The sequence below is a fragment of the Accumulibacter sp. genome (assembly GCF_036625275.1).
In the GTDB taxonomy this organism is placed as follows: Bacteria; Pseudomonadota; Gammaproteobacteria; order Burkholderiales; family Rhodocyclaceae; genus Accumulibacter.
The window spans coordinates 57672-114464 of the sequence record NZ_JAZKUD010000004.1 but is presented as its reverse complement, the minus strand read 5'-3'; the positions used below and the strand labels follow the sequence as shown (position 1 = coordinate 114464).

52 protein-coding genes and 4 pseudogenes (1 of these 56 cut by a window edge) are annotated in these 56793 nt (G+C 61.6%); 25 read left to right on the top strand and 31 right to left on the bottom strand.

Going from position 1 to position 56793, the window contains the following annotated elements; all coding sequences use genetic code 11:
• The 4 genes from sucD to V5B39_RS03670 all read right to left on the bottom strand — a co-directional run.
• Positions 1-551: the 5' portion of a succinate--CoA ligase subunit alpha gene (gene sucD / locus V5B39_RS03685; protein WP_332341555.1), read on the bottom strand. Its footprint begins 343 nt before the window's first position; 551 of the gene's 894 nt are visible here — the first part of the coding sequence; its start codon is at positions 549-551; the stop codon falls past the left edge of the window.
• A 9-nt stretch (positions 552-560) separates the two neighbouring features.
• Positions 561-1721 carry an ADP-forming succinate--CoA ligase subunit beta gene (gene sucC, locus V5B39_RS03680; protein WP_332341554.1) on the bottom strand — a complete coding sequence of 387 codons (1161 nt, stop codon included), beginning with the start codon at positions 1719-1721 and terminating at the stop codon, positions 561-563.
• A gap of 61 nt (positions 1722-1782) precedes the next feature.
• Positions 1783-2334: a DUF2889 domain-containing protein gene (locus V5B39_RS03675; protein ID WP_332341553.1), complete on the bottom strand. Its 552-nt coding sequence runs from the start codon at positions 2332-2334 to the stop codon at positions 1783-1785.
• Positions 2335-2490: 156 nt separating this feature from the next.
• The gene (locus V5B39_RS03670; RefSeq protein WP_332341603.1) at positions 2491-2718 is read right to left on the bottom strand and encodes a hypothetical protein; all 228 of its coding nucleotides are present in this window, start codon (positions 2716-2718) and stop codon (positions 2491-2493) included.
• Here V5B39_RS03670 and V5B39_RS03665 point away from each other — a divergent pair.
• From V5B39_RS03665 to V5B39_RS22135, 10 genes and pseudogenes are all read left to right on the top strand, one after another.
• Positions 2705-4300: an Eco57I restriction-modification methylase domain-containing protein gene (locus tag V5B39_RS03665; RefSeq protein ID WP_332341602.1), complete on the top strand. Its 1596-nt coding sequence runs from the start codon at positions 2705-2707 to the stop codon at positions 4298-4300. The genes V5B39_RS03670 and V5B39_RS03665 overlap by 14 nt on opposite strands.
• Positions 4301-4393 (top strand): annotated as a pseudogene (locus V5B39_RS03660) (restriction endonuclease); the annotation flags it as partial.
• A 133-nt stretch (positions 4394-4526) separates the two neighbouring features.
• Entirely contained in the window at positions 4527-5240 is a 714-nt protein-coding gene (locus V5B39_RS03655; RefSeq protein WP_332341552.1) for an energy transducer TonB, read from the top strand.
• 9 nt (positions 5241-5249) lie between these two features.
• Positions 5250-5984 (top strand): MotA/TolQ/ExbB proton channel family protein, encoded by a 735-nt coding sequence (locus V5B39_RS03650; protein ID WP_332341551.1) that lies wholly within the window; start codon positions 5250-5252, stop codon positions 5982-5984.
• A gap of 9 nt (positions 5985-5993) precedes the next feature.
• On the top strand, positions 5994-6410 hold the full coding sequence (locus V5B39_RS03645) for an ExbD/TolR family protein (RefSeq protein ID WP_332341549.1): 417 nt from the start codon (positions 5994-5996) through the stop codon (positions 6408-6410).
• A 543-nt stretch (positions 6411-6953) separates the two neighbouring features.
• Positions 6954-8570: a FecR family protein gene (locus V5B39_RS03640; protein ID WP_332341547.1), complete on the top strand. Its 1617-nt coding sequence runs from the start codon at positions 6954-6956 to the stop codon at positions 8568-8570.
• Between the two features lie 10 nt (positions 8571-8580).
• Positions 8581-10116, top strand: a pseudogene (locus tag V5B39_RS03635) (CHASE2 domain-containing protein); the annotation flags it as partial.
• Positions 10117-10241: 125 nt separating this feature from the next.
• A complete protein-coding gene (locus tag V5B39_RS03630; RefSeq protein ID WP_332341545.1) occupies positions 10242-11411 on the top strand; it encodes a putative bifunctional diguanylate cyclase/phosphodiesterase in 1170 nt (389 codons plus the stop codon).
• Entirely contained in the window at positions 11408-11542 is a 135-nt protein-coding gene (locus tag V5B39_RS03625; RefSeq protein ID WP_332341543.1) for a hypothetical protein, read from the top strand. Before V5B39_RS03630 ends, V5B39_RS03625 begins: the two co-directional genes overlap by 4 nt.
• 256 nt (positions 11543-11798) lie before the next feature.
• Positions 11799-11924, top strand: a pseudogene (locus V5B39_RS22135) (IS630 family transposase); the annotation flags it as partial.
• Here the strand turns inward: V5B39_RS22135 and V5B39_RS03620 are convergent.
• The 3 genes from V5B39_RS03620 to V5B39_RS03610 all read right to left on the bottom strand — a co-directional run bounded on the left by V5B39_RS03620 (position 11865) and on the right by V5B39_RS03610 (position 12846).
• Positions 11865-12059, bottom strand: a complete 195-nt coding sequence (locus tag V5B39_RS03620) for a hypothetical protein (protein ID WP_332341541.1) — start codon at positions 12057-12059, stop codon at positions 11865-11867. The pseudogene V5B39_RS22135 and the gene V5B39_RS03620 overlap by 60 nt on opposite strands.
• Positions 12056-12301, bottom strand: coding sequence for a hypothetical protein (locus V5B39_RS03615; protein ID WP_332341539.1), 246 nt, complete (start codon positions 12299-12301; stop codon positions 12056-12058). Before V5B39_RS03615 ends, V5B39_RS03620 begins: the two co-directional genes overlap by 4 nt.
• A gap of 131 nt (positions 12302-12432) precedes the next feature.
• A complete protein-coding gene (locus V5B39_RS03610) occupies positions 12433-12846 on the bottom strand; it encodes a hypothetical protein (protein ID WP_332341537.1) in 414 nt (137 codons plus the stop codon).
• A gap of 344 nt (positions 12847-13190) precedes the next feature.
• Between V5B39_RS03610 and V5B39_RS03605 the strand changes: the two genes are divergently transcribed.
• Positions 13191-13706: a phosphatase PAP2 family protein gene (locus V5B39_RS03605; RefSeq protein ID WP_332341535.1), complete on the top strand. Its 516-nt coding sequence runs from the start codon at positions 13191-13193 to the stop codon at positions 13704-13706.
• Positions 13706-14086 (top strand): diacylglycerol kinase, encoded by a 381-nt coding sequence (locus V5B39_RS03600; protein WP_332341533.1) that lies wholly within the window; start codon positions 13706-13708, stop codon positions 14084-14086. The genes V5B39_RS03605 and V5B39_RS03600 overlap by 1 nt, the downstream gene beginning before the upstream one ends.
• Here the strand turns inward: V5B39_RS03600 and V5B39_RS22130 are convergent.
• Together V5B39_RS22130 and V5B39_RS03590 are read right to left on the bottom strand one after the other, a co-directional pair.
• On the bottom strand, positions 14071-14220 hold the full coding sequence (locus tag V5B39_RS22130; RefSeq protein WP_434735647.1) for a PEP-CTERM sorting domain-containing protein: 150 nt from the start codon (positions 14218-14220) through the stop codon (positions 14071-14073). The two genes, V5B39_RS03600 and V5B39_RS22130, sit on opposite strands and share 16 nt — an antisense overlap.
• A gap of 709 nt (positions 14221-14929) precedes the next feature.
• Positions 14930-15766, bottom strand: a pseudogene (locus V5B39_RS03590) (IS701 family transposase); the annotation flags it as partial.
• Positions 15767-16017: 251 nt separating this feature from the next.
• Between V5B39_RS03590 and V5B39_RS03585 the strand changes: the two are divergent.
• The gene (locus V5B39_RS03585) at positions 16018-16491 is read left to right on the top strand and encodes a transcriptional repressor (protein WP_332341528.1); all 474 of its coding nucleotides are present in this window, start codon (positions 16018-16020) and stop codon (positions 16489-16491) included.
• 60 nt (positions 16492-16551) lie between these two features.
• Here V5B39_RS03585 and V5B39_RS03580 read toward each other — a convergent pair whose 3' ends face one another.
• Genes V5B39_RS03580 through V5B39_RS03570 form a run of 3 tightly spaced genes read right to left on the bottom strand, consistent with a single transcriptional unit; the run spans position 16552 to position 18483 of the window.
• Entirely contained in the window at positions 16552-16920 is a 369-nt protein-coding gene (locus V5B39_RS03580) for a cytochrome b5 domain-containing protein (RefSeq protein WP_332341526.1), read from the bottom strand.
• The gene (locus tag V5B39_RS03575; RefSeq protein ID WP_332341524.1) at positions 16917-18170 is read right to left on the bottom strand and encodes a ferric reductase-like transmembrane domain-containing protein; all 1254 of its coding nucleotides are present in this window, start codon (positions 18168-18170) and stop codon (positions 16917-16919) included. The genes V5B39_RS03580 and V5B39_RS03575 overlap by 4 nt, the downstream gene beginning before the upstream one ends.
• Before the next feature lie 28 nt (positions 18171-18198).
• Complete coding sequence (locus V5B39_RS03570; protein ID WP_332341522.1) at positions 18199-18483, bottom strand: hypothetical protein; 285 nt, start codon at positions 18481-18483, stop codon at positions 18199-18201.
• Positions 18484-18897: 414 nt separating this feature from the next.
• Between V5B39_RS03570 and V5B39_RS03565 the strand changes: the two genes are divergently transcribed.
• Positions 18898-19509 carry a class I SAM-dependent DNA methyltransferase gene (locus tag V5B39_RS03565; protein ID WP_332341520.1) on the top strand — a complete coding sequence of 204 codons (612 nt, stop codon included), beginning with the start codon at positions 18898-18900 and terminating at the stop codon, positions 19507-19509.
• A gap of 134 nt (positions 19510-19643) precedes the next feature.
• Here V5B39_RS03565 and V5B39_RS03560 read toward each other — a convergent pair whose 3' ends face one another.
• Positions 19644-20819, bottom strand: a complete 1176-nt coding sequence (locus V5B39_RS03560; RefSeq protein WP_332341518.1) for an aminotransferase class V-fold PLP-dependent enzyme — start codon at positions 20817-20819, stop codon at positions 19644-19646.
• Positions 20820-21076: 257 nt separating this feature from the next.
• On the opposite strand from V5B39_RS03560, the gene V5B39_RS03555 reads away from it, so the two are divergent.
• Positions 21077-22018, top strand: a complete 942-nt coding sequence (locus V5B39_RS03555) for a DUF808 domain-containing protein (RefSeq protein ID WP_332341516.1) — start codon at positions 21077-21079, stop codon at positions 22016-22018.
• 113 nt (positions 22019-22131) lie between these two features.
• On the opposite strand, the gene V5B39_RS03550 is transcribed toward V5B39_RS03555, so the two are convergent.
• Complete coding sequence (locus tag V5B39_RS03550) at positions 22132-22662, bottom strand: CZB domain-containing protein (protein WP_332341514.1); 531 nt, start codon at positions 22660-22662, stop codon at positions 22132-22134.
• A 66-nt stretch (positions 22663-22728) separates the two neighbouring features.
• Positions 22729-23655 (bottom strand): LysR substrate-binding domain-containing protein, encoded by a 927-nt coding sequence (locus tag V5B39_RS03545; RefSeq protein ID WP_332341512.1) that lies wholly within the window; start codon positions 23653-23655, stop codon positions 22729-22731.
• A gap of 99 nt (positions 23656-23754) precedes the next feature.
• Between V5B39_RS03545 and V5B39_RS03540 the strand changes: the two genes are divergently transcribed.
• Together V5B39_RS03540 and mgtE are read left to right on the top strand one after the other, a co-directional pair.
• Positions 23755-24531 (top strand): ferredoxin--NADP reductase, encoded by a 777-nt coding sequence (locus V5B39_RS03540; RefSeq protein ID WP_332341601.1) that lies wholly within the window; start codon positions 23755-23757, stop codon positions 24529-24531.
• Between the two features lie 528 nt (positions 24532-25059).
• A complete protein-coding gene (gene mgtE / locus V5B39_RS03535; RefSeq protein ID WP_332341510.1) occupies positions 25060-26448 on the top strand; it encodes a magnesium transporter in 1389 nt (462 codons plus the stop codon).
• A 158-nt stretch (positions 26449-26606) separates the two neighbouring features.
• On the opposite strand, the gene V5B39_RS03530 is transcribed toward mgtE, so the two are convergent.
• The gene (locus V5B39_RS03530) at positions 26607-28082 is read right to left on the bottom strand and encodes a CYTH and CHAD domain-containing protein (RefSeq protein ID WP_332341508.1); all 1476 of its coding nucleotides are present in this window, start codon (positions 28080-28082) and stop codon (positions 26607-26609) included.
• 28 nt (positions 28083-28110) lie between these two features.
• Positions 28111-29157: a potassium channel family protein gene (locus tag V5B39_RS03525; protein ID WP_332341506.1), complete on the bottom strand. Its 1047-nt coding sequence runs from the start codon at positions 29155-29157 to the stop codon at positions 28111-28113.
• Between the two features lie 501 nt (positions 29158-29658).
• Here V5B39_RS03525 and V5B39_RS03520 point away from each other — a divergent pair.
• From V5B39_RS03520 to V5B39_RS03510, 3 genes are all read left to right on the top strand, one after another.
• Positions 29659-30324, top strand: coding sequence for a class I SAM-dependent methyltransferase (locus tag V5B39_RS03520; protein ID WP_332341504.1), 666 nt, complete (start codon positions 29659-29661; stop codon positions 30322-30324).
• Between the two features lie 61 nt (positions 30325-30385).
• Complete coding sequence (locus V5B39_RS03515) at positions 30386-31012, top strand: hypothetical protein (protein WP_332341503.1); 627 nt, start codon at positions 30386-30388, stop codon at positions 31010-31012.
• Between the two features lie 173 nt (positions 31013-31185).
• Positions 31186-32661: a sensor domain-containing diguanylate cyclase gene (locus tag V5B39_RS03510; protein ID WP_332341502.1), complete on the top strand. Its 1476-nt coding sequence runs from the start codon at positions 31186-31188 to the stop codon at positions 32659-32661.
• Between the two features lie 304 nt (positions 32662-32965).
• On the opposite strand, the gene V5B39_RS03505 is transcribed toward V5B39_RS03510, so the two are convergent.
• From V5B39_RS03505 to V5B39_RS03475, 7 genes are all read right to left on the bottom strand, one after another.
• A complete protein-coding gene (locus V5B39_RS03505; RefSeq protein WP_332341500.1) occupies positions 32966-33766 on the bottom strand; it encodes an enoyl-CoA hydratase in 801 nt (266 codons plus the stop codon).
• Positions 33767-33883: 117 nt separating this feature from the next.
• Complete coding sequence (locus V5B39_RS03500) at positions 33884-35521, bottom strand: acyl-CoA synthetase (RefSeq protein ID WP_332341499.1); 1638 nt, start codon at positions 35519-35521, stop codon at positions 33884-33886.
• Between the two features lie 25 nt (positions 35522-35546).
• The gene (locus V5B39_RS03495; protein ID WP_332341498.1) at positions 35547-36173 is read right to left on the bottom strand and encodes an ABC-type transport auxiliary lipoprotein family protein; all 627 of its coding nucleotides are present in this window, start codon (positions 36171-36173) and stop codon (positions 35547-35549) included.
• A complete protein-coding gene (locus V5B39_RS03490; RefSeq protein WP_332341497.1) occupies positions 36170-37105 on the bottom strand; it encodes an MlaD family protein in 936 nt (311 codons plus the stop codon). The genes V5B39_RS03495 and V5B39_RS03490 overlap by 4 nt, the downstream gene beginning before the upstream one ends.
• A 2-nt stretch (positions 37106-37107) precedes the next feature.
• Positions 37108-37920 carry an ABC transporter ATP-binding protein gene (locus tag V5B39_RS03485; protein ID WP_332341496.1) on the bottom strand — a complete coding sequence of 271 codons (813 nt, stop codon included), beginning with the start codon at positions 37918-37920 and terminating at the stop codon, positions 37108-37110.
• Between the two features lie 121 nt (positions 37921-38041).
• Positions 38042-39160: an ABC transporter permease gene (locus V5B39_RS03480; protein ID WP_332341495.1), complete on the bottom strand. Its 1119-nt coding sequence runs from the start codon at positions 39158-39160 to the stop codon at positions 38042-38044.
• 17 nt (positions 39161-39177) lie between these two features.
• Positions 39178-40701 carry a Ppx/GppA phosphatase family protein gene (locus V5B39_RS03475; protein ID WP_332341494.1) on the bottom strand — a complete coding sequence of 508 codons (1524 nt, stop codon included), beginning with the start codon at positions 40699-40701 and terminating at the stop codon, positions 39178-39180.
• Positions 40702-40905: 204 nt separating this feature from the next.
• Here V5B39_RS03475 and ppk1 point away from each other — a divergent pair, with 204 nt between their 5' ends.
• Positions 40906-43026, top strand: coding sequence for a polyphosphate kinase 1 (gene ppk1 / locus V5B39_RS03470; protein ID WP_332341493.1), 2121 nt, complete (start codon positions 40906-40908; stop codon positions 43024-43026).
• A 6-nt stretch (positions 43027-43032) separates the two neighbouring features.
• On the opposite strand, the gene V5B39_RS03465 is transcribed toward ppk1, so the two are convergent.
• Positions 43033-45255 carry a RelA/SpoT family protein gene (locus V5B39_RS03465; RefSeq protein WP_332341491.1) on the bottom strand — a complete coding sequence of 741 codons (2223 nt, stop codon included), beginning with the start codon at positions 45253-45255 and terminating at the stop codon, positions 43033-43035.
• 66 nt (positions 45256-45321) lie between these two features.
• Between V5B39_RS03465 and V5B39_RS03460 the strand changes: the two genes are divergently transcribed.
• From V5B39_RS03460 to V5B39_RS03445, 4 genes are all read left to right on the top strand, one after another.
• Complete coding sequence (locus tag V5B39_RS03460; protein WP_332341489.1) at positions 45322-46227, top strand: DMT family transporter; 906 nt, start codon at positions 45322-45324, stop codon at positions 46225-46227.
• Complete coding sequence (locus tag V5B39_RS03455; protein WP_332341487.1) at positions 46224-47006, top strand: zinc-dependent peptidase; 783 nt, start codon at positions 46224-46226, stop codon at positions 47004-47006. Before V5B39_RS03460 ends, V5B39_RS03455 begins: the two co-directional genes overlap by 4 nt.
• Before the next feature lie 64 nt (positions 47007-47070).
• Entirely contained in the window at positions 47071-49062 is a 1992-nt protein-coding gene (locus tag V5B39_RS03450) for a sensor histidine kinase (protein WP_332341485.1), read from the top strand.
• Entirely contained in the window at positions 49059-49658 is a 600-nt protein-coding gene (locus V5B39_RS03445; protein WP_332341484.1) for a response regulator transcription factor, read from the top strand. The genes V5B39_RS03450 and V5B39_RS03445 overlap by 4 nt, the downstream gene beginning before the upstream one ends.
• Before the next feature lie 22 nt (positions 49659-49680).
• Here the strand turns inward: V5B39_RS03445 and tilS are convergent, their stop codons facing one another.
• From tilS to V5B39_RS03415, 6 genes are all read right to left on the bottom strand, one after another.
• Positions 49681-51054, bottom strand: coding sequence for a tRNA lysidine(34) synthetase TilS (gene tilS, locus V5B39_RS03440; RefSeq protein WP_332341483.1), 1374 nt, complete (start codon positions 51052-51054; stop codon positions 49681-49683).
• A gap of 2 nt (positions 51055-51056) precedes the next feature.
• Positions 51057-52025, bottom strand: a complete 969-nt coding sequence (locus V5B39_RS03435) for an acetyl-CoA carboxylase carboxyltransferase subunit alpha (RefSeq protein WP_332341482.1) — start codon at positions 52023-52025, stop codon at positions 51057-51059.
• 94 nt (positions 52026-52119) lie between these two features.
• Complete coding sequence (locus V5B39_RS03430; RefSeq protein WP_332341480.1) at positions 52120-52737, bottom strand: DNA-3-methyladenine glycosylase family protein; 618 nt, start codon at positions 52735-52737, stop codon at positions 52120-52122.
• Between the two features lie 127 nt (positions 52738-52864).
• The gene (locus V5B39_RS03425; RefSeq protein WP_332341478.1) at positions 52865-53368 is read right to left on the bottom strand and encodes a universal stress protein; all 504 of its coding nucleotides are present in this window, start codon (positions 53366-53368) and stop codon (positions 52865-52867) included.
• A 222-nt stretch (positions 53369-53590) separates the two neighbouring features.
• Positions 53591-55807 (bottom strand): SulP family inorganic anion transporter, encoded by a 2217-nt coding sequence (locus V5B39_RS03420; protein WP_332341476.1) that lies wholly within the window; start codon positions 55805-55807, stop codon positions 53591-53593.
• A 229-nt stretch (positions 55808-56036) separates the two neighbouring features.
• Positions 56037-56753: a hypothetical protein gene (locus V5B39_RS03415; RefSeq protein WP_332341475.1), complete on the bottom strand. Its 717-nt coding sequence runs from the start codon at positions 56751-56753 to the stop codon at positions 56037-56039.
• Positions 56754-56793 lie beyond the last annotated feature (40 nt).

Below are 56793 nucleotides of genomic sequence, written 5' to 3'. Positions count from 1 at the left end.
GCAGACGACTGGCCAAGACCGATTTCGGTCAACTGTCCAACCGCTTCGTAGGTCAGCGTGCCCGAGCGCGAAACCACACCGATGCGCCCCTTGCGATGAATGTGACCGGGCATGATGCCGATCTTGACTTCATCCGGGGTGATCAGTCCCGGGCAGTTCGGCCCGAGCAGCAACGTCTTCTTGCCGCCAGCGGCTTCCTTCCTGAGCATCTTGTTGCGCACGATCAGCATGTCGCGCACCGGAATGCCTTCGGTGATACAGACGACCAGATCGAGGTCGGCTTCGACCGCTTCCCAGATCGCTGCGGCAGCACCTGGCGGCGGCACGTAGATCACCGAGACGGTCGCACCGGTCTGGACGGCGGCTTCCTTGACTGAGCCATAGATCGGAATGCCGAAAATACTCTCGCCGGCTTTCTTGGGGTTCACGCCGGCGACGAAGCAGTTCTTGCCGTTGGCGTATTCCTGGCACTTCTCGGTATGGAACTGCCCGGTCTTGCCGGTGATGCCCTGGGTGATGATCTTGGTATCTTTGTTAATCAGAATCGACATGGTGGCTCCTTAACTGACCGCAGCAACGATCTTGGTGGCGGCATCAGCCATTGAATCGGCAGTGATGATCGGCAGACCCGAATCACCGAGGATCTGCTTGCCGATATCCTCGTTGGTCCCCTTCATGCGGACCACCAGCGGCACCGAGAGGTGCGTTTCCCTGGCGGCTGCCACGACGCCGGTGGCGATCGTGTCGCAGCGCATGATGCCACCGAAGATGTTCACCAGAATTCCCTTGACCTTGGGATTTCTGAGCATGATCTGGAAGGCTTCGGTGACTTTCTCGGTGGTCGCACCGCCACCGACGTCGAGGAAGTTGGCCGGTTCGGCGCCAAACAGCTTGATGGTGTCCATGGTCGCCATCGCCAGGCCGGCGCCATTGACCAGGCAGCCGATGTTACCGTCGAGCGAAATGTACGAGAGGTCGAACTTGGAGGCCTCGAGTTCATCGGGGTCCTCCTCGTCGAGGTCCCGGTAGGCCATGATCTCGGGCTGCCGGTAGAGGGCGTTGGAGTCGAAGTTGAACTTGGCGTCGATCGCCTTGATGTCGCCGTTGCCTTCGAGAATCAGCGGGTTGATCTCTGCCAGCGAGGCATCGGTCTGCATGTAGCAATTGTAAAGACCCTTGAGCGTTGCAACGGCGCGGTCGACAGACTCGGCCGGGACACCGATGCCAGTGGCCAGCTCGGCCGCCTGTGCGTCGCTCAGCCCATCCTCCGGATCGATGAAGGCCTTGAGGATTTTCTCCGGCGTCGCATGGGCAACTTCCTCGATATTCATGCCGCCTTCCGAAGAAGCCATCATCACGACCTTTTGCGACGCCCGGTCGGTCAGCGCAGCCACGTAGTACTCCTTGCGGATGTCGGCGCCCTCTTCGATCAGCAACCGGCGCACCTTCTGGCCTGCCGGACCGGTCTGGTGCGTGACGAGCTGCATGCCCAGGATCTGGCCGGCATACTCGCGGACCTCGTCCAGCGACTTGGCCACCTTGACGCCACCGCCCTTGCCACGACCACCCGCATGGATCTGGGCCTTCACCACCCAGACCTTGCCTCCCAGGGTTTCGGCTGCCTTGACCGCATCATCGACGGTCGGACAGAACACCCCGCGCGGAACCACGACGCCGAATTTCTTCAGGAGTTCCTTGCCCTGATATTCGTGAATTTTCATGCGCTTTCCTTGCTTGAGTTAAGGTTGCAAAACGTAACGAACCACAGGCAGGATGTCCGTCCTACCCGGGCTTCTGGCCACGGTACCAGCGCGGGTAATAGCGCCGTACTGCGTCCGAATGCGATTCCAGCGCGTGGCAACGGTCGAGCTGATAGGGCTTGTGCGCGCTATCATCGTTATCGAGTACGTCACTGGCAAAGGTCTGCAGCGCCGCGGTTGGCAGGAACATCAAGAGCTCGCTGAGATGCGAGCAACCGCGCGTGCCACGGAACAGATTCTTGACTGCCGTGCGAAAACCATGAAAGAGGTTGAGGCCGACCAGTTGCGTGTAATCCGGGGTGATCCGATCACAATAGCCCGTGTAAGGCATGGCATCGGTGCAGGCCACGGCGTCGAGAACATTCATCTGGTGGTCGATGGTCACCCGCACCCACATGTCGTGCACCGCTTCGCCGCGCTGCCGCAAACCCGACGACAGCGGATAGTCGTGGTCCTTGGTGTCGACCAGTCGCGCCTCGATGTCCCAGCAACCATCGTCACGCTTGTAACCATCGAGTTGAACGCTGCGCACATGCATGCGGGTGCGTTGGGCAGAGGGTGAGGGCAACGGCATCGATGGTCCTGGGAGGGATTCGCGAGCATGGCAAGGCTTCGTGGCTGGCAAGGAATTCTACACCAGAACGCCTTGGCTTTTGCGGCGAAATACATAATTATGAGTGCTGGCGTGCCCGGACACCGGGCACGCCATCGAACTTGCCGGTCTGCCCGGTCAGCCGTACAGGTCGGAAAATCCGACGTTGCCGCCCTGCCAGGATCGATCATTGAAAATTGAGAGAATGCCAAATTTGCTCACCACACAGCTCAAATTGGACCTCGGCAGCCCTTCGAGTAGGCCCCCTCCACCCGAGGTCGCCATCGAGATTGAAAAATGGTCTTCGGCGTCAGGAAGCAAGTCGCGCGGTGCCATCTTCACACGCCGCGAGGTGGTGGATTTCATTCTTGATCTGCTCGGCTACACAGCAGATCAGGCACTGTACGAGAAGAGACTCCTGGAACCGTCATTCGGTGGTGGTGACTTCCTTCTGCCCATCGTTGGCCGGCTGGTCAGCGCGTGGCGAATGTCGCAGGCTGGCGGATCGGCGCTGAAGGAGATGGGTGATGCGATCCGGGCTGTCGAACTGCATCGCGACACCTTTCATTGCACGCATCTTGCGGTCGTTGAATTGCTCAAGCTCAAAGGATTACCGGCGGTCACGGCGGCGAGTCTCGCAGATCGCTGGCTTTGCCAGGGCGATTTCCTGATCGCCCCACTCGACGGATCATTCGACTTTGTCGTCGGCAATCCGCCGTATGTTCGCCAGGAACTGATTCCGGCAGCGCTGCTCACCGAGTACCGCTGCCGCTACCAGACCATGTATGACCGCGCCGACCTTTACATCCCGTTCATCGAACGATCGCTATCGGTCCTTGCCGCGAAAGGCAAACTCGGTTTCATCTGTGCCGATCGCTGGATGAAGAACCGCTATGGCGGGCCGCTTCGCGGCCTCGTGGCGCAACATTTCCATCTCAAAATCTACGTCGACATGGTGGACACCGCAGCGTTTCAATCCGATGTGGCCGCTTACCCCGCAATCACCATCATCAGTCGCGAAGCCGCCGGCGTGACCCGCATTGCCCATCGCCCAGACATCGACCGGGCCACGCTGACAAGCCTGGCCGGCTTGCTGTGTGCGCCGGCCTTGCCACAGGAAGCCTGTCCGGTACGTGAACTGGCTCGCGTCACCCATGGTTCGCAGCCCTGGTTGCTCGAATCTTCGGATCAAATGGCCCTGATTCGCCGCCTTGAGCAAGCATTTCCAAGCCTGGAAGAGGTTGGCTGCAAGGTCGGTATCGGGGTGGCGACCGGGGCCGATACGGCATTCATCGGCGATTATGAGAACCTTGATGTCGAGCCGGATCGAAAATTGCCGCTGGCGACCACTCAAGACATCGTCTCAGGCGAGGTGCAATGGCGCGGGCAGGGAGTGATCAATCCTTTTGCCGATACCGGCGGTCTTGTCGATCTCGCGGATTACCCTCGCTTGCGCCGCCATCTCGAAGCACGACGTGATCTCATTGCCCAACGCCACTGCGCCCAAAAATCTCCGGCCAACTGGTATCGCACCATTGACCGAATCACCCCGGCACTGGCATCCAGGGCCAAGCTACTGATTCCCGACATCAAGGGCGAGGCACACATCGTGTTTGAAGATGGGAAGCTTTATCCGCATCACAATCTGTACTTTATCACCTCTGACGAGTGGGACTTGCGCACCTTGCAGGCAGTGCTGCTCTCGGCACTGACGCGTCTTTTCGTGGCTACTTACTCCACCAGAATGCGCGGCGGCTTTCTGCGCTTTCAGGCGCAATACCTGCGCCGCATCCGCATTCCGCGCTGGGAAGATGTGCCCCTGGCGCTGCGCGAGGAACTCGCGAGCGCAGCCATCAAACACGACCTGCAGGCGTGCAACCGCGCGGTCTTTGTGTTGTACGGCTTGAGCCCCGAAGAACAGTCGTCTCTGGGTGGCAATGGAGAATAAATGGCCCTCGATCTTGTCGATTACGAGCACCAGGCCCGCGAGGCCGTCAAGGCTTTCTGGAGAAACCGGGAAATAGCGAGACAGAACAGGATCACTGCGGCGATATGCCGCAGATTGCAAGTGTCTTCAATCGATAAAATTCTCGCCTCGTCGTCACCCAAACACCTCGAATGAGCCCAAGGCCATGGCTCGACGGAGGACATCGGAGTCAATACACAAAGTCGCCATGCCTCTACAAAGCCCAGTGCTGGTGTGCCATGATCACGATACCCTCGCGACGGGGTATTACTCGCCGATCGCCGATGAAGGTACCGGATGGCTACATCGGAGCATCTCAGGTGTGGCAGTGCTCGCACTGCATGCCGCGATGATGCTGGTCCTTGCCTATGTCGCCGTCCGCCCCGAAGCGGTTGAGCCGATCCGCGCCCTGACCGTCCGCATGATCGAACCCGTGGCAGCGCGGCCGCCGAAGCTCGAACCGCCGAAGCCGCTGTCCCCGCAGCCGGTGCTGAAGAAGGCCCTAAAGGCCCCGACACCGCCGATAATGACAGCGGCCCGGCGTGACGATGCCGCGCCAGCCGGCTTCACCGTCGCACCCCAGCCCGAGCCGGTCGCCACCCCCCTGGTACAGCCCCCCGTCGCCGCACCGACCCCGATGACCGCTGCCCGCTTCGATGCCGACTACCTGCAGAATCCGAAACCGGTCTACCCGGCCATGTCCCGTCGTCTGGGCGAAGAAGGCAAGATCGTTCTGCGTGTGCGGGTCAGTCGCGACGGCTTGCCGCTTACCGTCGAGATCAGCCAGTCAAGCGGCTTTACGCGCCTCGACGAGGCTGCGAAGAGCGCCGTCGAACGCTGGCGCTTCGTGCCGGCGCGGCAGGGCGACGCGCCTGTTGAAGCCGCCGTCCTGGTGCCGCTCAATTTCACCTTGAACCACTGAGGAACAACGATGCGAACAGACATGGGATTGGCGCAGTTCTGGGCGCAAGGGGATGCCGTCACGCACTTTGTGGCCATCCTGTTGCTCGGGTTATCGCTGGCAAGCTGGGGGGTGATAGCCGGCAAGATCCATGGCCTGTGGCAATCCCGTCGCTGCCATGCCAGGGCGCTCGCCGCCTTCTGGGGCGCCGAGTCGCTGCCAGCGGCGATCGAGGCGATCCGCCGCGAGGACAGGACCAGTGTGCTCGCCGGGCTAGCGATTGCCGGCGCCAACGCCGCCGAGCTGCACCGGCAGAACGCCTCGCGCGGCATTGGCGCCGGCGTCAGCGCCAGCGAATTCGTCACGCGCTCGGTGCGCAGCCAGATCGTCGAATCGCAGGCAAGGATCGAATCCGGGTTGACTTTCCTCGCCTCGGTCGGATCGACGGCGCCGTTCATCGGTCTCTTTGGCACGGTGTGGGGTATCTACCACGCGCTGGTCGGTCTCTCCGGCGCCACGCAGGTGGTGCTCGACAAGGTCGCCGGTCCGGTCGGCGAAGCGCTGATCATGACCGCCGCTGGCCTCTTCGTCGCCATCCCGGCGGTACTCGCCTACAATGCCTTCACCCGCACCAACCGCCTGACGCTGGCACGCATGGACGGCTTTGCACACGACCTGCACGCCTACCTGACCACCGGCCTGCGCGGCCGGCCGGGCGACAAGCTGGTCGACCTTGCCGCAGTGCGCGGCGCCAAGAGCGCGTAAGGAGCGGCCATGTCCTTCGGTTCCTTCGACAACGGCGGCATGACGCAGCCGATGGCCGAGATCAACACGACGCCGCTGGTCGACGTGATGCTCGTGCTGCTGGTCATCTTCATCATCACCGCACCGCTTTTTCATCAGGCAGTGCCGGTCGATTTGCCCAGGGTCGATTCGACGAAGCTCGACGACAAGCCGCTGACGATTACGGTCGCCATCAATGGCGATGGGCAAGTCTATGTAGACGGCGTCGCCAGCGAGCTGGCGGCGCTACCGGCGCGCTTTTCTGCTGTTGTCGCTCATGGCCGTGATCCCGAGCTGCATCTGCGTGCCGACCGCAATACGCGCTACGAGCGCGTCACCGAAGTACTGGCTGTAGCACAGAAGTGCGGACTTTCCAGGATCGCCTTCGTCACCGAACCACGAAACTAGCGGCCCGCCGGATGTAGAGCCGAAATGTGGCGCGGTATCCGTAGGTTCGGCTGGTCTGTTTCCGTCCCTTTCATCTGACTGTGCCCAAGTAGTCTCGCCATCGCCCCGTTCCCACCTCCCGATCATCGAACCGGACGTGCAGATTTCCCGCATCCGGCTCTCGGACAAGACAGCAGCGCCTTGGCACGGCGCACGTGAATGAAAGTGTTGGGAGGGATCGACAGGCTCCTCTCAACCTCGCGGGGAAGGGGTGATCACCGCGGTCAACGCCCCTCGATCGAACAAGGCACTGCGGCCAACACTTTCATTCGCACCCCCTGGGTCGGCAAGTAGGGGTTTTGCAGGCAGCATCGACTACAATGCAGGACAGCACAGAGGGGATTCGGCTGCGCAGCACAGTCCATCGCCGGCAAGCGAAACCCCACATTGATCACGCCTGGATAGCGCCGCCGGATCGAGAATCGAGAATACTGCAACACGAAGGAACCCAATATGCACACCCTCCTGCACACAACCTCGCGGCCCGGTTCGGCGAGACGATCGATGCACGTGCTTCTGCTGCTTCTGGCGATGCTCTTCACGACCGCCGCACAGGCTCAGGAATGGCACTATACCGTTCGTCCTGGCGACAATCTGTGGGATGTCTCGACCCGTTATCTGAGTGTTGTGGACTACTGGCCGAAGCTGCAGGCGCTCAACGGGGTGACCGATCCCGAACATCTGCCCCCAGGAACCCGGCTGCGAATTCCGGTCGCCTGGCTCAAGCGCCTGCCGGCCAAGGCCCTGGTCCTGGCGGTACAGGGCCAGGCGCAGGCCCTGATCGCATCGACCCGAAAAAGGGTTGCCGTCGATCCCGGACTGTTCCTGCATCAGGGCGACATCCTGGGTACCGGGCCCGACAGCAATGTCACCCTGAGATTTGCTGATGGCTCGCGAGTGTTGCTGCAGGCGGACAGCGAACTGCGACTGGCGATCCTGAGCGCGCGCGGTCAGACGCCGTTCGTCGAAACCCGCGCCCGCCTGGAGAAAGGTCGCGCCGATAGCGAGGTGACGCCGCGCACGACCGGCACCAGCAACCGTTATGAAATCTGGACCCCCGCCGCCCATTCGGCCGTGCGCGGTACGCGCTACCGGATCAGCATGGACCCTGCGACGGCGACATCGCGACTGGAAGTGCTCGAAGGACTGGTCGAGTTGCAGGGTGGCCGCAAAACCCGGTCGATCCCGAAAGGCTTCGGCACCCTGGCCGAAACCGGCAAGCCGCCGCTCGTGCCGGTGGCGTTACTGCCGCCGCCGACGCTCGGTGAGTTGCCGCCGCTGGTCTCGCGCGTGCCGATCCGCTGGAGTTTTCCGACCGTGCCGGAGGCAGCAGCCTATCGCGCACAGGTCGCGCCCAACGAACAATTCGACCTCCTCGTGTTCGACGCCGTCTCGTCGACCTCGGCCATACGCGGGCCGGACCTGCCGGACGGGAATTACGTCCTCCGGATTCGCGGCATCGACGCCAGGGGCCTTGAAGGAAACGACGCCGAACACCGTTTCCGTCTGCACGCCCGCCCCGAACCACCGATCCTCGTCCGTCCTCCCCACCAGAGTGGCGTGGTCGAAAAACCCCTGCTATTCGAATGGTCTGAACCGCAGGGCGCGGCCAGCTACCTCTTCCAGTTGGCCAACGACGAACGCTTCCTGACCCCGCTGCTCAAGCAGGACGATCATCGCCAATCGCGCCTGACCGTCGAGCAGCCGCTCGAACCGGGGCCGTACTTCTGGCGGGTCGCTGTCCGCGACTCGACCGGACGGGAAGGTCCGTTCAGCGACCCGCAAGCGTTCCGGCTGCAGGCCGCAGCGCAGATGCAGCCCCCCGAACTGGCCGCCGACCGCCTGACCTTCCGCTGGGGCATGGCTGCGCCCGGCCTGCAGTACGACTTTCAACTGGCCAGGGATGTCGATTTTGCCGATCTCGAGCTGGAAAGCCGGGTATCCGAAGCGCAGGTAAGCTTGCCGCGCCCGGATTCCGGCGTCTATTACCTGCGCGTACGCACCATCGAGGCCGATGGTTACGTGGGACCGTATGGTCCGGTGCAGCGGATCGAGCTTCCTGCGCGCAACTATTGGCCGGCGGCACTGGTGGTCCTGCTCGCGCTGGTGTTGATCTTTTGATCCGGGTGTCGTGATTGCAACGTCCAAGACCGGTTCTGACTGGCCCAAACGGCTCCTTGTCTCGCTGTTATTGACGGCGGCTGCGCTGCTTCTGAGCGAAAGCAACGTCCTGTATCGCTGTGATCTGTTCCTCTACGACTGGAATCGGATGGCGTGGTCACGCGCACCGGCCGACGACATCGTGATCGTGGCCATTGACGAGCAAAGCCTGCGGGAAATCGGACGCTGGCCGTGGTCACGGCGCATCCATGCGCAACTGACCCGCCAGTTAACGGCGGCCGAGGCGAAGGCCATCGGCCTGAATATCGTCTTCGCCGAACCCGAGACCACCGATCCCGGCGCCGACGCGGAACTGGCCAGCGCCCTCGCGGCCAACGGCCGCGTCGTCCTGCCGGTGCTCAATGAACAGCACCGTCTCGGTGAGGAGTTGCGGGAGACCCTGCCGATCCCTCTGCTGCAGGCAGCGGCCGCCGGCATCGGCCACGTCGATGTCGAACTCGACCTCGACGGCATTGCCCGCAGCGTTTTCCTCAAGGCCGGCCTGGGATCTCCCCACTGGCCAACGCTGGCCCTGGCCATGCTCGAACTGAGCGACCCCGCGGCCGAGCGGGCGTTACCCGGCGAGCGCGCCCCACACACCGCGCCACCATCACCCGACGCCTGGCGCCGCGATTTTCGCATCCTGATTCCGTTTGTCGGCCCGCCGGGGCGTTTCCAGCATTTTTCGTACCGCGACGTCCTGCGCGGGGATTATCCGCCGGCAACCTTCCGCGGCAAGTTTGTACTGGTCGGTGCGACGGCTAGTGGCATGGCCGATGCACTGCCCACACCGGTTTCCGGTTTGTCGCGGCTGATGCCGGGTGTCGAATACAACGCCAACGTTCTCGATGCTCTGCGGCAAGGTCTGACCATCCAGCCGTTGCCTGGCCACTGGACGCTGCTGCTGACCGGGGTACTGGTGTTCTTCCCGATGCTGCTCCATAGCGCCTGCCCGGCGCGCTGGACCTTGCCGGTGGCGGCTTTGTCGCTGCTGCTGACCCTGATCAGCAGCTTCGTCCTGCTCTATGCCAGGCAGCTCTGGTTTCCGCCGGCGGCGACGCTACTCGTGCAGGGGCTGGGCTGTCCCTTGTGGAGCTGGCAACGCCTGCGCCTGCTCATCCGTTCTCTGTTCGAGCAGGAGGAACGTGCCCAGGTCACCCTGCACTCGATCGGCGATGCCGTGATCACCACTGACGCCAATGGCGCCGTGCAGTACCTGAATCCGGTCGCCGAAAGCCTGCTCGGCGCTGCGCCAGGCACTTTACGCGGTCAGGAACTGGGCAGCATGTTCCAGGTCGCCGACGAACACGAGTGCTACCGCGCGGTCAATCTGGTCGCCCTATGCCTCGAAACAGGCGAACTGGTCCGGCTGCCCGAGCCCTCGATCCTGCGCAACGACGCCGGCGAGGAATACGCCATCCGGGCTTCGGCGGCCCCGATCCACGACCAGCAGATGCGCGTCGTCGGAGTCGTCATTGCCTTCAGCAACATCACCGAAACCCGCCGTTTGACCGAGCAGATGCGGTATCAGGCCAACCATGACGCGCTGACCCATCTGCCCAACCTCGACCTGCTGCGCGACCGCCTCAAGCATGCCATCGCGCGCGCCGGAGCGGTCAGAGCCTGGCGCTGTTGTTCGTCGACCTGGATCAGTTCAAGAAGATCAACGAAGGGCTGGGTCACAGTGCCGGTGATGCCCTGCTGCGGGCCGTCGCTGACCGGCTGCTGCTCTGTGGCCGCAAGGACGACACCATCGTCCGCGTCGGCGGTGATGAATTCATCTGCATGCTGGAGGACCTGCGTCAGGAAGACCGGGTGGTGAACTTCGCGCATAAGTTGTTGAGGATGCTCGAAACACCGTTTCATATTGGCCATAATGAATGTGTGGTCACTGCGAGCATCGGCATCTGCCTGTTCCCCAAGGACGGCGGCGATGTCGAAACCTTGCTGCGAAACGCCGATACGGCGATGTATCGCGCCAAGGAGAGCGGCCGCAACAACATCCAGTTCTACTCCCACGAGATGCATGTCCGCAGCCTGGAGCGGCTGAATATGGAACAGGGTCTGCGTCATGCGCTGGCGCGTCAGGAACTGGAAATCCATTACCAGCCGCAGATGGACCTGCATGCGGGCCGCATCGTCGGCTTCGAAGCCCTGTTGCGCTGGCGGCATCCCCGGCGCGGGCTGATCTCGCCGCTCGACTTCGTTCCCCTGGCGGAGGAAACCGGCCTGATCGAAAGTATCGGCGAGTGGGTGCTGAGAACCGCCTGCCGGCAGGCGAAGGACTGGCAGCAGAACCTCCAGCCAACGCTGCGCATGGCGGTGAACCTGTCGCCCCGCCAGTTCCTGCGTCCCGGCATGGTGAATATGATCGCGGAAATCCTGCGGGAAACCGATCTGGAACCCCGCTATCTTGACCTTGAAATCACCGAGAGCCTGCTGATGAAGGACGTACAGGGCAGCATCATGACCATGCATGCGCTCAAGGCCATCGGCGTCCGCTTGTCGATCGACGACTTCGGCACCGGTTATTCTTCACTCAATTACCTGAAGCAATTCCCGATCGACCAGTTGAAAATCGACAAATCCTTTGTACACGACCTGGTCGCCGGCAAGGATGACGCCTCGATCACGCTGGCCATCATCGCCATGGCACACAGCATGTCGCTGACGGTGATTGCCGAGGGCGTCGAAAACGAGGCGCAAAGGGACTTCCTGCGCGCCAATCGATGTGACGAAATCCAGGGTTACCATTTGAGCCGTCCGCTCCCGGCGGACCAGATCCCGACATTGCTCAAGTGACCGTGGGTCAGAACCCGCTGATCCAAGCCGACTTCATCAAGCACCGCGCCCGGATGTTGCCCACCGCCGCGCGTTATGAAACGCTGCTCGATCTACCCTCCGGTGCCGATCTGGGGGCGGCTCACTGGTAGCCGGGCTCATCAATGCTCAGTTTGCACCAATTCTGGGAAGTTCAACTGGTAGAGTCGAGAGGTGGCGCAATAGCCGTAGGTTCGGCTTGTCTGTTTCCGTCCCTTTCGTCTGACAGTGCCCAAGTAGCCTGGCCATATCCCGAGAACGGTCACAGAATACTTAACTGCATGCGCCAGCCGCTGGTAAGCTTGAGCGATTGTTTTTCGCAGATGGGGTGAGGAGGCCATACTCAGACTGGATTTTACGGAAGCGCAAATGCGGGCTTTGGATTCGGCGCGATTTCGCCATGAGCCCCCACGGGTGCGACGGAAGAGGGAAGTCCTATGGCTGAAGAGCCAGGGGCTGGCGCACCAGGACATTGCCCGGCTGGCGAGTGTCACGGGCAAGACCCTGCGCAGGTATTTTCAGGAGTACGTTGAGGGCGGCTTCGAGGGGTTGAAGGAATGGCGTTTTCGTCGGCCGCAAAGCGAGTTGTTGTCGCACCGGGAAGCGATCGTGGCGTATTTTCGGGATCATCCGCCGGCGTCCATCCAGGAGGCAGGGGCGGCCATCACCCGCTTGACGGGCTTGACCCGTTCGCCTACCCCAGTGCGGGTTTTCCTGAAAGAGAAGTGCGGCCTGAAGCGCCGGAAGACCGGCACCTTGCCGGCCAAGGCGGACCCAGAGGCCCAAGAGACTTTTAAAAAAACGACCTCGAACCACGTTTGGCGCAAGCCCAGGCCGGCCAGCACGCCGTCTTCTTGGTAAATGCCGCGCACTTTGTCCTCGGCGCCTTCGTGTCGGGGTTGTGGTGCTTGGCTCGGGTCTGGTTCCGGTGCTGGTGGAAAAATTCAGGACCCATCTGGCGCGCTGGTTTTCCCCGCCGCAGCAAGGCACAATCCCCGAGTCTTCACGCGACGTGCACCAACTGGGGATGCTGGCGGTGGACGATTACCTGGATCAGCGATCGTCGCCACATGGTCATCTCTAGGTCCCTGTCGTGGAGTGGAAGAAGATGACTACAGATTCCGGTTTCCGCAATTTGCGGCGTGCCGCAGAGGCCGCCTGTTTCGCATTGGTGCTGACCGGTGGAGGCGCCGGTGCGGACGAAGTGCCACTGGTCGATGGCACGCACTAGACAAAGTCCGGCGACGATGTGAAGAAGGCCTATCTCATCGGTCTCGCCAACGTGGTTCAGGTCGAAGCGGCATATTAGCCAGGTGGCCAGAGGCGTCTGCACCGTGCGATAGAGCAGCGTGCGCTCGGGATGGCGACGGCGGTAGACGGTACTGCGCGGTGAGGCACAGGCGGCGGTGGCAGGCATGGCAGTCCGGATCGGGTGATCGGGACGTGATACGGGATGCCCATCCTGCTATTGATGCCAACGTGACTGCGGGTTGTGAAGGTCGGACGACATGGTCAATGTCGGCGGTGCCATCGACCAGCTTCGCCTCCTCAGCAACAGAAGGAATATCGCGGCCCTATGGCAGCTACGTGATGGAGAATGACTGGTGATGCTGGCCATCGACCTGTTCCGGGGTCGGCGGTGGCAAGCGGCACCGCGTCAGCAGGCGCGAGGCTGCCACCTGGTCGGTGGCTAGGTCTCGGTGCCCTTCCTGCTCGCCGACATGGCCGGCCAATCGAGCGCACAGGTCGAATGAGGCCCCTGTGGACAGCGCCTGGCTGAACCTGATGCACGCCTGGCAGCACCCGCTGCTCACGGCCGGCATGTGCGCGGCGACCTGGCTCGGCTCGCTGTTCGTGCTGCTGCCGCTGGCGCTCTTCGCCAGCTGGCGATGGGCTGGCGGGAGCGACTGGCGCGGGCGCGCCTTCCTGCCGGCTGCCGTGCTCAGCGCAACGGGCGTCGCCCACACGATCAAATGGCTGGTGGATCGCACGCGACCCGATGTTTTCCCCAGCCTCGTCTTGATGCCCGCCGACGCGAACTTCCCCAGCGCACATGCCATGCAGGCGGCGGCCTTCGTCACCGCTTGGCTGCTATGGACCGGCGGCTTTCGCCGCATGGGGCAGGTGGCGCTTGCCCTGCTGCTGGTGGGAACGGTGGGCTTGTCGCGCACCTACCTGCAAGTGCATTTCCTGTCCGACGTGCTGTTCGGCATCGCGGCCGGCGTGCTGTGTTCGGCTTTGCTCTACGCACTGCCGATCTGGAACCGGAAGGGCTGATGCGTCACCAGTTCATCGGCACCGGCGAGCCGGGTTATCACCCGCTGCGCAAGCTCCATACCGTCTTTTCGGGCCTGCGCTATGCGGTGGTCTACGACTGGTCGGTCACCTACCAGCTCATCCTGTCGGCTTTCGTCCTCGCCGGCGCCTTCGCCATGCGCGCCTGGGTGGACTTCCTGCTGATAGTGGTGGTGACCGCCTTCGTGGTCTTCGCCGAGATCGTGAACAGCGCCATCGAGGCCCTGTGCGACTTCGTCGAGGAGCGGCACAACGAGAAGATCAAAGTCATCAAGGACATCGCCGCCGCAGCCGTCGGCATCGCCATCTTCGCCTGGGTCGTGGTGATCGTGGTCGAACTTGGCCGCTACCTGGACGCCTGAACGGCCACGGCGTCCACCCGCCGCTTGATGGGTCGAGAAAGGCCGATCAACCCCAGTCCGGCGAGCGAGAGCAGCAGCGTCAGCGGCTCGGGAACCCCGGTGAATGTGGCGTTGAAGGTGAAGTCGTCGATCATCCAGCGCGTTTGATAGGGCTGCACGAGGGTATTGCTGCCGGTAATGCGCAACGAGGTGATGCCAAGGAAATCGGCCTGTACCCAGTCGTACCCGATACCCAGATTCACGGTCAGACTATCGACCAGGGTCGCGCCATTGAAGCCTTCCAGAGTGAGGAGCGCAGCGGAATCGGATTGCAGGGCATCGTAGATGGTGAAAGTCGAAAAATAGGCGCCGTTGAAATCGAAGGGGTCGCCGCTCGCCAGACGACCAAGTACAGGGCCGGCATAGTTGGATGCCTGGTTTTCTCCGGAGGGGGAGTTGTAGCTGTTACCGTAGCTGCTGGCGGCGGAATAGCTGGAATCGCCCCAGGCGTACAAGTCGGTATCGCCGACAGTGCCCCACAGGAAACCTTTGTAGGGGGTCGGGACGTTCAACACACCGGAGACATTCATGACCAGATCGTCGAAATCGAGGACGTCGGCCTGCGCGGTCTGGCCGGCCAGCAGGGTGCAACACACCATGACCGCCCACGCCACGCGCTTCTTGGCAACACCCAACCGCGGCTTGGCCTGGGCGGAGCAATGTACGGTAGCGCGGGATGGCGAAGCCGGGATTGGTTCGATAGCAATGGCTGGCAGCATTTTTTCTCCTGATGGAATGTCGAAGTCGGCGCCACACCAGTTGTCGTGACGACCCGCCCGGAATGACACCAATAAAATACCATAACCAGACCATATTAACACAGACGGAGGCTGCAGCAATTCCAAATTTGAACCGCATAACCGGCTGCACCTTGCCGTACAGCGTCAGCTCGATCTCCTGCACCGGCAAGGTTTTGAGTATCGCCGCATCGACCCGCTGACCGTACTTGCGCTTCGGTCCTCGGCGTTTCGGCTCCGGTTCGGGCGGAAGAAACAAGGCCGTATCCCGACGCACCTGCCCGATGATCCGGACCTACTGTTCGAGCAGGGGCAGAATCAGACTGCGGCGCATGAACCAGGCATCGATCAGCAAGCGCACCCCCTTCACGTGCCCCCGGACCGACTCCATCAGCTGGCGTGCCACCCAGAGCTTGCCGCGCTGCCCCGACTCTTCGAGGAGCCAGGAGCGAATCGGTACTGTCAGCGCCGAACCTAACCGGACGCGCATGACCCGGGCCAGCGTGACCCAGCACTGGCTGTTCAGAAAGGTCGGCCGATGGGCCTTGTGGCTGTGATCGTGTTTGATGCTGATCCCCGGCCCGAGCTTCGCGCAGCGCGGAACCCGCGTATCGTCGAGGATCAGGGTCACCCGTTCGGCCGGGCACACCAGCAGTATCAGCTGCAACAAACGTAGTGACCGTTCGGTGACCGACACCTGCGCCCGCTCGATCAGCTTGTAATAGGTCGTCCAGTGCGCCTCTCGGCGAATCGCCCCGATGGCGCGCGTGACCCAGCCTTCCGGGTTGAGCATGCAGCCGATCAAGAGTTCGACGAAGGTCCGGCAGGAACGCGGTGGCACGGCTACCAGAAGGAAGGAAATCCATTCCGAGAGCAGCAAACAGACGTTGGCAGCGAGAGACATGAGGGAAAGTCCGAGATCGAAAACGATCCCTCATTGGTCGCCGCGCGCTGCTTGCGCGAGAACCTTGCACAAGCAGCGCGCGGCGACCTCACGATTCCTATGTCATGTCAAGTTTTTTTGCATTTCCCCCAACTTTTTTTGTGGCACCGGGATGTCTTTGGCATCCGCCGCCGATCGCGAGTGTCTAAACTTCAGTGGATACAAAAAATGCAATGTTATAACATTGCATTTGCGCTACCAAGAGCCTGCCCATGAAAATCACACCTACTGCTGTGCTGTCGTCTCCTTGCGATAACAAGGAGGCCCTCGACCAGGCCGACGCGGCCTGCAAAGTCCGTGGCGCCAGCCTCACCGCGATCCGCCGCGAAGTGCTTGAGCTGCTGTACAACAGCCCGACCGGGGTCAAGGCCTATGATCTGCTGGCCAGAATCCAGGAAGCTCGGCCGAATGCTTCACCTCCCACGGTATACCGGGCGCTGGATTTCCTGATCGAACAGGGCTTGGCGCACAAAATCGGACGGATGAATCTGTTTGTCGCTTGTCGCCATGCCTCTCACCGAATTCCCAGCTTGTTCCTGGTCTGCCCGAAATGCAGCGGCGTCACCGAGTTGCAGGAACAATCGGTGATGAGCGCCCTGTCGAGCAGCTTGGCAGCTGCCGGGCACCGCCTGGAAAGCCCGGAGGTGGAAATCAGTGCGATATGTCCCCGGTGTTCGGGGATATGAACAGGTTATTTTGCTGACTCCAACCCGGTTTTCTTGTTCATGAGCCAGATGGACGCGTGCTCAAGGGACTTTGGCAAACAACCCGATGCGGTATTTCGCCAGCAACTCGTCGGCATAGGGCGAGTGCGGCCGGCCTTTCATCTTGGTGTTGTACGCTTCGCTGGCTTCCTTGCCGCACCAGGGCAGCACGATGTCCGGACGGGAAGGATGCTCCGGCAGATAGGTGCTGAGGTCATAGACCGCACCGCGAATGGCCATCCAGCAATTCTCCGGCGAGCGATGTTTCGCGAGGTCCGCCGGGGAGATGGTTTGTTCCTTGGCCTGCGCGGCTCCCTGTCCGGCTGGTAGCCACCAGACCGAAGTGGTGCCGAGACCAGCGACTGCGATCCAGAAGGCGATCGTCGAAAAAATGAAGAGTTTGCGGGTCATCGGAAATCGAAGCTTTCAAAATGGATGTTCTGCTCGCCTACGCCACGATCCTTCAGCACGCGGGAGAGGCTCTCGATCAAGGCAGGTGGACCACAAAGATAACACTCCTTCCCGCTCAACAGGTCGCTTGCCGGCAGGAGTTTTTCAACATTCGGAATGCCGGCGCCGGTCGGCAAGGCTTCCAGGATGAGGTGTGCATCGCGCTCGGCAAGGGCTTGCAGTTCGTCCAGAAAAGCCGCGTCCGCTGTGCTGCGAAACAGGTAGAGCAGACGCGTCGGCTGACTCAGCGGCTCACTCCTGAGGATGGCCAGGAACGGGGTAATACCGATACCACCCGCTACCCAGATCTGTGGAGTGGCCGGTCGTTCGGCGAGGAACTCGCCAAACGGCCCCTGCACGCGCGCGGCCACTCCCGCTTCGAGCCTCTGCATCTGCTGCGTGCAATCGCCCAGCGCTTTGATGCCAATGCTGAATTCCGCTCCGGGACCCGTTGCGCAAATGGTGAAGGGGTGGTATTCCCCGCATCCTCGGTAATGCGGACCATGGAAAAAGGCGACCATAATAAACTGACCTGCCCGCGCGACGATCGGTGTGGCCAGCGGCCGCAGGGAAATCTCGACCATCGACTGGGCAACCGGATGTACCGAATTGACGATGTAGGGTTTGGCGGCACAGCCGGCGTCGACCCGGATCAATCGCCAGACCAGCAGCAAGACAGCCGCCAGGGTGGCGAGCAGAGCGGCCATGCTGATCCCGAGCAGAAGAACATGCACGAATCCGACGATGACGCCGATTCCCAACAATCCGTGCAGCCAGCGCCAGGAGCCGTAAGGCAAATGCCTGGCAAAGGTCGTGGAGAGCCCCAGCATCAGCAATAGCAGCGCTCCCCAACCCACCCAGACCGGCCAGTTCGCCGAAAACGGCGAAATCACTTGCCAGGCCAGCAGCGGCGATTCCTGCCAGCCATCGGCGGCCAAAGTCAGGGGGTGAAGCAGCAGCAACAGATAAGCCGCCACACCGCTGCGGTGATGCCAGAGCGTCATCCGCTCAAGACCACCGAGCCAGATCGCCAGACGCACCTCGCGCACCATCAGCAGCAGACTGGCGAGCAGCAGGCCGCAACCCACCCAGCCCAGTACGATCGCGGTCGCTCGCCAGAAGCGAAGACCTTCGGGAAAAGCCCAGAAGACCGGCGCCCCAACGAGGAAAGAAACAACGATCGGCAGCCACAGAAAGCGCAGACGGTTCATCGTCGATCGATTGCTTTCCGGTGAAGGACTATTCACCGACGGCATCGGGGCGCTTCAGATGTTCGCAGATGTCCCGGCGACCGCTGGGCAGCGCGACCCCGCGTTGGCGGGCCCGCTGCTCCATGAGCGGATGATGTTCCTGCTGGTAGGCGCGACATTCTTCCAGAGTGCGGAAACTCCGGATACGGGCCTGATGGTCGATCCGTTCCTGGGGAGTCATCAACTGCCAACCCCGGGTATTCTCTTCACTGGCCCGCCAGGGGCCGCCGGCCTGGGCAGCCGATGCCGCCAGCAGCAGCCCGATAACCAACAAGGATACCAACGCCTGGCGCGGCATTGCGCATTTCCCGCCAACTCGGGTGATCAGCGACGCTGCTTCCGCCATTTCCGCCCTGCTCCTGCCCGGCCTCGCAGCGCACCATCGCCAGCGATTCTGGCTGTAATGAGGTAGGGTGCCCTCAAAGGATGCCAGTATCAGCCTGATCAATTCCATGTCATTCTCCAGGTTGATGGCTTGATCAAGAAAAATAAGCGGAACAAGGAATCCATGCCTCTCGCCCGTCTTGCCTCAGCTGATTCTGATCTATCATGAAGCCTGCAAACCCGACGATATGCCAGTGCACAGCACAAACCGGACGAATGTGATACCCCCCGTCGCCTCGCTGGGGTAACCGGCTGGCAACGGGTCTCGCCAAACCGCAAGCACCCCGATGGAGTGAATACTACGATGAATTTTGACGACAAGGCAAAGACCTGGGACTCTGATCCGGTCAAGGGAGAGCGGGCGCTCGCCGTTGCCACGGCGCTTCGCCAGCGGGTGCCGCTGGCGCATGACTGGCATGCGCTTGAATACGGCTGTGGAACCGGACAATTGAGTTTCGCTCTGCAGGCTGATCTGGGCCGGATCACGCTGGCCGACAGTTCGCCCGGCATGTTGGCGGTATTGCGAGAGAAGGTCATCGCTGCCGGGCTTTCGCATCTGCATCCGCTGGCCCTCGATCTGACGACGGATTCACCCCCTGCCGCACGCTACGACCTGATCTATACCCTGATGACCCTGCACCACGTCACCGACACGCGCCGGCTGCTGCACGTTTTTCATGACCTGCTGCGACCTGGCGGCTGGCTGGGCATTGCCGACCTGGACCAGGAAGATGGCTCGTTTCACGGCCCCGGCTTCACCGGTCACATGGGCTTCGATCGGGACGCACTGCAGGCGCAACTGACAGAGGCAGGGTTCGACAGGGTGGATTTCTCCACCTGCTTTCTGATGAAAAAGTCGACCGATCAGGGGGAGCGGAAATACTCGCTGTTCCTGGCGGTCGCGACCCGGCTGTAACGCGATCCGCCACATACCCGCTCTCAGAGGTTGTCAATGAATCTACTGCCCAACCGATCTGCGGCGTCGCCCACTCCTCGCCTATCCACCTGAGATGAGAAGAAGATGAAAGTGCTCGTACGTGGGCATCCGCATCAGCGGGATTTCATGTTCGCACTCTCATGCTCCGGCAGCGGGTGCATCCGCGTCACCGCATCGAGCGCGTCAGCCAGATTGCGTACCGTACGGTCGGGGTTGTGGAGCTTTTCCAGGCCGAACAGGCCGATGCGGAAGGTGCTGAAATCGGCCGGCTCGCCACACTGCAGTGGCACGCCGGCCGCAGTCTGAACGCCAATGGCGAGGAATTTCCGGCCTGACTGGATTTCCGGATCGTCCGTGTAGCTGACGACGACACCCGGCGCCTGAAAGCCTTCGGCGGCAACGCTCCTGAAACCCTTGCCCGTCAGCAAGGCGCGCACGCGCAGGCCGACTTCGAGTTGCTCCTGGCGTACGCGCTCGAAACCGTAGTTTTCGGTTTCTCGCATCACGTCGCGCAGGGCCGCCAGCGTGTCGGTCGGCATCGTCGCGTGATAGGCATGACCGCCATTTTCGAAGTTCTCCATGATCTGCATCCACTTCTTGAGGTCGCAGGCAAAGCTGCTGCTGGTCGTGGCGTCTATCCTTTCCCGGGCGCGCTCGCCAAGCACCACCAGCGCGCAGCAGGGCAGACCGGTCCAACCCTTCTGGGGAGCGCTGATCAGCACATCGACCGAGTGGGCGACCATATCGACCCAAACCGCACCGGAAGCAACGCAATCGAGAACGAAAAGGCCATCGACTGCGCGCACGGCCTCACCGAGGGCACGCAGGTAATCGTTGGGCAGGATCATTCCGGAGGCAGTTTCGACATGTGGCGCAAAAACAAGATCCGGTCTCTCGGCATGAATACGGGCAACGACTTCCTCGATCGGCGGCGGCACGAACGGTGCCTGTTTCTCCTCGCCGAGTCGGCGAGCCTGCATCACGATACTGGCCGAGGGAATCCGCCCCATCTCCAGGATCTGTGTCCAGCGGAAGCTGAACCAGCCATTGCGGATGATCAGGCACTTCTTGTCGGTGGCAAACTGGCGGGCCACGGCTTCCATGCCGAAGGTGCCGCTGCCCGGTACGATGATCGCCGTCTTGCCGTTGTAGACAGTCTTGAGAATCCGCGCGATGTCCTTCATCACGCCCTGGAAGCGCTGCGACATATGGTTCAGGGAGCGATCGGTATAGACCACCGAGTATTCGAGCAGACCATCGGGATCGGGTTGGGGCAGCAGTGCAGGCACAATTGTCTCCAGTGAGTAGTATGAAAGGTAAAAGCCAGGATTGCATCCGTGAAGGACGGGGAGCATAACGCCAAGTCCGCATGGCGCGCTAGTCGCAAAACGGCCTGGCAGCAGGCGCAACCCTGATGATCGCCGCAAAAAGGCCTGACTGGGCAGATCGGCCGACCGTGCAGCGCCTGATCGTCTAGAATTCAGTCCCGGCTACCGCACCCTTGGTAGCACTCGAATGCAAACTCACCCTGAAAACTGGAGCCATCATGGCCGGAGCCAGCCTGCTTGCCCTGATCGATGACATTGCCTCGGTCCTCGACGACGTCGCCCTGATGACCAAGGTCGCCGCCAAGAAAACCGCCGGCGTCCTTGGCGACGATCTGGCACTCAACGCCCAACAGGTGTCTGGCGTACGGGCCGAGCGCGAGTTGCCGGTGGTCTGGGCAGTCGCCGTCGGTTCGCTGAAGAACAAGCTGATCCTGGTACCGGCGGCGCTGATGATCAGCCGCTTCATGCCTTCGGCAGTGATGCCGCTGCTGATGCTCGGCGGCATTTATCTGTGCTTCGAAGGCGTCGAGAAACTGGCTCACCGCTGGCTGCATGACACTGACGATGACGACGCACAACACGCTCAGGAGCTGGCGCTGCTGGCCCAGGAGAATGTCGATCTGCCGGCTTTCGAAGCCGACAAGATCAAGGGAGCGATCCGTACCGACTTCGTGCTCTCGGCCGAGATTGTCGTCATCGCGCTCGGCACCGTCGCCGACCAGTCCTTCGGCACACAGGTCGTGGTGCTGTCAGGGATCGGCCTGATCATGACGGTTGGTGTATACGGCGTCGTCGCCGGCATCGTCAAGCTGGACGACATCGGACTCCATCTGCTGACCAAAAGTGGCGCACTGGCGCGAATGATCGGCAAAGGCCTGCTGCTGACGGCACCGCGTTTGATGAAGGCGCTGACGGTCATCGGCACGGCAGCGATGTTCCTGGTTGGCGGTGGCATCCTGACGCACGGCATACCGCCACTACATCACCTGATCGAACACCTCGCCGGGCTAGCCGACCCGATTGCCGGCGTCGGCGGCGTGCTCAAGGCGCTGTTGCCGCCCCTGCTTGACATGCTGGTGGGGGTCGTTGCCGGCGGCCTGTCCCTCCTGGGTGTCCGGGCTTTCACCGCCATCCGTGCTGCGCTCGGCAGGCGAAAATGACGCGAGGTCGTGACCGCTCATCATTCAGCGCAGTAAATTGCCTGGGCAGCACTGCAGGCCAGGCCAAGTGATCTTCTTCCCCGGCCTGGTGGAATCCTGAAAGGCCGGCGGAATTACTGCGCTGCCCTTGAAAGCCTGTCCTGCCAGGTCCGCAGGGTCAGCGCGAGTCTTCCGGACATCGTCACGTATTCGCCGTAGAACATGCCGTAGGCCTCGTTTTTCTTGCCAGACGCCGCCAGCTCGACCACTTCCGCTGCCAGTTCATGAAATTCGGCATGCAATCGTCTGACTTCCTGGTAATCGTTTGATGCTCGATCTTCCTCTGACCAGGAAGGACCCTCCAACCATTTGCCGAATTCACATTGGTCAGCCGCCCGGATATCTCCCAACTCAATGCCGGGGTTCGGTTCAAGCACGATTTCCCTGAGCTGCGACATCCACCGGGTATGCGCGCCAATCGCCTTTTCAATGTCCGCCACTCTATCCACCGCTTTTCCTCCGTTGCCTGCCCGTCGTTCATGGGAAAGTTGCGCCGGCCACTCACAAACCTCTTTCCCGCAAGCGGGAAAGAGGGCGGGAAGAGGGAAACGGTCATGGCTCGATGATTGCGGAGCTGGAACTGCCACGACCGTTGGCCAGTCCACCGTCGTTCTCTATTCTACATCCCTGGATGCGATGTCGTCTGGCCGACAGGCCGACACACGTTGGCATCAGGGGATGAACGGCCACTCGATCTGATCGCTGCGCTCGATACCTGTCGTCATCGTTCGACATAGAGCGACGAACTCGCGCAGGCCTGCGGTCTGGAACTTGCGACCATGCCAGAGGAAGTGGAAGTGCCGGCGCAGGTCAAGTTCGGGAGTCTCGATGGCCACCAGGCTGCCCCGCCGGAAGGCCTCGCGCAACGCCAGGCGAGAAATGCAGCCGATACCCAGACCGAACTCCACAGCACGCTTGATCGCCTCGGTATGCTCCAGCTCCAGCCGGATCGGCAAGGAAAAATGCTGATGGCGCAGTGCCTGGTCGAGGGTCTCGCGCGTCCCCGATCCGGGTTCGCGAACGATCCATGCCTGTTCAGCCAGTGCAGCCAGCGATGCTCTCCCCTGCCTCGCCAAAGGATGCCCAGGTGCGCAGAACACCACCAGTTCGTCTGCAACCCAAGGTTCGACGGCCAGGTCGGGATGCCGACATGATCCTTCAATCAAGCCCAGATCGAGCTCGTGCCGAGCCAGTTGATCGATGATCGTGGCAGTATTGTGCACGCTCAATTGCAGCGTGCTCTCGGGGTGGCGTTTGAGGAAGTCGGCGACGATCAGCGTCGCCAGGTAGTTGCCGATGGTCAGCGTTGCTCCGATGCGCAACTTGCCGTAGCCGGCGCGGCCTTCGAGCACAGTTTCGATCGCCGCCGCCCGCTCGATCAGTTCGACCGCCTGTGGCAGCAGGGCCTGCCCGAGTTCGTTGAGACGCAGCATTTTGCCGAACCTGTCGAAAAGCTGCGTGTCGTATTGTCGTTCGATTTCAGCAAGCGCCGTGCTGGTCGCTGACTGCGACAGCGCAAGCTCTGCGGCAGCACGCGAGACGTTCTCGTGGCGAGCGACCGCCACAAACACGCTGATCTGACGCAAGGTGAATCTCATATCTAATATTCAGATATATTTTATTCATAGAATCTGTTTTACAAATATAGCATGAGCAACTACGATGACTCGCATCAACCGCACAGCAGGGTCAAGGCCATGAGCAATTATTCCGCACAACGCGTCCTTTCGGTTCATCACTGGAACGAATCCCTGTTCAGTTTTCGCACCACGCGCGACCCCGCCCTGCGCTTCATCAACGGACAATTTGTGATGATTGGCCTGCCGCAGGAGGGACGGCCGCTGACGCGTGCATACAGCATCGCCAGTGCCAACCACGACGACTACCTGGAGTTCTTCAGCATCAAGGTCCCCAACGGCCCGCTCACCTCGAAACTGCAACACCTGTCGATCGGTGACGAAGTGGTGGTCAGCCGCAAACCGACCGGCACGCTGGTGCTGCGCGACCTGCGCCCCGGCCAGAACCTTTATCTGCTGGCCACCGGCACGGGCCTCGCGCCGTTCATCAGCCTGATCCAGGACCCCGAGACCTACGAACGATTTGAAAAGGTGGTGCTGATCCATGGTGTTCGCTGGATCAGGGATCTGGCTTACAGCGGGTTCATCGAAAAAGAGTTGCCCGGCCACGAGTTTTTCGCCGATCTGGTGCGCGACAAGCTGATCTATTACCCGACGGTGACCCGCGAATCCTTCCGCCACCAGGGCCGCATCACGCAACTGGTCAACAGCGGCCGCCTGTTCGCCGACATTGGCCTGCCGCCGTTCGACCCGGCGCGCGACCGCGCAATGGTCTGCGGCAGCCCGGCGATGATCAAGGACTGCTGCGCCTTGCTCGACGCGCGCGGCTTCCAGGTTTCACCGTACATCGGCGCCCAAGGAGATTATGTGATCGAGCGAGCCTTTGTCGACAAGTAGATGCGTTGAACTCGTCGATGGGGTGTAGATTCGAGATGTAGCGCGGTAGCGCATGAAGGTGGCTGCCAGGACCCTACCCGGCTTTCGCCGCGCAACGTGCCCACTGCCGCCCACTTTCCTCGGCGCCTCCGGCAAAATGCCCGCCAAACGACGGAGTCGCGCGTCCCACAGGACGCACCAGGCATCTCCGGACCTCCTTCCAGAGCAAGGGCTTGCCCTGGCGTTGGTCCTGCGCATCGGGCGAGAATTCCCCACCGGGACCCACGGTAAATTGGTTCTGGCGCCAACTCATTGAACTACGGTCATTCCGGACTTGCTCCGGAATCCAGTTCGTTTTTCCAACGGCTCCTTTAACCTTCTGATCAGATGAACGAATCTGTATTCCGGCGGACGCCGGAATGACGGTGGGCTGTTAGAACAGACTCCTCCTGCCGTCGCTTACTAATTGATGGACCAATGAACAACCTCCCGGTAAACTGTCGGGTTTGACGATCGATCATACACGCTGCATATCGGGAGGAAACTGTCATGCAAATCAATGTCGAAACCAAACCGGTTGCCTCTGCCGCCTACAACACCCGAAAGAAGCGACTCGTCGAAACCATCGACCGACTTTATCACCGCAATGCCAAGGCGTCGCTGCAGAAGGTCATCTCCAGGCTTCACCCGGCTGACATGGCTTCGATCCTCGACGAGTTGCCGCCAGCGCATGTGGTGGACGTCTTCTACACGATCAGCGACACGGCCATGGCGGCCGAAGTTTTCAGCCAGTTGTCGCCGAGCCTGCGTACGGAGGTAATGACCGAGTCGCCGATCGAACAACTGGCGGCGGTCCTGCAACACGTGGCGCCTGACGACCTGGCCGACCTCGTCGGGGATCTGCCCGAAGATCAACGGGCGCAACTGATGGCCTTGCTCGACCGGGAAAGCAAGGACGAAGTCGAAAGCCTGCTGCAGTACGACCCGAACAGTGCCGGCGGCATCATGACCACCGAATTCTTCTCGCTCCCGCATACCCTGGCCGTCGAAGAAGCGATCGAGAACATCCGCAGCCGCGAAGACGTCGAGATGGTTTTCTATCTCTACCTGACCGACGAAGCGGGGCGGCTGGTCGGCGTCGTGTCGTTGCGGCAGTTGCTGCTGGCCCGACCGGGAACGCCTCTCGACAAGGTCATGAACCGGCGCGTGATGAAAGTCACCACGGATGCCGACCAGACCACCGTCGCCATGCTGGTCGAAAAGTATCACCTGCTGGCCGTACCGGTGGTCGACGAGGAGAATGTGTTGGTCGGGATGGTCACGGTCGATGACGTCATCGATGTCCTCGAGGAAGAGACGACGCGGGACATGCTGAAGATGGCCGGTACCAGCGAGTCGGAAACGCTGACCCACTCGGCCTTCAAGATTGCGGGGATTCGTCTGCCCTGGCTGCTCGCCGCGTTCATCGGCGGTCTCGCGGCGACCGCGGTGATCGGGCGCTACGAAGCGATTCTCGGCGAGGTGCTGGTGTTGAGCGCCTTTCTGCCAGTGGTCATGGGCATGGCCGGCAACGTCGGCGTGCAGTCGGCCACCGTTGCGGTACGTGGCCTGGCGACCGGGGCGATCGATGTCCGCGATACCGTGCCACTAGTGCTCAAGGAGTTGCGCGTCGGTCTGCTGCTCGGCGGTTTCTACGGCGTGATCCTGGCCATCTACGGCTACCTGATGCACGACAGCGTCAGTCTTGGGCAGGTGGTCGGTCTGACGATCCTCGGCAACATGACCGGCGCAGCCTTGCTGGCCGTGCTCCTGCCGATGATCTTTCAGCGCATGAAGGTGGACCCGGCGGTTGCCACCGGCCCGTTCGTGACCACCGCCATCGACATCCTCGGCGTCCTCAACTACTTTGTGATCGCCAGCTGGATTTACAAGCTGTAGCCGATCCGTCCTCCTGCCGGACAGCGCCAGCGTCGTCCGGCAGCGTCGTCCCAACATCGTCCCAACGTCGTCCCATTCGCTGCCGGCACAGCCATACAGCGACCACCCATGGCAGCGCGCCGGCTTCCCTTCCGTTCCCTTCCGGCGCGAACGAGTCATTACCCTGCTTTCCAGGGTACCGGCTGTTGCTGAAAATCGTTGAGTCGCCTGGCAAATTCGGGCAATAGCGAATCGGTCTGGGTTGCCAGCCAGTCTGCAATCCCCTGGCCCCGGCCAGCGGTTGGCGCCTCGGCGACAAGTTGCGAAGCCACGGCCAGGTCGTTGAGACGTCCGAGCAGATCCTGCAGATCACTGGCCGACTGGTGGTAATTCGCCAGCACCGGGCCGGCCAGAATCGGGGTAAAGAACTCCACCGCGTAGCGCAGTTGCTTGAACGCGACACGCAGGCGGTGACGGGCCGCATCATCCGTTCCGAGCGCAGCCGCGGCGCGATCCTCGACGCGCCTGGCGCGCTTGTCGAGGCAACGCGGGACGAAGCGTGCGAGCGACCCGGCGGCATCGTCCGGCAGGGACTGGATGGCGGCACTGAAGTCGATCAACAGGCGCGAATACACTGCCGACTTGAGCGCGCTTCTGCTGGCCTTGCGACTGTTCGCGCAGCGTCTCCGGGCATGGCTCGACAGCCGCTCGACCTCGACCCTGCCTGGCAGGGCGTCGGCAAGTGCAGGCAAGGTTTCCGCAAGGAAGACATCCCAGTTGCGGGTATCACCCAGTTTGTTCGCCAGTTCCTGCCAGAGCGGATCGAAACGGGTCACGAAATCCTCTGGCAGCCGTGGCTGCCAGAGACGGATCGCCGATCGCAGCCGGCGGATGGCGACGCGCGCCTGGTGAACGAACTCGGGCTCGTCGCTCCGGCAGACCCCGGCTTCGTTGTTTTGCAAATGGTTCAGGCAGGACAGGGCAATCAGGCGAAAGGCTCCAATGCTCGACATGGTCGCGTCGGTCGGCACGGGCAGTGCTTTCACCGCCGTCAGCGGCAGATCGGCGAGTAGACGGTAGGCACGTTCGGACTTGCTGCTGGCTTCCGGGTGTAACGGCAGGCTGACCTGCAACTCGGCGGCCACGGCGAACAGGTCGCTGACCGTTCCGTCGAGCAGTTCCAGTTCGATCTCACGGATCGTCTGGCGTTGCCCCCGCGCTTCGATCCAGCCGCGGTCCAGAGCCAGTTCGATGCGCACCCCCGCGCGCGGTTCCAGCAGCCAGGTATGGCGCATGAAGTGGGTAGTGAAAGCGGGTTGCAGATCATCACGAAGTGATTCGAGCAGAGCGCGGACGCTGCCATCCAAATGCGAAAAATCGAACTCTCCGGGCCGGCTGGGAACCTCCCACTCGCTACGCTGCGCCAGGCCGGCGGCAAGCATCGGCGCAGTCTTGACGGTCAACAGCCACTGCCGGCCCTTCTGACGGTGTCGAACGACCATCTGCTCGCGCCGCAGACGCTTGTCATGGGTATCGTAATAGGTATTGATCAGCAGTTGCCGATGTCGCTCAATGTTGCTCAACATGGCTTGCTTCGCCAATGCACTCGCAGCGCGTGCCGATAGGGACAACTTGATTTCAGTTTCGGTGGCCATCGCAAACTTTCATGCTGGAGAAAGAAAACTAGGACATCTTCTCGATCAGATGTGCCTTGAGTTGTGCACGTCCCGAAGGATTGGCCAGAGCGATGATGATGCTGCCAGCGTGGATGAGGTCATCAACCTTGGGATTGAATATCCAGGCACCATCCTGCTCGCGTACCGCCAACAGGATATAGTCCGGGCTACGCAGACGCAGGTCGCCGACACGAGTCTGCGGGAAATTGGCAGGCACCGGAACCTCTTCGACACGCACGTTCTTATCCGACCGGATCATCTCGTCGAGAAAGCCGACGACGTGCGGCCGGACCATCGCTGACGCCAGGCGAATGCCGCCGGTGAAATCCGGGGAAATTACCGCGTCGGCGCCCGCCTTGCGCATTTTTTCGACATTTCGCAGTTCCTGGGCGCGAGCCACGATGCGCAAGCGCGGGTTGAGCTGTCTGGCGGTAATGATGATCATCAGATTGCGTGAATCGTCACCGGTGACCGCAAACAGGCCACGGGCATCCTCGATATCTGCGGCTTCCATCAGATCATCGTCGGAGGCGTCGCCGTGCAGATAGAGCAGTGCGGAAAATTTGTCGAGGTTCTCCTCGAAACGCTCGACTTCGATGTCGATGGCGACGAAATGTCGGCCGGTATTCTGCAATTCGCGACCGACGCTGCGGCCGACCCGCCCGAAACCGCAAATGATGAAATGCTGCCGTAGCTTATGAATGCTTTTTTCCATCCGTCGTCTCCGCAGGGAATAATCCAGATCCTTCTCGAGGAAGAACACTGACAGGCTAGTGAACAAAAAGGTCAGCGCGCCCAGGCCGGAAATGGCAATGAAACCGGCGAAAAGGCGATCCTGAAGCGAATGGAGAGGGATAATTTCGCCATAACCGACCGTCGAGATGCTGATCAGGGTCATATATACCGCATCGGACCAGTTCCCGTTGTCACCGGCAATCTGATAGAAGCCGATTGTCCCGACGGCGGTCAACGCCAACACCGCGATGCCCGCCCATACGATACGCAGGACAATGCGCCGCAATTGTGTGGCTACCCCGACCTGGGATTCGCGCATACGGCGAAGGCGGCGAAGGCGCTGGCGAGCCTGTAACTGGTCGTCAAACATGCAAAAAAGAGCGGGCTGATTGGAATCGGATCATCATCGGGGAAAGTCTGGCTGGCGATGGCGGAATCAGGCCAGCAGGAAGCGGGGCCTGATATGCCGAGCGGGCAAGATTGGCACATTCGCGAACGATTGTCCATGCCTGCGACGGTAGCCGCCACCTTCCGGCCGCAAAATTCTACCGCAGGAAGCGACCGGGGTCAGGAAGATTCCGATCTGGTGGCGACTGTCGCCGCAGCCACATGCCAACGTTCATGACTTTTCCAGGCTCCCCCGATCATGAAGGTCATGACCGTTTGCCTCTCCCCCGACCCCCGCCAGTGGGGCGGAGAGATTCGTCAGTCGCTGACGTGACTTTCACAGGAATCTGCAGTTCATCGTGAAGAATCCGCATGCAATGGGTTTACCATCGCCTCCAGGACAATCCTGCGCAGCCCCGTTCAGTCACTGACCATGCCATCATCCACTACCACGCTCGAACAAATCACAACCCGGACGCTCGCCCATTACCAGCAACATGCCGAAGACTTTCGCAAAGGCACGCGCAGCCACGACGTGAGTCAGAACATCGCTGCGCTGCTGCGCCACATCCGTGGCCAACCGCCGTTCACGATTCTCGACTTCGGCTGCGGCCCGGGCCGCGATCTCAAGGCCTTTACCCGCCTCGGCCATCGTGCCGTCGGGCTGGACGGAGCAACGAACTTCGTCGAGATGGCACGAAGCGACACGGGTTGTACGGTATGGGAACAGGATTTCCTGAGTCTTGACCTCCCGTCAGGGCATTTCGACGGGGTATTCGCCAATGCTTCGCTGTTCCATGTCCCCAGTCAGGTGTTGCTGCGCGTTCTCCGACAACTGCATGCCACCCTCAAGCCGGACGGTGTCCTGTTCTGCTCAAACCCTCGCGGGGACAACCAGGAAGGCTGGAATGACGAACGCTATGGGGTTTTCCACGACCTCGCAGCCTGGCGACGCTGGCTGCGGAATGCGGGCTTCGTCGAACTCGAGCACTATTACCGCCCAACCGGCCTGCCGTGCGCGCAACAGCTCTGGCTCGCCAGTGTCTGGCGCCGTGCGGCCGGAAACGGCGACCCCCTGCGTCCCTCTCCGGAGTTCTGAAAAGGGACGATTCGTGAGTCGCTGACGCGACTCTCACATTAACCGCAGCCAACGCTCTGACATGTCAACCAAACGCTTTGCACAACGCCAATCAAACCTTCGAGCCAGCCGCAGAATCGCCGAAGCGATTCTGGATTACGTCGGCCAGATCCCGGCCACCAGCGAATACCGGAAACAGAAACCGGAAGGCCACGCCCAGGCGATCGCCCGCACGGCGGTCAGACAGGCTGCCGTCACTGCCGGCAGCCTGACGCTGCCGCCAGGCCCACTCGGCTGGCTGACCCTCCTTCCCGAACTGCGTTCGCTATGGAAACTCCAGACGCAGATGGTTGCGGACATCGCCGGTTGCTACGGGAAGACCGACGAGTTGAACCGTGAAGCGATGCTCTATTGTCTGTTCCGGCACACCGACCCACAGATCGTTCGCGATCTGGTTGCCAGGATCGGCAAGCGCCATGTCGTCCATCTCGCCTCGCGTCCCGAGACCCAGTCGGTCGCTCTGAAGATCGGCATGCACCTCTCCCAACGGGTGATCGGCAGAGGAATTTCGCGCTGGATACCGGTTCTCGGAGCGATTGGCGCCAGCGCCTATGCCTATTACGACACCACCCAGGTCGCCCGCACAGCCATCGAGTTATTTGCCGGCGTCATTGACGTGCAAGGCGACGAAACCGATCCAGCGACCTGAGCGTCTCGTTGATGCGATTTGCCGAGGTCATTTGCACTTCAGGCGGCGGGCAAGCTATCGCGTGCAATCCCCCGTGAGGTCATGGCGGGTGCTGCTGCGCAGGCAGCACGGAAGAGAAAAATGTCAGCAGACTGTTAGAATACGGCCAATCGATGGCAACCGTGGCGGGCAGCATGATAAAGGAGAGCATCAGGCATATTGAGGAATGGGCCAACCCGCGCACGGTCGTTGTGGTAACGTTGTTGTTGGTCGGCACACTGTGGTTGGCCCTGATGGTCTCGGTCGTCTCGGATCGCGATGAAAGTATCGCCACCACCGGCGGAATCCTGCAACGCATGACCCACGCCGTCGAAGAACAGACCCGACAGCAGTTTCGCGTCGCCGATACTTTCCTGGCCAGTTGTGAGCACTGGCTGCAGGCAAACCCCGGTCTGGATCCCCGCACCGACAAAACCTTCCGGCAATTGATCGAGGCCTTTCGTGCCGGAACCGGCCAGTCGATCGATATCTACCTGCTCGCCTCGGATGGCCGGATGTTCGACATTCTCGACCCTGCCCAAGGACCACTGGCCAATGTCGCGGATCGCGACTATTTCAAGAACGCCCTGAACAGGCCAGGCCTGTTTGTCGGCAGCCCCATGCGCAAACCGCTCGCTGACCACGACGGTCTGCCGATCAGCCTGTCGCTGCGACGCCCGGTGGACGACATCCAGGTACTTCTCGCCGTGATCGACCTGCCAACGCTGACCCGGTCGTACGAAAAGCAACGCCTGCAACCCGGTGGGGCCATTACTCTGCTCAGGCGCGACGGCACAGTGCTGGCCAGGGCACCACACGATGACCGACTGCCCGGCCACTCGATGGCCGGCGAAGCCTTGTTCAGCAAGCATCTCGGGCAGCAGCCGCAGGCCTTGGTGCTGCCCGAGGCCAGCCCCGGCACCCAGGCGCGAGAATTCATCAGCTACTCGTCAATGCCCGATTTCCCGCTGGTGATCATGGTTTCGGAAGACTACGATGAGGCACTCGCCGCCTGGCTACGACAAACGGCCTGGGTCATCCTGCTGGGACTGGGAGTGACCCTGCCATTGGCGGTCATCACCTATCGATCGCTGCGCCTGCTGCAGGCGCTCGCCAGTCAGGATGCCGAATTGCAGCGCCTGACAACGACCGATCTGCTGACCGGTTGCAGCAGCCGCCAGCACTTCTTCGAAACACTCGCAGAAGAGGTCGCGCGCGCGCGTCGCCGGCAGGCCCCCCTGACCGTCGCGTTGTTCGATATCGACTTTTTCCAGCGGATCAACGACGGTTATGGCCACGCCATTGGCGACCAGGCCCTGATCCTGTTTGCCAATACCGCGAAAGAGGGTCTTCGCGACAGGGACCTTCTTGGCAGACTCGGAGGCGGGGAATTCGCGCTTGTGCTGCCCAATACCGAAGCCCGGGGAGCTGTCCTGGTCGCCGAACGGGTTCGCACAGCGATCCCCGGCATATCGATCCCGAGCGACAACGGCACCGTTCAGTTCACGGTCAGTGTCGGGGTGAGCGAAGTCCAGGCTGGCGACACGTCGATTGACGATCTGCTGAAGCGCGCAGCCACTGCGCTGCACAATGCCAAGGCCGGTGGATACGATCGGGTGGCCGTCGTCTAAGGTGAATTCCACGACCAAACCGACCCTATGACTGCCGTCGCCCGTTGTGCGACCTGTGCCAGCCAGCAGGCAAGCGGCACTCGATACGCTGAACGGGGATTCGACGATACGACTCGGGAAAAATGAGCACTGATGGCCAGCGCCAACCGGCTGGCGTCATCCCCGCGAAAGCGGGAATCCATTCGGTCCTCGCGATTCCCGGCCCCTGTCGTAGGCTCCCGCTTTCGCGGGAATGACGCCACTTGGCAATAGTCGGCAGGCAGTATCTCTATTCACGGAAACCGTTGCGCATGCGAGGAAAAATTTACCGGCCCTTCCACTCGGCCCGACGCTTGCCGATGAACGCGTCGATCCCCTCGCCGGCGTCGTCGGTCATCATGTTGCAGGCCATCACTTCGGAGGCATACTGGTAGGCCGCGTCCAGCCCCATTTCAAGTTGCTTGTAGAACATCTGCTTGCCCATTTTGATGGCTACCGAAGACTTGGCAATGATCGATCGGGCGAACCGGTCGACCTCGGCATCGAGCGCATCGGCGGCGACGACCCGATTCACCAGACCTTGCTGCAAAGCCGTCCGGGCATCGATGAAATCGCCGGTGAGCAGCATCTCGAGCGCCTGCTTGCGACCGAGGTTGCGCGACAATCCGACCGCTGGCGTCGCGCAGAACAGGCCGACGTTGATGCCTGAAGTGGCAAAGCGCGCACTGTCGACAGCAACCGCCAGGTCGCACATCGACACCAACTGACAACCGGCGGCCGTGGCAATGCCATGCACCCGTGCAATGACCGGTTGCGGCATCTGCGTCAGGGTGATCATCATCTTGCCGCAATGCCGGAACAGATCCTGCATGAACGCATGGTGATGATTGGCACGCATCTCCTTGAGATCGTGTCCGGCGCAAAAGGCTTTGCCGGCACCCGCGATGATCACGACGCGCACGGCCGGGTCCGGTGCGATCGCATCCAGTTCCGCCTGCAAGGCAGCAATCATCGCCTGCGACAAGGCGTTGAACTGCTGTGCGCGATTCAGCGTCAGCGTCGCGATGCCATCGTGATCGGTGCGGATAACGTAGGGGTCTTCCTGGGTTGGCGTCGGGGGATGCATGTTTCTCTCCTGGAAACGGGTTGTAGGGGATCGTTGGCGAGCGCCGGACAAGCTTACCGCGCTGGACGGCCGACAAGCAGCGCCCACCCGCCTGCCGGCCACAGCGGCTGCTTGAGGTCACTCGATCGCAGCAGCGGATTTCGCCTGTTCGCGCAACACGAACTTCTGGATCTTGCCGGTCGAGGTCTTCGGCAGAGTACAGAAGATCACCCGCTTGGGAACCTTGAAACGCGCCATGTGCTGGCGGCAGAACTCGATCATCTCCTGCTCGGTCGGCGCTGCCCCTTCGCGCAACTCGATGAAGGCGCAGGGCACTTCACCCCAGGTGTGGTCAGGCGTCGCCACGACGGCCGCAGCAATCACCGCCGGGTGCTTGTAGAGGACGTCCTCGACCTCGATCGAGGAAATGTTTTCTCCCCCGGAGATGATCACGTCCTTCGAACGATCCTTGATCTTCACGTAGCCATCGGCATGCATCACCGCCAGGTCGCCGGTATGGTACCAGCCGCCGGCAAACGACTCCGCGGTCGCTTTCGGATTCTTGAGATAGCCCTTCATCACCAGATTGCCACGGAACATGATCTCGCCCATGGTCTCCTTGTCCCAGGGTACCGCTTCCATGTTCGCCGGATCGAGCACGGTGATCGCTTCCTGCGCGTGGTAGCGCACGCCCTGCCGGCCGTTCAGGTCAACCTGTTCGGCCACCGGCAGTGCGGCCCAGTTGGCGTGTTTGGCACAAACCGCCGCTGGCCCGTAGGTTTCGGTCAGGCCGTACACATGCGTGAGATCGACGCCGATATTCGCCATCGCTTCGATGACTGCGGCCGGCGGCGGTGCGGCCGCGATCAGGCCGGCGACCTTGTGGGTGATGCCGGCGCGCAAATCGGCCGGCGCATTGGCCATCAGACTGTGCACGATCGGTGCGCCGCAGTAGTGGGTAACGCCGTGTGCGCGGATCGCCTCGAATATCAGCTTCGGATCGACGCGGCGCAAACAGACGTTGGTGCCGGCGTTGGCGGCCATCGTCCAGACGAAGCACCAGCCGTTGCAGTGGAACATCGGCAGCGTCCACAGATAGACCGAATGCGGCGGCATTCCCCAACTGACGATGTTGCTCATCGAGTTGAGATAGGCGCCGCGATGATGGTAAACGACGCCCTTCGGGTTGCCAGTGGTCCCGGAAGTGTAGTTGAGCGAGATGGCATCCCATTCGTCGGCCGGACCGCCCCAGGGAAATTCCGGACTCCCGCCGGCAATGAACTGCTCGTACTCCTGCGTGCCCAGACATTCGCCGGGGCCGCTGTACTCGGGGTCGTCGACATCGATCACCAGGATCGGGCGGTGCAGAAGGGCCAGCGCCTTTTTCACGGTCGGCGAATACTCGCGGTCGGTAATCAGCACCCTGGCTTCACCGTGCTCGAGCATGAAGGCAATCGTTTCGGCATCCAGACGGGTATTGAGCGTATTCAGGACCGCGCCGGTGACCGGTACGCCGAAGTGGCACTCGACCATCTCCGGGGTATTGTTAAGCATCACGGCCACGGTGTCGCCTTCGCCGATACCGTGGTCGGTCAGCGCCGATGCGAGACGGCGGACGCGGGTAAAAGTCTCGAGCCAGCTATAGCGGCGCTGACCGTGAATCACTGCCGTGCGCTCGGGATAGACATAAGCGCTACGGGCGATGAAAGTCAGCGGCGTCAGCGGCGTGTAATTGGCCGTATTCTTGTCGAGACCTTCTTGGTAAATATTTGGCATCGCCAGCTTCTCCTCTCAAGTGATATCAGTGTGATGGGCTTTCGCCTGCCGTTGACCGACAGCCCTTCAGCCTGCCACGTTTTTCCAGATCATTCAACCACGCAGCGAACTCTCGCCCGAGTTCTGCGCTGACGGCAACCAGGGCAATGACCCCCCCTTGGGCATCGGCGGTCGGCGCCGGCTGCTCGATGGCCAGCCGGCGTTCGGCGACGAGCTGGCGCCTGGTGTCAAGGAGGCCGGCCTGACCCTGCAGGATGCCGCGACTACGCTGCGGGGTATCGAACACTTGTGAAAATTCCTGCAGTTCAAAACGCAACACGCAGCCGGCGGCAATCTGTCCGCCAACGCCCGGCAAACCCAGTTGCTGTCGCAGCCGTTGCGACAACAGTAACGCCGGCGCTGCCGCCCAATGACTACGCGCATAGTTTCGCAACTTCAGCGGGTTTTCGTAGAGCAGGCGATACTCGATATCGCGCGCATCAAACCAGTGCGGCGCCCGGATATCGAGCAGCACGCCCGACCAGCGCCCTTCTTCGGCGAGTGGCTCGACCGGTGCTCCAAAGTCGTACACTTCGACCGGCGACAGGTTGCGCGTGCCGCCGACACAGCCAGCGAGCAGACCAGCGACAAGCCAGATCAGAAACCTGTTCATGGACGTTCCTCACGGCTCGGCGGCGCGACAAAACCGGCCTCGCCGGGTCCCGGAGCAGACGCAGGCGGACCAAAAACAAGGCTCTGCGGTGATTCTTCGAGCATCTGCAGTACGCGATTGAGCTGACGCGAGTTTCCCGACAGATCGCTGCCGACCCCATTCAGGCGGGCAACCAGGGCGGTGATCCCGTCTGACGACGGTTCGCCGACCAGGCGATCCAGTTTGTCGCCCAGCGGCTGCAGGCCAACCATCAACCGGCGCGATTCGACCAGCAACGGCGCCGCCTCGGCTGCCGCCTGCTCGGCACGCACCAGGGTGGCATGGAGCAGGCGCAGATTCTCCGGCGCCAGTAACTGGCGCAACTGGCGTGTGACCTCGTTGGCGTGACCGGTCGTCGCTTCGAGGTTGGCCAGAATTGTGGCCAGATGCTGCCGGTTTTCGCTGTCGAGCGCCAGGTTGGCGCTGGTCAGGAATTCGCGCGCCTGGCCCAGGACAGCCGAGCCGGAATCCGAAAGTTCCTGGATCAGGGAGGAGCGCATCTCGATGCGCGGCGAGTCCTTGCCGCCCGCCAGGCGCGTCGGATCGTTGCCGCTGTCTTCAAGCAGAATGTGGGCGATGCCGGTGACTCCCTGATAGCCCAGCTTGGCAGTCGTCGCACGGGTCACTGGCACCTTGCTGTCGACACTGATACGAATCAGGATATTGTGTGCATCCTGAGGATCGAGTTCGATCGCCTGCACCTTGCCAACCCGGATACCCCGATAACGCACCTGCCCTTGCAGGCTGAGGCCGGTGACGTTGTGTCGGGTGACCACGGTGTACTCGACGGTCGCTTCGTGCTTGCCACCGAACCACCAGATCGAGAGCGCTCCCGCGAAACCCAGAAACAGGGTGAACAACCCGGCCATCAGAGCATGCGAACGATTTTCCATGACTAGCTCGCTCCTTGTCCGAGAGTCGTCGCCGCGGCACGCCCGGAACTGAAAAAATTGCGGATGAAGGGATGGTCGACCGCGAATACTTCGGCGGCCGTCCCGCAGGCGATCAGTCGCTGGTCGGCGAGCACGGCCAGACGCGTCGCCAGCCCAGCCAGTGTCTCGGGATCGTGGGTCACCATCACCACCGTGAAACCGAGTTCCTTCTGCAGCATTCTGAGCAGCTTGACGAAGTTCTCGCTCCGATCCGGATCGAGGCCGGCAGTCGGTTCGTCAAGAACCAGGAGTTCGGGTTCCAGCGATAGGGCCCGCGCCAGAGCCACCCGCTTGACCATGCCACCCGACAACTCGGCAGGCATCAGATGGGCGTGCCGTGCTTCCAGTTCAACCATGGCGAGCTTGAGCATGACCAGATCGGTGATCATCGCTTCGTCGAGTGTGTGCAGTTCGCGCAGCGGAAAAGCGATATTGTCATGAACGGAGAGCGCCGAAAAGAGTGCCCCCTGCTGAAAAAGCATGCCGAAACGGCGGCGCAGGGCGCGCCGGCGCGCTGGATCGGGATCGAGTACCGCCTGGCCAAAAAGCCTGACGCTTCCCCGGCTCGGCGCCAGCAGCCCGACAATTTCGCGCAGCAGCGTGGTCTTGCCGCTACCCGACCCGCCCACCAGTCCGAGAATCTGCCCGGCTTCGATGTCGAGATCGATGTCGCGATGGATCACGACCTCGCCGAACTGCGTGCACAGGCCGCGAATCTCGATCGCCGGCAGCCTGCGCGGGCAGGTCTGACCGTGACAGTCGCCGGGCACGCTCATTAATGTGAAAGTCGCGTCAGCGACTCACAAACCTCCCCTCCCCCATCGCGGGGGAGGGGTCGGGGGAGAGGGAAACGGTCATGACTTTCATGATCGGGGGTACCTGGAAAAGTCATGACCGTTAGGGAATCCCGAGGTTGCGCGTCAGTACCGCAAAGACGGCATCGACGATGATTGCCACGGTGATCGAGGTCACCACCGAAGTGGTTGTTCGCGACGACAGGCTTTCGGTATTCGGTTTGACCTGCAGGCCAAAGTGGCAGGCAATGAGGGCAATCAGCAAACCGAACACCACGCCCTTGCCAATGCCGATCCAGACGTTGGCAACCGGCACCACCCTGGGCAGGGTATCGATGAAGAAGCCGTAAGACAAATCCATCTGCAGCTTCGCCGACACCATGCCGCCGAGGATTCCTGCGGCCGAGCACCAGATCACCAGCAGCGGCATCGCCACCGCCAGGGCCAGGACCTTCGGCAGGATCAGACGCTGGCTGCGCGAGACACCCATGGTGGCCAGTGCATCGATCTCTTCGGTCACCCGCATGACCCCGATCTGGGCGGTCATCGCCGAACCCGAACGTCCGGCCACCAGTACCGCGACCAGCACCGGCCCGAGTTCACGAACGATGCTGATGCCGAGCAGATTGACGATGAAGACATCAGCGCCGAAGGTCTTCAGTTGCAGGGCGGACAGATAGGAAAGAACGACACCGATCAGAAACCCGATCAGGGCGGTCACCGGCAAGGCCTGGGCACCGGTCTTGTAGAGGTTCGCGGAAAACTCGCGCCAGGGTATGTCACGTGGGTGTACGCACAGATAAGCGAGGTCGAGAATCATCTGGCCGATCAGGGCGACCATCGCCAGGAGATGGCTGGCGGCGACCCACGACCCCTGACCAAGGGCAAGTAGCCAGGCCAGTAACTGTGACTGCTTCGGCAGCGCCGGCTCGACATCGACGCGGACCCCCTCGATACGTCCGAGAAGCGCCCGATGCCCAGGAGAAATCGCCAGTACGGCCGGCCATTGTCTTCCCCAGGCGCGCCACAGAAGGATCGCGCCGGCGCTGTCCAGGCGGGTGATCGAGCGCAGATCCCAGCCTGGGTGTCTCGCTGCCAGATCGCAAAGACGGCGTTCGAACGCAGAAATCGGCTGCGGCAGGGTCGCCAGGGTCCAGTCACCGGACAGTACGAGCCGCTCCTGGTCAGCATGCTTGACGGACTCGATCGCGGCCACCGCCATGGCCAGTCAGAATTTCTTCACAGCGCCAGCGGTACTGCCATCTGGCCAGGCACCGTCGACCGGATTCTCAGCTTGATGCCAATGCGGCGCCAGAGCAGCGCTTCCTCGGCCAGTGCTGCGGCCATCATCGGATTGGTCTCCTGCCAGCCGACGGGCAGGTCGAGCTGAAAACCGACCGGATCTTCGAGAACCGACAATTCGGAGAAGGGATGAGCGTCGCGCGCACGATGCAGAAGCACGGCCAGGCGAAGACAGAACACCAGGCGCCAGTTCGGATCGCCGATCGGCATGGCAGCCAGCTTCTGGAGTTTGCCGCGCTGGCCGAGCACCAGCAGGGCCAGGCGCGCCTGATCGCGCTTCGAGAAACCCGGCATGTCGGCATGACCCAGGATATAGGCGCCATGCTTGTGGAACTCGTTATGCGCCACCGAGACGCCGATCTCATGCAAGGAGATTGCCCAGCGCAGAAAGTGGACATTGTTCTCGTGCTCCGGCGAATCGAGCTTGATCAACTGTCCAAGAAGCGCCAGGGCGGTTTGCTCGACGCGACGGACCTGTGCCGCGTCGACCTGGTAGCGGCGCCGGAAATTGAGGACCGTTTCGTCGCGCGTGTCATGATGCTCGAAGCGCCCGAGCAGATCGTAGAGGACGCCCAGCGGTAGCGCGCCATCGGAATAGGTCATGTGTTCGATGGCCAGTTCCGAGAATACTGCGGACATGATCGCGATGGCACCGGGAAGAATCATCATGCGGTCGCTGCGCATGCCCTGCAAACCCAGTGCTTCCGCGGAGCCGGCCCGAATCAGCAATTGACGCAGCCTGGCCAGACCCTCCCGACTGATGCCGCTGACTCCTTCGGGATTGAGATCGTTCATTTCCAGGATGTCGGCAAGTTCCTGGGCTGATCCCGAAGAACCGACGGCTTCCAGCCAACCGAAGCGCTGGTAGTCGGCAGCGATCGCTTCGACCTCGCGGGCCGCAGCAACTTCGGCCGTGTAGAAGCGCTTCTTGTCCACTTTGCCTTCCGGAAAGAAACGCTGTCGATAGCTGATGCCGCCCATGAACAAGGACTCCATCAGCAACGGCTCGGTATTCTCGCCGATGATGAACTCGGTTGAACCGCCACCGATATCGACCACCAGACGCCGGTGACTGGCGGCGGGCAGGGCATTCGCTGCACCGATGAAGATCAGGCGCGCTTCTTCGCGCCCCCCGATGACCTCGATCGGAAAACCCAGCGCCGCCTCGGCCTGTGGTAGCACGATGCGCGCATTCCGGGCCACCCGCATCGCGTCGGTGGTCACCGCACGCACGGTTTCCGGATCGAAGCCGCGCAGACGCTCGCCAAAACGCCGCAAGGCCTCGATCGCACGCTGTTGTGAGGCATGATCGAGCAGTTTCTCGCGGGTCAGACCGGAACCGAGCCGGACGTTCTCTTTGAAGGTATCCAGCGGGTGAATGCGATTGCCAACGACACGCCCGATCTGTAGACGAAAGCTGTTGGAACCCAGGTCGACACCGGCAATTAGTTCGTAACTCATGACTGTGTTTGGTCTGTACGGCGAAGAAAGGCTGCAGGCCGGCCATTTTACACTGCCGGCAAGCACATCATGCCCAGGCAAGCACGGATAGCACAGCACCATCGAGAAAACAGCGCGCCAATCGACCCACAACGAAGCGATGGCTGTAATATGCTCGCTTTCAAATCCCCCTTGCTGATCCATCTTTCCTGACGGAACGAACTCATGAACATCGTCGCCACGACCACCGAAACCCCTCCCATCCAGACCGCCAACGGGTTCCCGCCGGAATATTTTCAGAATCGCGAGATGAGCCTGCTCGCTTTCAATCGGCGAGTCCTCTGGCAAGCCAGAAATCCCCGCACTCCCCTGCTCGAACGTTTGCGCTTCCTGTGCATCGTGAGCAGCAATCTGGACGAGTTTTTCGAGATTCGCGAGGCTGGCATCAAGGAACAACTCAAGCTGAATTCGGTGGCGATCACCACCGACGGCAAGACTGCCCGTGAAGTCTATCGGCTGGTCAGCGACGAGGTGCATGCAATCGTCAAGGAACAGTACGCGCTGCTCAACGAAGAGATCCTGCCGCAACTGGCCACTGAAGGCATCCGCTTCCTCAAACGCGGGGACTGGAACGACGCGCAGCGCGAATGGATCCGCGGCTTCTTCTTCCGCGAAGTCATGCCGGTGATCACGCCGATCGGCCTCGATCCCTCACACCCGTTCCCACGCGTACTCAACAAGAGCCTCAATTTCGCCGTCGAACTCGAAGGCCGTGACGCTTTCGGTCGCAGTTCAGGCGCCGCCATCGTGCAGGCGCCGCGGGTCCTGCCGCGCGTCATCCGGCTGCCACGCGAACTCGGCGACAGTGAGTACGCCTTCGTTTTCCTGTCTTCGATCCTGCACGAGTTCGTGCACGAGTTGTTCGCCGGCATGAAGGTCCTTGGCTGCTACCAGTTCCGCGTCACGCGCAACAGCAACCTCTTCGTCGACGAGGAAGAGATTACCAATCTGCGCGCCAAGATCCAGGGCGAGTTGCCACAGCGCCATTTCGGCGACGCCGTCCGGCTCGAAGTGGCCAACAGTTGTTCGGAAGCGATGACCCAGTTCCTGCTCGGACAGTTCAACCTCAGCGAGAGCGATCTCTATCGCGTCGCCGGTCCGGTCAATCTGGTTCGCCTGATGCAGGTCCCCGACTGGGTGCTGCGCAGCGACCTCAAGTTTCAGCCCTTCAATCCGGGGACCCCGAAAGCGCTGCAGAAGTGCCATAGTATCTTCGACAGCATCCGCGGCGGTGACATCCTGCTGCACCATCCCTACCAGAGCTTCAATTCGGTGATCGAACTGCTCGAACAGTCCGCCAACGACCCCCAGGTGGTGGCGATCAAGATGACCGTCTACCGCACCGGCACCGATTCGGTCTTGATGCAGTCGCTATTGCGAGCGGCACAGAACGGCAAGGAAGTCACGGTGGTCGTCGAACTGATGGCGCGCTTTGACGAGGAAGCCAACATCGGCTGGGCGACCAAGCTTGAGGAAGTGGGCGCACATGTCGTCTACGGGGTGGTCGGTTACAAGACCCATGCCAAGATGCTGATGATCGTCCGACGTGAGGAAGGAAAGGCCGGCAACAGCATCCTGCGTCGCTATGTGCATCTCGGTACCGGCAACTACCATCCCAAAACCGCCCGCCTGTACTCCGACTTCGGTCTCCTGACCTGCAACGAAGAGATCGGTATCGATACCAATGAAGTCTTCAAGCAACTCACCGGCCTCGGTCGCGCGCAGACCCTGACACACCTTTGGCAGGCCCCGTTCACGCTGCAGCCGAACGTCGTCACCGCGATTCGTGCCGAAGCCGAAGCGGCACGCGCCGGCAAGCGTTCACGGATCATCGCCAAGATGAACTCGCTGCTCGAACCGGAAACCATCGCCACGCTCTACGAAGCCTCGCAGGCCGGCGTCAAGATCGACCTGATCGTGCGCGGTGTCTGCGGCTTGCGCGCCGGTGTCAAGGACCTGTCGGAAAACATCAGCGTACGCTCGATCATCGGTCGCCAACTCGAACATCACCGGGTATTCTATTTCTACGCCGGAGGCGAGGAAAAAGTCTATCTGTCGAGCGCCGACTGGATGGAGCGTAATTTCTTCCGGCGTATCGAACTGGCGTTTCCGGTACTCGACCGCAAACTGAAGCGTCGGGTCATCGCCGAAGGACTGCAGATCTATCTCACCGACAACACCCTGGCCTGGGAACTCGGACCCGATGGCACTTACCACCAGCGGCGTGGCTCACGAACCAGCCCGCATTCGTCGCAAGCCGAATTGATCGAATTGCTGCAGGCCTGAAATCGTTCAGGCACGGCGCGCGCCGACGACACCCTGCACCGCGTGCAACAAGGTCAGGGTGCGATTGAGCTGCGGGAGGCCACCGACTTCGGCGGTAAAAAGCATATGCGCGTTGCCCTGCCGGGACTGCGTATTGACGGCGATGACATTGATTTTTTCGCGCGCGAGAACGTCCGAGACGTCACGTAGCAGACCCTGCCGGTCGTAGGCGTCAATCACGATATCGACGGCGAAGACGCTCTCGGTGCTTCGTCCCCAACTCGTTTCGATGACCCGCTCGGGATGCCTGGTCTGCATGTTTGAGAAGTTGCTGCAGTCAGCGCGATGTACCGAGACCCCCTTGCCGCGCGCGACAAAGCCAACGATGGCGTCAGGCGGCGCCGGTTTGCAGCAACCCGCGAGTTGTGTCAGCAAGCGATCGACGCCAACGATCAGGATTCCCTTTTCCGCCACATCGCTGTCGCGTTGCCTGCGAACCGGCAGCTCGGTAAGCTCACGCTCATCCACTGGCGTTTCGCCCCCGCGCACCGCCACCTGCAATTGGCGCATGTTCAACTTGGCGCGCGCCACCGCAATGAACAGATCGTCGCTACGAGCAAAGCCCAGCCTGGCCGCAAGATCGTCGAGGTTGGTGCCGGTCTGCCCCATTCGCTGCAGTTCGCGGAGGACCAGCACGCGCCCTTCGGCGAGGGTATCCTCGAGCGCCATGCTGGCGAACCATTGTCTGACCTTGAGGCGCGAGCGATGTGTAAACAGATAGGCCAGCGAGGGGTTGAGCCAGTCGCGCGACGGTCCGCCGTATTTGGCAAGAATGATTTCGACGCGCTGACCGGTGCAGAGTATCGTGGTGAGCGGCACCAGTGCACCGTCCACCTTGGCTCCGCGGCAACGGTGGCCGATGTCGGTGTGCACGCGGTAGGCAAAATCGATCGGTGTCGAGCCCTGCGGCAGATCGACGACGCGGCCCTGCGGCGTCAGCACGTAGACCGTTTCGTCAAAAGCCGCCTGCTTGTAGTGTCTGACCCAGTCCGAGGAATCGGCGACTTCGTCGCGCCAGGTCAATAACTGCCGCAACCAGGCGATCTTCTCGTCGTAACGGTCTTCCGGCGTGCTGCCGCCTTCCTTGTAGCGCCAGTGCGCGGCAACCCCCAATTCGGCGTGACTGTGCATCTCGCGGGTACGAATCTGCACCTCCAGCGCGCGCCCGTCAGGGCAATGCACCGCCGTATGCAGCGATCGGTAATCGTTGCCCTTCGGATGCGCAATGTAATCGTCGAACTCCTTGGCAATCGGCGACCAGATATGATGCACGACACCCAGGGCGGTGTAGCAGTCCTTCACTTCATCGACGATGACGCGCAGCGCGCGCACGTCGTACACCTCGGCAAAACCGACATCCTTCTTGCGCATCTTGTTCCAGATGCTGTAGATGTGCTTGGGACGGCCGTAGATCTCGGCGTTGCCGACACCAGCGTTGGACAGCTCACACCGCAGGCGGTCGACAGCTTCGCTGATGAACCTCTCGCGCTCGATTCGCTTCTCGTCGAGATGCCGCGCAATCTCCTTGTAGATTGCCGGATGCAGAAAGCGGAAGGAACGGTCCTCGAGTTCCCACTTCAGTTCCCAGACACCGAGCCGATTGGCGAGCGGCGAATAGAGCGCCAGTGTCTCGCGCGCCACCGGCACACGCAATTCATCAGGCTCGCTGGCAAAGTGACGCAGCGTCTGCGTGCGCGAAGCCAAGCGCAGCAAGACCACGCGGATGTCCTCGACCATCGCCAGCAGCATCTTGCGCAGCACCTCGATCTGCGCCTTCATTTCCTGCGGATTCTTTTCGCTGCTGTCGATGGAATGGGCAACAAAGCCCCGTGTGATCGGACGCATGCGGTTCAGGCGCGAAATCCCGCTGACCAGTTGCGCAACGCCCGGTCCAAAATCGCGCTCGATCTGGAGCAGGCCATGTTCGAGTTGCGCCGGCACCGCGAAAAGCAGTGCAGCCAGACGTGCATCCGCGTCGAGCTTCAAACCGGCAACGATCAGAGCCATTCCCAGCGCATGTTCCCAGACATCCTCGGCACTGCCGAGCAGGCGATGACCATAGATCGAGCGAGCAAGGTCGACGGCCCGTCGCAACCGTTCGACCTCGGCCACGGCAAGTCCTTCGCCGAGCGTCAGCAGGGATTGTTCGAGGTCGCTCTGGGCGGCGACCGAGTGTACGACGGAAACCATCAGCCCATTATAAGGTCATGTCCGGACATTCATGCATAATGCGCCTTTATCCCCCGTTTGCCGTCGATGCCTGTCCGCCTGCAACACCCCTATCTGCTGCTCGTACTGACCACCCTGTTCTGGTCAGGCAACATGGTCATCGGGCGCGCCATTCGCGACCAGGTGCCGCCGATCTCGCTCGCTTTCTGGCGCTGGGCGATCGCGCTGGCACTGGTGTTGCCGCTGGCCCTGCCACACCTGCGCGCGCAGTGGCCGCTGCTGCGCTCCGGCTGGAAGGCCATCGTCGTGCTCGGTCTGCTCGGTGTCGGCGGCTACAACACGCTGGCTTACATTGGCCTGCAATATACACCGGCAACCAACGCCGTCCTGCTCAACTCCTTCATTCCGATCGCCACGATCACCCTGTCGTGGATCTTTCTGAACAAACCGCTGCACAGCGTCCAGTGCTTCGGTGTTCTGCTTTCCTTCATCGGCGTCGCGATGATTGTCTGCCGCGGGGAGGTCGAGACCCTGGCCAGTCTGAGTCTGAATGTCGGCGACCTGTGGATGCTGCTGGCAGTGTTTACCTGGGCCCTGTACACCATTGGACTGCAATGGCGGCCGGCCGGCGTGAACCCGATGCTATTGCTCGCCGCATTCACGATCGTCGGCCTGCTCGCTCTGGCCCCCGGCTACGCCTGGGAAATCGCGCAGGGCGAGACGATCCGGGTCTCGGCCGGCGTGCTGGCGGGAATTGCTTACACCGGGGTATTTCCCGGCTTTCTCGGCTATGTTTTCTACAACCGCGCCGTCGCCGAGGTCGGGGCCAGCAAGGCCAGCCTGTTCATTCACCTGATGCCGGTGTTCGGAACCCTGCTCTCGGCGATCTTTCTCGACGAAATTCCGCAACTCCATCACTATGTCGGCATCACCTTGATCTTCGCCGGCATTTACCTGACCACGGCGGCCCTGCCACAAGCGAAAACCACATGATCGGCAAGCTGCTCGGCTGGCTGCGACATCGCCAGGCGCCCGTGCCAGATGCACTCTGGAACGCGATCATTTCAACACTGCCGTTCCTCGAAGCACTCAACCAGGACGAGCAACGGCGGCTTCGCCATCTGGCCGAGGGCTTCCTGGCCGAGAAGGAGTTCACGTCCGTTGGCGAACTCGAACTGTCCGATGCGATCTGTGTCTCGATTGCCGCGCAGGGTTGCCTGCCGATCCTCGAACTCGGCCTCGACTACTATCGCGGCTGGGTCGGGGTGATCGTCTACGCCGACGAATTCATCATCCCGCGTAGCGTCGAAGACGAATTCGGCATTGTCCACGAGTATCAGGAACTGGCTTCGGGCGAGGCCTGGGACGGTGGACCGCTGCTGATTTCGTGGCGCGACGCACAGATGGCAGGGAGTGGCTATAACGTGGTCATTCACGAGTTCGCGCACAAACTGGACATGCTCAATGGCGAGGCGAACGGCATCCCGCCACTGCCGGCACAGCTATCGCCGCGCCACTGGCAACAGGTGCTGAACGCGGCTTACGACGATTTCTGCGCGCGCGTCGACGCCGCCGCAGACAGCGCTCAGGAAACGCTGTTCGACCCCTATGCCAGCGAGAACCCAGGCGAATTCTTCGCGGTCATGAGCGAAGCATTTTTTGAAGCACCCGTCCTCCTGCGCACTGAATATCCGGCGCTCTACGCACAACTCGCCGGCTTCTACCGGCAGGACCCGGTATCACGAATTTTCCGGATCGCCAGCCGGCAATAAGTGGGAGAAAGCGCTGCTGGACACATCGAGAGGAACTCCGCCAGGCAGTGTAAGATAAGCCGTGATGAAAGAGCTTTCCCTCCCCTACCAGTACGACCGCCGACGCCCTACTTCGCTGAAGTGGTCGAACTGGTATTTATCGATCCTCAAGCTGGCGGTGGGTCTGCTGCTGGTGCTCTTGATCGCACTGCTGTGGCTGCTGCACCGCAACGAAGTCGATGACCAGCGCTCGACCCTGATTGCCGATGTGCTCTGGCTTGAGCAAAGCATGCGTTTTCACCTCGAAGGCAATTCCGAGCAACTCCAGCAACTCGCACTCGACCTGGCACGGGCAAGAAAGCCGAAGGAAATCTTTGACCTACGGGCCCGCCACATTCTCAAGAACAACCCCGAACTTCGGCAGTTGCTGTGGCTCGACGCGGGCGCCAGAACCCTCCACGGAATGCCGACGCAGAGCCTGCCGCGGGCCGGACAGGAAACGTCTGGCGAAGACCCCCTCAAACGATCGATCGAACTGGCCCGCCTGGGCAAACCGATCTACAGCGATGCCTATCGGACGACCGAAACCAGCCAGTTCGAGGTGTATGTCCCGATCTTCGACGATGGCCACTACCGAGGCATCCTGCTCGGCGTCTATTCGCTCAATGGCCTGCTCAAACAGCAGATCCCCTGGTGGTTCGCCGAAAAATACCAGGTGCGCATCGTCGACGGCAACGGCAGCCTGCTGGCCAGCAAGTCAAAGATCGATGCCTCGCCAACGACGCTCAGCTACCCGGTCAGCCTCGACCCGCCCGGCTATGGCATGGTGCTCCAGGTGACGGTTTACCGTGGCGCGGACAACCTGGCGCAAACCCTGATTGCGACACTGATCATCATTCTCGCCGCCGCGGTTTTCTGGAGCCTGTGGGCGGTGCGCGGACTGATCCAGCGACGTCTGTTCGCCGAACAGGCCCTGCGCTCGGAGTATGCTTTCCGCAAGGCGATGGAAGATTCGCTGGTGATTGGCATGCGCGCGCGCGACCTCGACGGCCGGGTGACCTACGCCAACCCCGCCTTCCTGCAGATGGTCGGTTTCAGCGCCGAAGAACTGATCGGCCGGGAACCGCCCATGCCCTACTGGGCACCCGAAGAAATGGAACGGACCTTGCTGCTCAACAAGCGCGTGCTGCAGGGCAAGGCGCCACACGAGGGCTTCGAGGTTCGTCTGATGCACAAGAACGGCAGCCGCTTCGACGCGCTCATCTACGAAGCCCCGCTGATCGACGCGGATGGCCGGCAGACCGGCTGGATGGGATCAATCATCGACGTGACCGAGCGCAAGCACGCCGAGGAACTCGCCCGCCAGCAGCAGGAAAAACTGCAGGTCACCGCGCGCCTGGTGACCATGGGCGAAATGGCGTCGACGCTGGCGCACGAACTGAATCAGCCGCTGGCGGCGATCACCAGCTACAACACGGGCTGCCTGAACAAGCTCGAATCCGGCAATTTCACCACGGTGCAGCTCAAGGAAGCGCTCGGCAAACTGGCGGTGCAGGCGCAGCGGGCGGGCCACATCATCCGCCGCGTGCACGACTTCGTGCGCAAGAGCGAGCCCAAACTCGCTCCCTGCGATCTCGCCGAGGCGATCGATGACAGCATCGGCTTCATTGAAGGCGCCGCCAAGAGCCGTGGCGTGCGTATCGTCCGCGAGATCCAGGGGATGCGTCCGGAACTGCTGGCTGATCAGGTGATGATCGAACAGGTTCTGCTCAACCTGATGCGTAACGGCATCGAAGCCATGGCCGAAGCCCCGGCCGATCGACGGAGCCTGACGGTCAAGCTCAGCCAGCGGGAAAATCAGATGGAAATCCGGGTGATCGATCATGGCCCCGGCATTCCGCCGGAAGTCGAAGAGAAACTGTTCACCCCCCTGTTCTCGACCAAGGCCGACGGCATGGGCATGGGACTGAACATCTGTCGTTCGATCATCGAATTTCACCACGGCCGCCTCTGGGTCGAGAGCAATCCCGAGGGCGGTTCGATCTTTGTCATGACGCTTCCGATCGGCCGACAATGAACCCACACGCTTATCTCGTCGATGACGACGAGGCCATCCGCGATTCACTCAGTTGGTTGCTTGAGTCACGCGGTGTCGCCTGCCTCAGCTACCCCTCGGCCGAGGACTTCCTGGCCGTCTGGCAGCCGGCACTCAGCGGCTGCCTGCTGCTTGACATCCGCATGGACGGGATGAGCGGTCCCGAGCTGTTCGATGCCTTGTGCGAGCGCGGCAACCGCCTGCCGGTCATCTTTCTGACCGGTCACGGCGACGTGCCGATGGCTGTCTCGGCGCTCAAGAAAGGCGCTTTTGATTTTGTCGAGAAGCCCTGCAACGACAACGAACTGGTCAATCGCGTCATCGAAGCCCTGCAGCTCGACAAGGATCAGCGCGCCGCGGCATCGGGTGTGGATTCGGTCAACACCCTCTGCAACCGCCTGACAACACGCGAGCGACAGGTCATGGAACGGATTCTGGCCGGCAAGCTCAACAAGGTGATTGCCGACGAACTACAGATCAGCATGCGCACCGTCGAAGTCCATCGCGCCAATCTCTTCGAAAAAATGGGTGTCAGGACGGCTGTCGAACTGGCACAACTCCTGGCCGGAAAGCGTTGACCAGGCTGAGCGAGCGCCGCCCTCAGCGCTGCGAGAACAGATGACCGGCAGGCGGCTGAACGACCCTCTGCCAGGCGAGCAGCAGTCCAGGCTCACCTGGAGGACAGGCAAAGGCCACATCGACGCCGATCCCGGCCACCCAGACCAAGTACTCGCCACACCATAGCAGTGGCAGGCGGAACCGTTCCCAGGGAGGCACGGCGGCCTCCTGCAGCAGATTCTTGAGGGTTCTCAAGGGCCGCCGAGGGTCAGGTTGCAGGCGTTCACCGCCTTGCCGGGAAGTGAGCCGGAGCGGCGCGCCGGAGAGCCTGTGACGGTTGATGCCGGCGCCCGTGGTCGGCGTGAATGTGACGCGGTCAGCCCCCCACGGTAGCGCCTCTTCACCACACCAGGGCAGGTCGCCTGCGGGAACGGCTGGAGGCTGGCGACAGACATGCAATTCTCCCCGGTAGGCATGGATTTCTCCATCGGCTGAGCGGATGCAGGTTTCCGAAACCGCATCGACCGTCGACAACTGGCGCAAGGCCTCGTCAAGCCAGCGCGCCGCAGGGGCACGAAGGCCCGCTGAAAGCAGCTCGGAACGCAGCAGGTTGCGCGCTCTCGGCGCGCTCAGCGAATTGAAACGGGCCAGACCAATACGCCCCGAGGAAGTCGCTGCCAGCGCCCGATCGGCCTGCGCCAGTTCTTCGAGCAGCAGCGCGGCCTCGGCAAAGTGGCGCCCGGCACGCACCAGCGACGCTGCGGCACCGGGAAACTGCGCCTCGATACGCGGCATCACCTGATGCCGCAAGTAGTTCCGGCGGTAGCGCCAATCGCCATTGCTCTCGTCTTCGACCCAGGCCAGCGAGTGCTCCTGTGCGTAATGCGCGATCACCGCGCCCGGCACTTCGAGCAGCGGACGAATCAGCCGCGGGCCGCTGCTCTGTCGCCGTTCGGCAGGCATTCCAGTCGCGCCACTGACCCCGGCGCCGCGCAGCAATCTCAACAGTACCGTCTCGGCCTGATCGTCACGATGATGCGCCAGCGCCAGCCAGTCTGCAGAACAACCGTCAAACACCGCATGCCGCAAGCGGCGCGCGGCGGCTTCCAGTCCTTCGGCGCTGCCATGCGGCACCTCGATGCGAACGATTTCAAGAGATACGCTGCAACGCTTGCAAAAATCGCTACAGAATCCAGCCCAGGCGTCGGCACTGGCACTCAGGCCATGGTGAACATGCACCGCCGACAATTCGAAAACCGGGCTCGACGAGCGCAGCGCCGCGAGCGCGTGCAACAGAACCAGCGAGTCTCGACCGCCGGAAAAACCGACGCACAAGCGTGCTGCAGGAGTGACGCGCGTACGGAGGAATGCCGAGAGCGTCTGCCGGATCTGCTGGGTGGCTGGCAGGCTGGGCAAGCTCAGCGCTGTGCCTGCTCTGTGACCCGACCATAGGCGATCAGGCGGTCCAGGCGTGCCTTGAGCAGATCGGCCACCGGCTGCGCCTGCAGTTGCTGCAGCGCTTCCTGCAAGGCCTGCTTGAGATTCTGCGCCATCGCCTGATGATCTCGGTGTGCCCCCCCGGCCGGCTCGCTGACGATGCGGTCGATCAAACCCAGGGAGTGCAAGCGCGCGGCGGTGATGCCCATGATTTCGGCGGCTTCGCTCGCCTTTTCGGCACTCTTCCAGAGGATCGACGCACAGCCTTCCGGGGAAATCACCGAATAGGTCGAGTACTGCAGCATCTGCACCCAGTCGCCGACGCCGATCGCCAGCGCTCCCCCGGATCCGCCTTCACCAATGATGGTGACGACGATCGGCACCTGCAATTCCGCCATCACATAGAGATTGCGCCCGATGGCCTCGGATTGGCCACGCTCTTCGGCATCGATGCCAGGATAGGCGCCCGGGGTGTCGATGAAGGTCAGCACCGGAATGCCGAACTTTTCGGCCAGGCGCATCAGGCGCAGGGCTTTCCGGTAGCCCTCCGGGCGCGGCATGCCGAAGTTGCGGAAGATCTTTTCCCGGGTGTCTCGCCCTTTCTGGTGGCCGATCACCATCACCGGGTCGCCATTCAGGCGCGCCAGGCCACCGACAATGGCGTGATCGTCGGCAAAAGCCCGGTCGCCGTGAAGTTCCTCGAAGTCGGTGAAGATCAGACGCAGGTAATCGAGCGTGTAAGGCCGTTGTGGATGCCGTGCCACCTGGCAGACCTGCCAGGCCGAAAGCCGGTCATAGATCTCCCGGATGAGGTTCTGACCCTTCTGTTCGAGGCGCGTGATGGCATCGGAAATATCGACGGCGGAATCCTCCTGTGCAGAGCGCAGCGATTCGATCCGCTCCTCGATCCTGGCAACGGGCTGTTCAAAGTCGAGAAAACTGGTTTTCATCCAAGGCAGTCTGAAATCATGCTGATCTGAAAGCGCCCTATTCTAACACTCTAACCTGAAAGGTCTTCCCGTCGCCTTGCCAAAGCGAACCGGTTCAGTATTCGACGGGCAGCGGATCGAGGCTGCGCCAGAGATACCAGGTCGCCACCGAACGCCACGGCCGCCAGCGTTCTCCGTACTCGGCAAGCAGTCGCCGCCCCGGCCGCTCTCCGGCACAATAGTGGATGGCCACGGCTTTCTGCAGGCCGAGGTCATCGAGGGGGAACACGTCGGGACGTAACTGATTGAAGATCAGGAACATCTCGGCGGTCCATACGCCAATGCCGCGCACTGCGGTCAATTCGGCAGTGATCTCGGCGTCGCTCATCGTCGCCCAGCGATCAGGGTGAATCTGCCCACCATCGAAATGGCGCGCGAGATCCACCACATACTCGACCTTGCGCGCCGACACTCCGCAGCGGCGCAGCGTCGGGGCATCCATGGCGAGCAGCGCGGCCGGGGTTGCCGCCGGCATGGCGGCCAGGAAGCGCGCCCAGACACTGTCGGCAGCTCGCACGGAAATCTGCTGACCGACGATCGACCGCAGCAGGGTCACGAAGGGGTCGCCACGCGAAACCAGCGCGGTCCCGGCAAAACGACCAATGAGGGTGGCCAGTATCGGGTCGAGCCTTGCGAGATCTGCAGAAGCCTGCCGCCAGTAGCCGGGAGTCATTGAAGAAAGAGGGCGATCAACACCGATCGGCGGCGTGTGGCACAGCGATTACGGCCTGGCGATGCCTGGCGAATGAATCAACGGTCTCACCGGGTGCGATCGCGCCGGGCGCCGTCATGCCCTTCGCTCAGGCCCTTTTCCGCTCCTTTTCGCGGGCTTTGGCCTTGCGGCGACTCGCGTCGATCTCGGGCGGGCGGTAGACGAGTACCGGAACGCTGGAGTGGGTCAGCACCCGGTAGGTTTCACTGCCGAGAAGCAATGAAGACAGACCGCCACGGCCATGTTTGGACATGAAGATGAGATCGCAGTTGTGGTCATCGGCGGCGTTGATGATCGCCTCCCAGGGACTCTCACTGACCACCGTGAGCGCCGTACACGCAACCCCGGCCTCCTTGCACAGCTTCTTGATGAAGCCGAGATATTCCTTGGCCTTCCCTTCGGAACCCGAAACCATCTGCGCAAGTACGGCGGGCTCGACCATGCTGCCATAGTTCTCCGATTCCTGTCCGGGCTGCCTGGCATACAGGGCGGTGATGGTGGCATTGGCGGCCTTGGCAAAGTCAACCGCGCGTTGTGCGGTATCTCGGGAGAGTTGGCTGCCATCGGTCGGCAGCAAGATATGCTGAAACATCCTCGTTCTCCCTCGGGTTGGCGGCATTCAGTGGCCAGCGGCGCGCGTGATGATAGCCTATTTTCATTCAGATTTCATTCAACAACGGCAGATTCCTCTGAAAAAAGTCGTTCGTTTTTCGCTGCTGAGGTACCGACCGGGCATATTCCAAGTGGAAAGCGCAGGCCCGCCCACCGACGGCCTGATGAGGCCACGCCGGTGGGCAGCAACGCCCGGATTTACCTATTCCTGCATGGCCATGAGCTCCTTGTCGGCGTAGCGCAGGCGCAAGGCCAGCACCTTGGCCAGTTCCTCGACCAGGGTACACGCCAGCCGTTTATGCTCTTCTCTCAGAGCGACGAACTGCTCGCGCTGGAGAACGAAGAGTTCGGTGTCTTCAAGCGCAGTCGCATCGTTGAGACGGGTCATTTGCGACAGGAAAGCCATGCCGCCGAAGAAGTCGCCGCGCCCGTAGGTCAGCGCGTGGTGGCCACCTTCTTCGACAGGGCTCGGCAGCGTGATGCGGACTGCGCCCTTGCGAATCAGATAGAGTTCGTTGCCAGGGTCGCCAAACGCGTACACCTTCTCGTCCCTGGCCAGCGAGCGTCGCTGCAAGGCTGCTTCCAGATCGATCAGGGTCTCTTCCTTGTGATCCTTGAAGAGTTCGAGATCCTTCAGTTCCAGTGCCGTCACTTCGGTTGTCGGCACGGCACTCTGGCCCTGGTCAAGAATCTGGTCCTCAACCCACTCGACAGCGTCATCGAGTTGACCGAATACCTTGACATGGTCGGTCATCGTCGTCAGTTCCATCTGGTCGAAGAACTCGGCAATGTTCCGGCCATTCGGTAGGGTATGCGACAGGCTGCTGAAGATCAGGAAAGCATCGCGTTCGATCAGCGAATCGCGAATCTGGCTCAGCAGATGGACCGCCGTGACATCGACCGACTGCACGCGCCGCATGTCGAGTACGATGTACCTGCGTTTGCCGAGTTCTGGTTCCAGCGCCGTGTACAACTGGTCCTTGGTCCCAAAGAAGAGACCGCCCTGCAATTCGAGAATAACCGACTGGTACCCTTCCTTCTCGAGAATGGCCATGTCCTTGCGCAGGCGCACGCGCTTCGAAAAACGGCTACCGCCGTCCATCTTGCGACGGATCACCGTGCTGCTCAGTTGTTCGCGGATGAACAGGAACATTGCCAGGGCAATGCCGACGCCGGAGGCGGCGATCAGGCTGTAACCGACGGCCACGGCGACCACCGCCACGATGACGATGAAATCCATCAGGGTCCACGGCGACTCGAGCAGATGCAGGCTGTGCCGATCGATCATGCGGATGCCGACGACGATCAGGATTCCGGCCAGCGCACCGACCGGAATCCAGGCGATGAACGCTCCCAGGGCAAGAAAAGCGATCAGGGACATGATCCCTTCGACGACCCCGGAGACGCGGGTCTGGCCACCGCTCGCCAGATTGACCAGCGTCGCCCCCATCTGGCCGGCGCCGGGCATGCCGCCGGCACAGGCCGAAGCGACATTGCCAAGACCCTGCGCGATCAGCTCGCGGTTGGAATCATGGCGACTGCGGGTCAGGGCATCGAGAACGACGGCAGTCTTCAGCGTATCGATCGACAACAGAACGGCCAGCGTCAGGGCCGTCCCGAGCAGACTGCCGATCTGGCTCAGCTTGAGTTCGCCGATTTCCTGCCAGCGACCGGTAATCGCCTCGAACATGCTTGACGCCGTTCCCCCCAGCGGGCCGATGATCAGCTTGTTGCCTTCGACGACCAGCAGCGACTCATCGACCGAGGCCAGTCCAAAATAGGTCAGCACCCCGGCCAGCAGGCCGAGAATGGCCGCCGGCACGACGCGTGTGAGCATCGGTGCGGTGATCATCACGCCGGCCGTGACGGCGCCGATGAGTGCGCTCTGCCACTGCCACAATTCCGGTGAGATCAATGCCCGCCACCACGCCGTACCACCGGGAACCCCCAGGAATTTCGGGATCTGACTGCCGATGATGATCAGACCGACACCGGTCAGGTAGCCGCTGACCACCGGAAACGGAATGTACTTGATCAGGCTGCCGATCCCCATGAAACCCAGCAGCAGTTGCACCAGCCCGGAAACCAGACCGAGCGCGGTCAACATCAGGACGATCGATGGCGCAGCCACGCCATGCTGTACGAGTTCAATTGCAAAAGCCGAAAGCACCGCCGCAGCCGGCGCACACGGCGCCGTAATCAGGCGGTTGGTTCCCCCCAGTGCCGGAGCCAGCAAGCCCAGCGCGGTGGCTCCGAGAATCCCGGCCAGAGCCCCCAGGCCGGCGTAAGCTGGGCCGATTGAGGCGTAGATGGTCACGCCGAAAGCGATTGCCGACGGCAGAGCGACCAGCATCGCCGCCAGCCCCCCCCAGAAATCACCGACCAGCTTGTCGTTCTTGAACTTGATTGCCAGTTCCATACACCCAGGCCCCTCTTCAATCCCGCATGAAAATATCTCGCTGCAGACCAGACGGACTGCACGAGCCCAAGCGACGTCCTCCTTCCAGCAAAGCGGCCCAGGCTACTCAGCCTGGGCCGCGCACGATGCTAAAACGAATAGTTCTTGTCCAAACGCAAGGCCGAAGCCCGGCAGCGGGTTCCCGGGCCAGAACACGGCCTGCCGCGCCTTTGGCCGCGGCAGAGAGGACTCAGTGCGTTTCTCCGGCACCGACAGTTGCCAGACCCGCCCGGCAGCGAGCCCGCAGCCCCTGATCGATGCCTTCAGCCTGATCCGCCACACGGTCGATCTCCTCAACGAGTTGCGCCAGCGGCAGCTTCACCTCGAGGTCGAGACTGTCGTCGGCAAAAATCTTTTTGAGGATCTGCATCGAGAGACGGTCTGCCTGATTTTCATACCAACTGACGCCTCGCTCTGCCTTCTCTGACGACGGTTGGTCCCACCACAGTAATGACGGACGATAGCTCTCAACCAACACGTCTACCGCAGCGCAAACCTCATCGGCCAGCTCCTGAACATCCGCAACCAGATACGCAGGGACATAGCGGTGAGGACTCGAAAATCCCGATTCGATGGCGAAACCGGTGATCTGTCGCTTCATGTCCTTGAGCAAACGGCCCACGCCATTCAGCGGGTCGCTCATTGCGCAGACCAGATTCCCCAATGCCGACTGCGGGTGTGCACCGGTCTCGAATTTCTGTTGCATGTCGTCGAGCAGGCGCAGGCACTCCGAGAGCTTTCCGGCTTGCCGCCAGCATGTCCCCTCCGGCTCACTTTGCAGGTAAGCGTCTACCGCTTCCCGGAAAGTCGCCGTCGCGTTAACGATGGCATCCAGATAGCTGTCGAGGTCGCTTTCGATCGACCGCGAGATGACGGACCTTGGCATTGCTTGCACTTGAGTTTCCATGATGACTGCTCCTGCTTGAAGTAAAAAACTGGAGTCTGAC

Excerpts from the sequence above, each read along its gene's own strand:
- V5B39_RS03675 (WP_332341553.1), bottom strand. The coding sequence starts at position 2,334 with ATGCCGTTGCCCTCACCCTCTGCCCAACGCACCCGCATGCATGTGCGC.
- V5B39_RS03465 (WP_332341491.1), bottom strand. The coding sequence starts at position 45,255 with ATGGTTTCCGTCGTACACTCGGTCGCCGCCCAGAGCGACCTCGAACAA.
- V5B39_RS03640 (WP_332341547.1), top strand. The coding sequence starts at position 6,954 with ATGCACGTGCTTCTGCTGCTTCTGGCGATGCTCTTCACGACCGCCGCA.
- V5B39_RS03415 (WP_332341475.1), bottom strand. The coding sequence starts at position 56,753 with ATGGAAACTCAAGTGCAAGCAATGCCAAGGTCCGTCATCTCGCGGTCG.
- ppk1 (WP_332341493.1), top strand. The coding sequence starts at position 40,906 with ATGAACATCGTCGCCACGACCACCGAAACCCCTCCCATCCAGACCGCC.
- V5B39_RS03475 (WP_332341494.1), bottom strand. The coding sequence starts at position 40,701 with ATGAGTTACGAACTAATTGCCGGTGTCGACCTGGGTTCCAACAGCTTT.
- V5B39_RS03620 (WP_332341541.1), bottom strand. The coding sequence starts at position 12,059 with ATGATCCCGAAAATACGCCACGATCGCTTCCCGGTGCGACAACAACTC.
- V5B39_RS03425 (WP_332341478.1), bottom strand. The coding sequence starts at position 53,368 with ATGTTTCAGCATATCTTGCTGCCGACCGATGGCAGCCAACTCTCCCGA.
- V5B39_RS03585 (WP_332341528.1), top strand. The coding sequence starts at position 16,018 with ATGAAAATCACACCTACTGCTGTGCTGTCGTCTCCTTGCGATAACAAG.
- V5B39_RS03495 (WP_332341498.1), bottom strand. The coding sequence starts at position 36,173 with ATGAACAGGTTTCTGATCTGGCTTGTCGCTGGTCTGCTCGCTGGCTGT.
- V5B39_RS03510 (WP_332341502.1), top strand. The coding sequence starts at position 31,186 with ATGATAAAGGAGAGCATCAGGCATATTGAGGAATGGGCCAACCCGCGC.
- V5B39_RS03540 (WP_332341601.1), top strand. The coding sequence starts at position 23,755 with ATGAGCAATTATTCCGCACAACGCGTCCTTTCGGTTCATCACTGGAAC.
- V5B39_RS03485 (WP_332341496.1), bottom strand. The coding sequence starts at position 37,920 with ATGAGCGTGCCCGGCGACTGTCACGGTCAGACCTGCCCGCGCAGGCTG.
- V5B39_RS03420 (WP_332341476.1), bottom strand. The coding sequence starts at position 55,807 with ATGGAACTGGCAATCAAGTTCAAGAACGACAAGCTGGTCGGTGATTTC.
- V5B39_RS03460 (WP_332341489.1), top strand. The coding sequence starts at position 45,322 with ATGCCTGTCCGCCTGCAACACCCCTATCTGCTGCTCGTACTGACCACC.
- V5B39_RS03445 (WP_332341484.1), top strand. The coding sequence starts at position 49,059 with ATGAACCCACACGCTTATCTCGTCGATGACGACGAGGCCATCCGCGAT.
- V5B39_RS03555 (WP_332341516.1), top strand. The coding sequence starts at position 21,077 with ATGGCCGGAGCCAGCCTGCTTGCCCTGATCGATGACATTGCCTCGGTC.
- V5B39_RS03580 (WP_332341526.1), bottom strand. The coding sequence starts at position 16,920 with ATGACCCGCAAACTCTTCATTTTTTCGACGATCGCCTTCTGGATCGCA.
- V5B39_RS03450 (WP_332341485.1), top strand. The coding sequence starts at position 47,071 with ATGAAAGAGCTTTCCCTCCCCTACCAGTACGACCGCCGACGCCCTACT.
- V5B39_RS03670 (WP_332341603.1), bottom strand. The coding sequence starts at position 2,718 with ATGAAATCCACCACCTCGCGGCGTGTGAAGATGGCACCGCGCGACTTG.
- V5B39_RS03610 (WP_332341537.1), bottom strand. The coding sequence starts at position 12,846 with ATGCCTGCCACCGCCGCCTGTGCCTCACCGCGCAGTACCGTCTACCGC.
- V5B39_RS03455 (WP_332341487.1), top strand. The coding sequence starts at position 46,224 with ATGATCGGCAAGCTGCTCGGCTGGCTGCGACATCGCCAGGCGCCCGTG.
- V5B39_RS22130 (WP_434735647.1), bottom strand. The coding sequence starts at position 14,220 with ATGATCGACGACTTCACCTTCAACGCCACATTCACCGGGGTTCCCGAG.
- V5B39_RS03520 (WP_332341504.1), top strand. The coding sequence starts at position 29,659 with ATGCCATCATCCACTACCACGCTCGAACAAATCACAACCCGGACGCTC.
- V5B39_RS03505 (WP_332341500.1), bottom strand. The coding sequence starts at position 33,766 with ATGCATCCCCCGACGCCAACCCAGGAAGACCCCTACGTTATCCGCACC.
- V5B39_RS03530 (WP_332341508.1), bottom strand. The coding sequence starts at position 28,082 with ATGGCCACCGAAACTGAAATCAAGTTGTCCCTATCGGCACGCGCTGCG.
- V5B39_RS03500 (WP_332341499.1), bottom strand. The coding sequence starts at position 35,521 with ATGCCAAATATTTACCAAGAAGGTCTCGACAAGAATACGGCCAATTAC.
- sucC (WP_332341554.1), bottom strand. The coding sequence starts at position 1,721 with ATGAAAATTCACGAATATCAGGGCAAGGAACTCCTGAAGAAATTCGGC.
- V5B39_RS03600 (WP_332341533.1), top strand. The coding sequence starts at position 13,706 with ATGCGTCACCAGTTCATCGGCACCGGCGAGCCGGGTTATCACCCGCTG.
- V5B39_RS03575 (WP_332341524.1), bottom strand. The coding sequence starts at position 18,170 with ATGAACCGTCTGCGCTTTCTGTGGCTGCCGATCGTTGTTTCTTTCCTC.
- V5B39_RS03565 (WP_332341520.1), top strand. The coding sequence starts at position 18,898 with ATGAATTTTGACGACAAGGCAAAGACCTGGGACTCTGATCCGGTCAAG.
- V5B39_RS03480 (WP_332341495.1), bottom strand. The coding sequence starts at position 39,160 with ATGGCGGTGGCCGCGATCGAGTCCGTCAAGCATGCTGACCAGGAGCGG.
- V5B39_RS03645 (WP_332341549.1), top strand. The coding sequence starts at position 5,994 with ATGTCCTTCGGTTCCTTCGACAACGGCGGCATGACGCAGCCGATGGCC.
- V5B39_RS03435 (WP_332341482.1), bottom strand. The coding sequence starts at position 52,025 with ATGAAAACCAGTTTTCTCGACTTTGAACAGCCCGTTGCCAGGATCGAG.
- V5B39_RS03525 (WP_332341506.1), bottom strand. The coding sequence starts at position 29,157 with ATGCGCGAATCCCAGGTCGGGGTAGCCACACAATTGCGGCGCATTGTC.
- V5B39_RS03515 (WP_332341503.1), top strand. The coding sequence starts at position 30,386 with ATGTCAACCAAACGCTTTGCACAACGCCAATCAAACCTTCGAGCCAGC.
- V5B39_RS03650 (WP_332341551.1), top strand. The coding sequence starts at position 5,250 with ATGCGAACAGACATGGGATTGGCGCAGTTCTGGGCGCAAGGGGATGCC.
- V5B39_RS03430 (WP_332341480.1), bottom strand. The coding sequence starts at position 52,737 with ATGACTCCCGGCTACTGGCGGCAGGCTTCTGCAGATCTCGCAAGGCTC.
- V5B39_RS03545 (WP_332341512.1), bottom strand. The coding sequence starts at position 23,655 with ATGAGATTCACCTTGCGTCAGATCAGCGTGTTTGTGGCGGTCGCTCGC.
- V5B39_RS03655 (WP_332341552.1), top strand. The coding sequence starts at position 4,527 with ATGCCTCTACAAAGCCCAGTGCTGGTGTGCCATGATCACGATACCCTC.
- mgtE (WP_332341510.1), top strand. The coding sequence starts at position 25,060 with ATGCAAATCAATGTCGAAACCAAACCGGTTGCCTCTGCCGCCTACAAC.
- V5B39_RS03490 (WP_332341497.1), bottom strand. The coding sequence starts at position 37,105 with ATGGAAAATCGTTCGCATGCTCTGATGGCCGGGTTGTTCACCCTGTTT.